The sequence below is a fragment of the Streptomyces sp. NPDC087310 genome (genome assembly GCF_044744405.1).
In the GTDB taxonomy this organism is placed as follows: Bacteria; Actinomycetota; Actinomycetes; order Streptomycetales; family Streptomycetaceae; genus Streptomyces.
In genome coordinates, this window is sequence record NZ_JBIUYF010000013.1 from 110,296 (window position 1) to 153,318 (window position 43,023).

Here is a 43,023-nt window from a genome sequence, read left to right on the forward strand (position 1 = left end):
CCACGCATGTGAATTCTGTCTACGAATCTGAGTGTTCTCCGAACAGTCGAGGAGATTCCGCCCATGCCCGCACCCCGTACCGTCCTGCTCACCGGCGCCGCCGGCGGCCTCGGCACCCTGATGCGGGGCCTGCTGCCCGCGTACGGCTACGAGCTGCGGCTCTTCGACGCCACGCCCATCGAGGGCGAGCCGGACGCCATCACGGCGGACCTGGCGGACAAGGCGGCGCTGCGCGAGGCGGTCTCGGGCGTCGACGCGATCATCCACCTCGCGGGCATCTCGCTGGAAGCCTCCTTCGACAAGATCCTGCGCGCCAACATCGAGGGGACGTACAACCTGTACGAGGCGGCGCGCGCGGCCGGGGTACGGCGCACGGTGTTCGCCTCCAGCAACCACGCGGTCGGCTTCACCCCGCGCCCCGAGTCCGGCGAGCCGCTGATCCCGATCGACACGCCGCGCCGTCCCGACACCTTCTACGGGCTCTCCAAGTGCTTCGGCGAGGACCTGGCGCAGCTCTACTGGGACCAGCACGGCCAGGAGACCGTCTCCGTACGGATCGGCTCCTGCTTCCTGGAGCCCACCTCCGTACGGATGCTCTCCATCTGGCTGAGCCCCGGCGACTGCGCCCGGCTCTTCGACGCGGCGCTCACCGCCGAGAACGTCGGCCACACCACCGTCTACGGCTCGTCCGCCAACACCCGGCTGTGGTGGGACCTGACGACGGCGCGGGCGCTCGGGTACGAGCCGCAGGACGACTCGGAGCAGTACGCCGAGAAGCTGATCGCGGAGCAGGGCGAGGCGGATCCGGCGAACCCGGCACACACGCGGCTGGGCGGCGCCTTCACCACCGACCCGCCGCGGTGGCCGTACTGAGAGCCGCGCGGGGGAACCGCGGGGAGGGCCGCGGACAGGGCGGCGGACACGGGGTCGGCCAGGGCGGCGGGGAAGGCTGGGAAAGGCCGTGGAAGGCGGGCGAAGGTAAGGGAACGGCAAAGCGGGGTCGTTCGTTACGTCTGGCATGACAGCTATGACCCCCGGCTCGAACATCCCTCTCCCCACCGCTCACATCGCGGTGGACGTCGCCGCTCCCGTGCGGCTCGACGTATCGGGCCTGCTGCTCACCGCCGACGGCAAGGTGCGCTCAGACGACGACTTCATCTTCTACAACCAGCCGGCGGGCCCCGGCGTGAGCTACCGCTCCGGCGGGGGTTCGGCGCCCGACGCGATCGTCGTCGACACCGCCGCCGTGCCCGCCGGCATCGAGAAGATCGTTGTCACGGCGAGCCCGGACGCGGCGGGGCAGAGCTTCCAGGGCATCGAGCCCACGGCCACGATCCGCGACGCCGGCACCGGCGCGGCGCTGGCCACGTTCACCCCGCCGCGGCTGGGCGCGGAGACGGCCCTCGTGATCGTGGAGGTCTATCTGCGCAACGGCGCCTGGAAGGCCCGCGCGGTCGGCCAGGGGTACGCGAACGGGCTGGCCGGCATCGCCACCGACTTCGGCGTCTCCGTCGAGGAGCCCGCCCCGGCCGCCGCCCCGGCGCCCACCCCGGCCCCCGCGCCCGCGATCGCCGATCCCCGGGTCGCCGCTCCCCCGGTCCCGGCCACACCGCCGCCGGCGCCTGCGGCGCCCGCGCCCGGCAGCGGGAAGATCAACCTGGACAAGGGCCGGGTCAGCCTCCAGAAGAACCAGACGGTGTCCCTGGTCAAGGGCGGCGCCCCGCTGCTCAGCCGGGTGAAGATGGGCCTCGGCTGGGAGCCCGCGTACCGGGGCAAGGACATCGACCTCGACGCGTCCGTGATCGCCTACGGTCCGAACCGGAACCATCTGGACAGTTGCTACTTCGGCAAGCTGTCCATCCTGAACGGGGCGATCAAGCACTCCGGCGACAACCTCACGGGTGAGGGCGGGGGTGACGACGAGGTGATCGTCGTCGATCTCGGTGCGATCCCCGCCGAGGTGAGCGGCCTGGTCTTCACGGTCAACTCGTTCTCCGGGCAGAAGTTCACCGAGGTCGCCAAGGCGTACTGCCGGCTGATCGACGCGGCGAGCGGCGAGGAGCTGGTGCGCTTCGACCTGACCACCGCCGAGCCGCAGACGGGCGTGATGATGGCGAAGCTGATCCGCCAGTTCTCCGGCGAGTGGGAGATGACCGGCCTCGGGGAGTTCGTGAAGTCCCGGACGGTCCGCGGGATGGTGAAGCCCGCCGCGAAGATCCTCTGACGCACGCGGGCAGAGCGGAGCCCCCGGGCCGCCGCGGGTCCTGAAGGTCCGCCGCGGGCCCGGGGGCCGGGGCGGACCTCAGAGCTTGGTGAGCTTGGCGAAGGGGCTCAGGATCCGCCCCTGTCGACCCGAGAAATCAATGAGCACTGCGTGTTCGCCCTCGACTCCGATGACTCTTCCCAACCCGAACTGATCGTGGGAGACCCGGTCCCCCACGTCGAACTGCTCGGGCGGGGGTGAGGCCGGGGCCTGGCGGTTGAAGGGACTGGACGGCAGGTGGCGCCGGGATCCGGCTGACTTTGTCATTACTTGGAGTATGCGCCCAAGGGGCCCCACCGCGCCATGCCCGGCCACGGACGAGCGGCCGGATCACCCGTCCCGAAACCAAACGCGCCCCTTTTTCGCGCCCCTTCCACTCCCTTCGCACTCCCCCATCGCCCCGCCTTCACCGACGGGTGGGCGCACCCGACCGGCACACTGGACCGGCCTGGACCGGCGCGCTCCGAAGGGAACCTCCCGGGCCGCTCCGGGCGTCGCAGTGACCGACCCGAGGGCGCACGAGCACCGCGGGTCCGGGGGGGGAGAGCGGACGCATGGAGCAGCTCGCGGGGTACCGGCTCGTCGCCGTGCTCGGGGAGGGCGGGATGGGGCGGGTGCATCTCGCCCGGTCCGCGTCCGGGCGGCTGGTCGCCGTCAAGACCGTGCACGAACACCTCGCCGCCGAGCCGGAGTTCCGCGAACGCTTCCGGCGCGAGACGGTGGCCGCCCGCAAGGTGGCGGGCCCGTTCACCGCGGCGGTGCTGGACGCCGACCCGGACGGCCGCCGGCCCTGGCTCGCGACCGAGTTCTGCGCGGGCCCCACCCTCACGGCGGCGCTGGCCGCGCTCGGACCGCTCGACGCCGACGGCCTCGGCGGACTGGGCGCCGCGCTCGCCGAGGCGCTGGCCGCCGTCCACCGCGCGGGCCTGGTCCACCGCGACCTCAAGCCGTCGAACGTCGTCCTCACCCATGAGGGTCCGATGCTGATCGACTTCGGGATCGCCAAGACGGCCACCGGGACGGGCGAGGAGAGCCTGACCGGCAGCGGCGAGATCATCGGCTCGCCCGGCTTCATCGCGCCCGAGCTGCTGACCGGCGCCGGCGAGCCGGGGCCGCCCGCCGATGTGTTCGCCCTGGGGGCGCTGCTGGCGTACGCGGGGACGGGACGGGCCCCGTACGGCACCGGCGCCGTCCACCGGATCCTCTACCGGACGCTGCACGACTCCCCCGATCTCACCGGGCTGCCCGGCGGCGCCGCGTGGCGGGACTTCCTCGGCCGGGTGCTGAGCCGGGCGCCCGGGGACCGGCCCGACCTCCCCGCGATCGTCGCCTGGTGCGGGGCGCGGAGCGGGGCGGAGCCCTGGTGGGAGCGGGAGCCGGTGTCAGGGCTGATCCGGCGCCGCGAGGACGAGATCGCGGAGCTGGTGACGGCCGCAGCGCCGCCTCCGGCCCCGGCTCCTGTGCCGTCGCCCGGGTCCACCGCGGCGTCGGCGACGGTGGCGCTGCGGCCGTCGGCGACGGACCCGGGCCCGTCGCCGGCGGCCACCAGCGGGGCACCGCCCTGTGGACCAAGGACATCGGCGGGGCGGGGTTGCTGCGTCAGGGCGACGCGCTCTACCTGGTGGCCACCGCGTCACTGTCGCGGCTGAACGCCCGTACCGGATCGACCGGCTGGACCTGCCCCGTACCGGACGGCGTCACCGACGCCGTGGTGGGCGACGGCCTGATCCATGTGGTGCGTCCGGGCGGCCTGCTCACGGCGGGGATCACGGCCGTCGACCCGCGAACCGGCCACGCGGCGTGGGACACCGGCCTCCTGACGGCCAGCCCCCGGCGGCGCAGCGCCACGGCCCTGTCCCCGGACGGGGCGGGAGTCGACGGCACGTCGTCCCTCCTCGCCGCCTCCCGGGACGTCCTGTGCCTGGTCACCTTCGCGCCGTACGAGACGGCGTGGGCCCGGCGGGTCGCCAAAGGCGTCCGCTGGCGCGCGTACGGCTACGACGCCCGTGACGGGGCACCGCTCTGGTTCCACGAGGGCACGGAGGCCGGGGTGGCCGGCGTCCACCAGGCGGGCGGCCGGGTCGCCGTCGCGGCGTCCACGGGGACCCCCGGCTCCTACGATCCGAAGGCGGACCCCGCGACGGAGACGCTGTACGTGCTGCGCGCCCGGGACGGCACCGTCGAACGGGAGATCCCCGGCGGCTCCCGCCACCCCGAGGCGCACCCCGGCTCCACCGGTGTGCGCTACTACGCCTCGGGCGGCGAGGTGAGCCGCGTCGAGCTGGCCCCGCGCCGTACGGACTGGCACCGCGCGGTCGACGGGGAGTCCGAGCTGGACGACACCCCGGCCGTCACCCCCACCGCGACCGCGGGCGCCGTGTACCTCGCGGACCAGGCAGGGATCAGCGCGCTGGACGCGGAGACGGGCGACACCCGCTGGTCCCGCCCTGACCTGACCGGGCTCGGGGACGGCGCCCCGCCGCTGGTGGCCGGTGGTCTCGTGTACGTCCGCGGACCCGAACCCGGATCCCGTACGTCCGGGACGGCGCCCGGCGCCTGGGGCGTGCACGGGCTCGACGCGGCCACCGGCGCCCTGGTCTGGGCGGCGCCGCTCGACGACGCCGACCGGGGCGTGCGCGCGGTGGCCGGCGCCGGTGTGCTCCATCTCGCCGCGAACGGCACGCTGTCCGCCTTCCCGCTGCCCGAGGCCGCCGCGACCGCCGCGACCGCCGCGACCACTGAGGCCCCTGAGACCGCTGACGGCGACGCGCGTGCGGAGGCGTCATGAGACCCGAGCCCCTGCTCCCGGACGACCCCGAGCGGTTCGGCACCGTACGGCTGCTCGGCCGGCTCGGCGCCGGCGGGATGGGCCGGGTCTATCTGGGCCGTACGGACGGGGGCCGGCTCGTCGCCGTCAAGACCGTGCACGCCCATCTCGCGGCGGACCCGCGCTTCCGGGAGCGCTTCCGGCGCGAGACGGCCGCCGCGCGCGCCGTGACGGGGGCGCACACGGCTGCGGTGCTGGACGCCGACCCCGAGTCCGCCGTGCCCTGGCTGGCCACCGCCTATCTGCCGGGGATCACGCTGCGCCGGGCCGTCGCCGCGTCGGGGCCGCTCGCCGTCCCCGTCGTACGGGCCCTGGGCGCGGCGCTCGCCGAGGCGCTGACGAGCATCCACGGCGCGGGGCTGGTGCACCGTGACCTCAAACCGTCCAATGTCATGGTCACCACGGACGGGCCGCGGGTCATCGACTTCGGGATCGCGCGGGCCGTCAGCGGCGACGGGCTGACGGCGGCGGGCGATCTCGTCGGTACGCCGGGGTTCATCGCCCCGGAGCAGATCACCGGCGACGGTCCTGTCACCGCGGCGGCGGACCTCTTCGCGCTGGGCGCGGTGCTCACGTTCGCGGCCACGGGCCGGGAGCCCTTCGGGGACGGTACGGCGGCGATCCTGCTCTACCGAGCGGTCCACGAGGAGCCGGAGCTGACCCGGGTGCCGGAGGCGCTGCGCGGGCTGGTCGCCGCGTGCCTGCGCAAGGACCCCGCGCGCCGCCCCTCCGTCCCGGCGGTCCTGGAGCGCACGGCGGACCCCGGGGCACCGCTGTGGTGGCGCGAGGAGCCGCTACGGAGCCTGCTCGCCGAGGCGGGCGCGGCCGGGACGGCCGGTACGCCCGGTACATCGATTACATCGGGTACGTCGGTTACATCGGTTACGGAGCCGGCCGCACCGCCGAGGGTGCGTACGGCGGTGCTGACGCCCCCGGGGACGGTGAAGGCGACCGCTCCCCTGCCCTCGCCGTTGGCGCCCCCGCTCCCGCCGTCGCCCGCGTACGCCGAGCGCCTGCGGCAGGTGGGGCGCCTGGCGCGCCGGAGCGCGCTGCTGGTGGCGGGCGGCGGCTTCGCGGCCGTGTGCGTCGCCGCCTTCCTGCGCGACACCGGCCCCGATCCCGGCCCGGCGGACCCGCCGGACAAGAGCGCGCAGCTCAGCCTCAAGAAGGGGTCACCGGCCGCCACGAGCGCGCCCGGCGGGCTGCGCTGGACCCTCACCGTCGACGCGCTGCTGGGCGACGGGGCGGACATCGACGGCCTGCTGGTCGCCGGGTCCACGGTGGTGCTGCATCTGGCGCGCGGGCCCGGCGCCACCTTCGGCAGCGTCCACGCCCGCGCCACGGCCGACGCGAGCCCCCGCTGGGAGCGGTCCACGGGCGGCGCAGCGCCCGCCCTGTGGGGCGTCACCGGGCGGACGCTGCTGGCGGGCGAGGTGGGGATGCCCGCCGTCGATCTCCTCTCGGGCACGGCGCACGGCGCGGTGGACGACACCCTGTCCGCACGCTGGTTCGCCGTGGCGGGGCCGGCGCTGGTCCTCGCCTACGAGCCGCGTACGGGCGAGAAGGCGCTGCGCGCCGTCGACGCGCGCACCGGCGAGGCGCTCTGGTCCCGCGACGAGAGCCCGCGGCCCCCGGCCGTCCTCGGCGACGCCCTGCTGCTCGCCCCCGCCCTCGGCTCGGGCGCGCGGTGCCTGGAGGGCGCCTCGGGCCGGGCGCGCTGGACGTACGCCGGGCTCGGGGACGACGATCCGGCGGCGCTCGCCGCGCTGCCCGGCGCCGGCCGCTTCGCCCTGCTCGCCACCGACAGCGCGGGCCGGGGGCGGCTGCACCTCGTCGACGTACGCACCGGGGAGCGCGCCGCCCTCGGGCCGCGCGCGTACACCGTGACGCCCGGTACGACGGCGCTCGGCCACGCCGGTACCACCGGGCTGCTCTTCACCTCGGGCCGGCTGCACGCCTTCAGCGCCACGACCGGAGAACCCCTGTGGGACCGCGCCTCCCTCGGTCTGGAGGCCGGCTGGCCGGCCCGGGCGGGCGGTGCACGGGCGCCGGTGACGGCGGGCGGGCTCGTCCTGCACTGGGCGGGCCCCGGCACGCTCCAGGCCCTGGACCCCGCCACCGGCGAGGAGCACTGGCGGCGGGCGGTGAGCGGCGTGGCCAGGCTGCCGCCCGCCGTGGCGGGCGGCACGGTGTACGCGGCGACCGGCGAGCGCTGCACGGCGCTGCGGCTCACCACGGGCGAGCCGCTGCGTACCTGGGAGGTGCGGGACATCCGCGGGCTGGCCGCGGACGGCGCCGGCTGGTACGCCCGTACCGGCAAGGCGACGGTACGGGCCTACAACAGCCCCTGATCCGGCGGCGTCAGCGGCGCGGCGAGCGCCGCCACGGGCCGGTGACGGCCAGCATGATGCCCGGTTCCTGGATATTGGCGAAAAGCGTGCGGCCGTCGGGCGAGAACACGACCCCCGTGAACTCGCTGTCGTTGAGGTCGTTGCGCGCGATGGGGTACGTACGTCCGCGCTCCGTCGCGCCGAAGAGGTGCTGGAGCCCCTCGCCGTCCTCCGCGATGACCAGCCCGCCGTACGGCGAGACGGTGATGTTGTCGGGCCCGTCGAAGGAACCGTCCTTCGTGGGATCGGGGTTGACGCCGAGCAGCACCTTGAGGGTGAGCGTGCGCCGCCGGGGGTGGTAGAACCACACCTGGCCGTCGTGCGGGGTGCCGGGGCTCTCGTCGCGGGCGTACGAGGAGACGATGTACGCGCCGCCGTCCCCCCACCACATGCCCTCCAGTTTCCTGGCCCGGGTGACGTCCCCGGCGCCGAACTGCTCCCGTACCTCGACGGTCCGCGCGTCCCGTTCGGGGACGTCCACCCAGTCGACGCCGTAGACCGTGCCGATCCGGGTGGCGCGCGACAGGTCGTCGACGAACGAGCCGCCCGCGTCGAAGCAGCGCGGCGCCTGGAGCGCGCCCGCGTCGTCGGCGAGCCGGGCGAACTGGCCGCGTCCGTGCTTGAAGCCGTGCGGCGGGATCCAGCGGTAGAAGAGGCCGTTGGGGCCCGAGGCGTCCTCGGTCAGATACGCGTACCCGGTGCGGGGGTCGATGACGACGGCCTCGTGGTCGTACCGGCCGAGCGCCTTGACGGGCCGCGGATCACGGTTGGCGCGCCGGTCGTACGGGTCGACCTCGAAGACGTAGCCGTGGTCCTTGGTCATCCCGTTCTCGCCCGCGCGGTCGGTGTTCTCCTCGCAGGTCAGCCAGGTGCCCCAAGGGGTGCGTCCGCCCGCGCAGTTGGTCGACGTACCGGCGATGCCGACCCACTCGGCGGTCCGGCCGTCGGGGCGGGTCTCCACGACCGTGCAGCCGCCGGCCGCGGCGGGGTCGTAGACCAGGCCCTCGGTGAGCGGCACGGGGTGGGGCCAGTCGGACCTGGGGCCCTTCAGCTCGTGGTTGTTGACGAGCAGGGTGACCCCGCGGCTGCCCTCGAACGTCGCGGTGCCGTCGTGGTTCGACGGCGTGTACTCGCCGGTCTCCAGACGGGTCACCCCGCTGTGGGTGATGACCCGGTACGTGAACCCGGCCGGCAGCGCGAGCACGCCGCGCGGATCGGCCACGAGGGGGCCGTACCCCGGCTCGGGGGCGGGCCCCGACGCGATGTCGGGGCCGTCGTCGGCGGCGAGCGCGCCGGGCGCGGTCGCGAGCGCCCCCGTGGCGCCGGTGAGGACGAGTCCGGCGCCGGTGAGCGCCGATCTTCCGGTGAATTCCCTGCGGGTCAGCGGCATGGAGGCTCCTGGGGGCGGAAGGAGGGACCGGGGCGGGTACGGCGGGAGCGGAGGTACCGGGCGGAGACGGGGAGGTGCGGGGGTGCGGAGGTACGCTCCCCAGGCTGCCGCGCGTGCCTGAACGGCGGCTGAACACCGTCCGACGTCGAGAGGCGCCACACCATGAATCTCCCCGCCGGAAAGCACGGGGGAAAGCCCGCAGGAGAGCCCACCGGCCGGCTTCCGGCCACCGGACAGCTCCCGGCCACCGGCCGCGGTGTGCTCGTCAGCGGCGCGTCGCGCGGCCTCGGCCGCGCCGTCTGCCATGCCTTCGCCGCCCAGGGCGACCGGGTCGCCGTCCACTACGGCAGCCGCTCCGACGACGCCCGCCGCACCCTGGAGTCACTCCCCGGCACGGGCCATGTGCTGATCGGCGGCGATCTCTCCGACCCGGCGGAGGTGGCCCGCGTCGCCGACGAGGCGGCGGAGGGGCTCGGTGGGATCGACGTCCTCGTCAACAACGCGGCCGTGAACACGGCCCATCCCCTGCCCACGACGGGCTACGAGGAGTGGACGACCGCCTGGCAGCACCACCTCTCCGTCAACCTCATGGCGACGGCGCTGCTCAGCCACCGCGCCGCGCACGGCATGATCACCCGCGCCGTGCCCGGCCGGATCGTCAACATCGGCTCCCGGGGCGCCTTCCGCGGCGAACCGGACCACCCCGCGTACGGGGCCACGAAGGCCGCGGTGCACGCCCTGGGGCAGTCCCTCGCGGTCTCCCTGGCCCCGTACGGCATCGGCGTCGCGTCGGTGGCGCCGGGCTTCTTCGAAACGGAGCGGGTGGCGTCCCGGCTCTCGGGCGAGGAGGGCGAGAAGATCCGCACCCAGAGCCCGTTCGGCCGGGTGGCCTCCGCGGACGAGGTCGCGGAGGCGGTGCGCTGGCTGGCGTCGCCGGGGGCCCAGTGGTCGTCGGGGGCCGTCCTGGACCTGAACGGAGCGTCGTACCTCCGGTAAGGGCGCGGTGGTCGGGGGTGCGGTGTGGGGGCCCGGTGTGAGGGGTGCCCGGTGCGAGGGGGCGGGTTGTCGCCACCGCCCGTCAGAGCCCACCGCCCGTCAGAGCCCCCCGCGGCCCCTCAGTTGCCGCCGCGCGAACGCGCCTTGAAGGCCGCCTTGCGCGCGTCCTTCGACACGGCCCGGTCCCGGTGCAGCCGGCCCATCGCCTCCAGGACGTCCGCCGTCGCCGGGTGGTCCACCCGCCACGCCGCCTCGAAGAATCCGCTGTGCTGCCCCACCAGCCCCTCCACCAGCTCCTGGAGTTCGTCCGGCTCGCCCTCCGCGTCGAGTTGCGCGGCGATCGTGTCGACGGCCAGCCAGAAGATCATCGACTCGGGCGGCGGCGGTACGTCCTTGGCGCCCAGCTCAGCGAGCCAGACCCGCGCCAGGCCGCCCAGTTCCGCGTCGTCCAGGACCTCGCGTACCGCTGCTTCGGCCTCCGCGCCGACGAGGGAGAGCGCCTGCTGGCACTGGAGGCGGCGCAGCGGTGCGCCGCTGTCCCGGCCCCGTGCGGCGGCGAGGAGTTCGCGTACGGCGTCGAGGGGCACCCGGCCGGCGAGCCACTGCTCCGTCTCGGCACGGGCGGCGGGCTCGGGGAAGTGCGCGATACCGTCGAGGAGCGCGTGGGCGTCCTTGTCGGCGAGTTCGCCGACGACGGGCGCGGTGACGCCCGCCTCCAGCATCCGGGACCTGATCCCGTAGAGCCCGAGCGGCGTCAGCCGGACCATGCCGTACCGCGAGACGTCGTCCTCACCCACCGGCGGCTCCGGGTCGGCGTCCTCCGCCATCAGGGCCTCGTCCACCGGTACGTACGAGACGAGCCCGACCGGCTCCAGCACCCGGAACTGCTCGTCCAGCCGCATCATCGCCTCGGACACCTGCTCCAGGATGTCGTCGGTGGGCTCGCCCATGTCGTCGGGGACGATCATCGACGCGGCGAGGACGGGCAGCGGTACGGAGATGTCCGTGCCGCCGCCTTCGGCGACGGTGAGCAGATAGAGGTTGCCGAGGACGCCTTCGAGGAATTCCGCCTCCTCCTCGGGGTCCCAGTCCAGCGACTCGAAGTCGATCTCGCCGTCGTCGTCGATGGCCGCAGCGAGATCGTCGAGCACGGGCACGGTGGCGTCCGCGAAGGCGACGTCCAGGGCGTCCAGCCAGAGGGAGAGGATGTCCTGGGGGGAGCCGGACGTGACCAGGGCGAGCTGGTCGCCCGCCGTGACGCTTCCGGTGTGCTCCTCCGCGCCGTCGGCGGCCTCGTCGGGTTCCTCGACGTCCACCAGCCCCGTGTCGACCGCGACGCGCCACGCCTCGCTCGCGTACGCCTCGCCGTCACCCTCCGACGTCTCGTCGCCGAGGCCGAGCTGTTCCGCCGCGGCGGGCAGTTGCTCGTCGACCAGCTCGCCCCCGGCGCTCACCCGGGTCTCCGGGCCCGCCCAGCGGGCGAGGCGCACGGCCCGGGCGAGCAGCGGCGCGGCGAGCGCGTCCCGGGCCAGTTCGGCGTCCGAGAGCAGCCGTACCGGCGGCAGGGTGGGGTGGTCTGCGGGCATCTGGTGGGTCTCCTTGTGGGGTGGGGACGGCCGGAGGGTTCCCCAGCGTAGACGCTTTTGGACCCTTCCCACCCGGTTCATGTACCCGACAACCACCCTCCCCAGCGCCTGCCTTGGCCGGACCTCGTCAGCCCGTGGCACCGCCCGCGGGGAAGAGGCTGATCGCGGGCGTGCAGCGGGTGACGGTGCTGCCCTTCACCCCCGGGTGCGCGCGGACCGCCCGCCACTGCTCCGTGTCCGACCCGATGCCCTGGCCGGGTGCCGCGAGGGCGTCGACATGGGCCTGTTCGCTCTCCCACCCGGCGAGGTTGAGGACCCGGGTCCCGTCCGTGGCGGCGTGGAAGTACGCGGAGATCCCGCCCGGCGCCAGGTGCGGGTCGGTCCCGATCGCCTCGAAGACGGTGTCCACCCAACTGCGCAGCCGCGCGGGGTCGGGGCCTTCGAACTCCACGTCCACGGCCACGAAGCAGCCGGGCACCGGCCCGTCGCCCGGCGCCGTCGGCCCTTCGCCGCGGTAGAGGGTGTACGGGCGCAGCCCCACGCGCTCGATCCCGGGCACGGCGGCGTCGATCTCCGCGACGCGCTCGTCCCGGCCGGTGGCGGCGAACGCCTGGTGCGCGGCCCGGTCGCGCCACTGCGAGTAGTGGAGCAGCGTCTCCCCGTCGTTCCCGGTGAGGACGGAGTACGAGAGCAGCCCGCCGGCCGGCCACGGTCTGCTCCGCCAGACGCGGGTGATGGCCTCGACCGTCGCCTGTTGCCGTTCGGGCGTGCCGACGCGCCAGGTGCTGACCATGACGACGCCCACGCCGGGGCGCGTGAAATCAGGAAGGGTGCTCAGCCGTACGGGCATGGTGATTCCTCCTCGCGGCACACCCCCGCGGCGCGCCCACGATCACCATGCTCAAAGATGAAGCGCGGTTGAGGTCAACCCCTGTCCGGGGCGTCGCCCAGCGCTCCCTGTCCCCGTTTCCCCGTGTCCCCGTTCACCCCGTATCCCCGTAGCCCGCCCCTGCCTCTGTCCGGTGTCAGACCACGACGTCGAACCACGGCCGCCGTGTGGTGGCCCAGTGCGCCACCCAGCCGGCGAAGCCCGGCCCGGCCGCGGGGTGACCGAAGGCCGCCCCGAACGGCGCCGCCCCGACGTCGCTGATGTTCCATATCCGGCCACGCTCCGCGCCGGTGACGACGAGATGCCAGTACATGCCGCAGCCGTCCGTGCCCAGCACCACACTGCCGTGGTTGCTGACCTCGTCGATGAGCGGCTCTATCTCCTCGTACGGCCGGGGGTCGTCCTCCCACACCCATGCCTCGGTGAGGGGGAACGGCTTCGCGAGGACTCTCTGCGTCTGGTCGCAGCCCCAGTCCTCGGGCAGCGCGGCCACCGGTATCAGCCCGTCGATGTCGGCGGGCCCCTCCGTGCAGCCGTCGCATATCTCCGCGACCAGCGTGCGGTACGGCTCGGGCAGGACGATGCCCTGTCCCTGTTCGAAGGCCCGCACCGCGTCCCAGCCGAGCGGCGGCAGCCGCCGCTCCGGCGGGAAGGCCGCGCGCAGCGCGTCGAGTTCGCCCCGGTCCGCCCCGCCCCGGTCGGCGTATTCGGTGTTCATGCTCTCCATGCCCTCCATGTCCCTGATTGGATCAGCACCCACTGACACTCCGCCCCCTGCTACCCCGAAGCACCCTCCGGCACGCTGTCCCCGGGGGCGCCTTCGCCATTGAGCCGTACGATATGGCCCCCTTCCGCCCACGCGTACTCATACGGATGCCTGGGGGTGCGAGACCAGGCCACGGCGTCCTGTTCACACCGCGGGCGCCCCGTGGCGCCGTCGGCGGAGGCGTCCTGGCAGGTGGGCGCGGTGAAGGAGACACGGGCGGCTGCCCGGACGGTGACGCCCGGCCCACCGGAGGAACCGATGCCGCGGCGTCCGCGGGCCCCGGGGGCGTCCTCGGCGTGGGTGGTGCACGATCCTTGGCCAGAACCTCGGCGTCCGGCTGACCATTGACGCGATAAGGCCGTTGACCGCGGCGCGTCGGTGTGATCGTCACGACCCCCATGACCGCGCCGACGGCCCGCCCCCGCCGTGCGACGTGTGCGCACCACGCGATCCCCCTTCCCCCGTTCGGCCCCTTGCCCAAGCTGCCGGCAGGAACCAGGGACCTTCGCCGATCATGCCAGACCTGCCGCCACCATCGGATTCTTCAGCATTGCTTCGCGCTCACCCGAAGCAGATCTAAGTAGACCTTCACAGTCCGGCGTCGGAGACTCCCGGCATGACGACTTCACGCCGCCCCTTCGGACGGGCCCTGTGCGCCATGGTCACCCCCTTCACCGCCTCCGGGGAGCTGGACGAGGCCGGCGCGCGCACGCTCGCCCGGCACCTCGTGGACGGGGGATGCGACGGGCTCGTCCTGAACGGAACCTCCGGGGAGTCCCCCACCACGACGGACGCCGAGAAGACCGCTCTGGTCGAGGCGGTGTGCGCGGAGGTCGGCGACCGGGCGCACATCGTCGCGGGCGTCGGCAGCGCGGACACCCGCCACACCCTCGCGCTGGCGCGCGCGGCCGAACACGCGGGAGCGCACGGCCTGCTGGTGGTGACGCCGTACTACAGCCGCCCTCCGCAGGCGGACGTCGAGGCGCACTTCCTGCGGATCGCGGACACGGCGCGCGTCCCGCTGATGCTGTACGACATCCCCGCGCGCACCGGCACCCGGATCGAGCCGGCGACGATGATCCGGCTCGCCGCGCACCCGCGCGTCGTCGCCGTGAAGGACTGCGCGTACGACCTGGCGGGCAGCTCGAAGGTGATCGCCCGCACCTCGCTCGCGTACTACTCCGGCTGCGAGGAGCTGAACCTCCCGCTGTACGCGGTCGGCGGCGCGGGCTTCGTCAGTACCGTGGCCAATGTCGCGCCCGGCCCGCTGCGCGCCGTACTGGACGCGTACGACGCCGGTACGGACGAGCGCGCCGGGTCCGTGCGGGCGCACCAGCGCACGCTGCCGCTGACCGAGGCGATGATGGCGTCCGGGCTGCCGGGCACGGTCACCGCGAAGGCGCTGCTCGGGCGTCTCGGCCTGCCGGGCGGACCGGTCCGTGAACCGCTGCGGCCCGCCGGCCGGGAGACGGCCGACGGGCTGCTGGGGCTGTATCTGGGGCTGTACGGCGAGCTCGCGGCAGCCGCCGCGGCGTGATCAGTGGTTCAGGTACCAGAGATCAGTGGTTCAGGGGTCAGGGACCAGGGATCAGTTGTGGCTGTGGAGCACGTCGTTGAGACCGCCCCAGACCGCGTTGTTCGGGCGGGCCTCGACGGCGCCGCTGACCGAGTTGCGGCGGAAGAGGATGTTGCTCGCGCCGGACAGCTCGCGCGCCTTGACGATCTGGCCGTCCGGCAGCGTGATGCGGGTGCCGGCCGTGACGTACAGCCCGGCCTCCACGACGCACTCGTCGCCGAGCGCGATCCCGACGCCCGCCTCCGCGCCGACCAGGCAGCGCTCGCCGATGACGATGCGCTCCTTGCCGCCTCCGGAGAGCGTGCCCATGGTGGAGGCGCCGCCGCCGATGTCGGAGCCGTTGCCGACGACGACGCCCGCGGAGATCCGGCCCTCGACCATGGAGGTGCCGAGGGTGCCCGCGTTGAAGTTGACGAAGCCCTCGTGCATGACGGTCGTGCCCTCGGCGAGGTGCGCGCCCAGGCGTACCCGGTCGGCGTCGGCGATCCGGACGCCGCCCGGCGCCACGTAGTCCGTCATCCTCGGGAACTTGTCGACCGAGGTCACCTGGAGGTGCAGCCCCTCGGCGCGGGCGTTGAGCCGTACGGTCTCCAGCGCGTCCACGGCGACCGGGCCGAGCGAGGTCCAGGCGACGTTGGCGAGCAGGCCGAAGATGCCGTCCAGGTTCTGGCCGTGCGGCCGGACCAGCCGGTGGCTGAGGAGGTGCAGCCGCAGGTAGACGTCGTGGGTGTCCAGCGGCTTGTCGTCGAGGGAGGCGATGACCGTACGGACCGCGACGGTCTCGACCCCGCGGCGGGTGTCGGCCCCGATCGCTTTCGCCGCGCCGTCGCCGAGCAGTTCCACGGCGCGCTCGGCGGAGAGCCGCTCGGTGCCGGCCGGGCCGGGCTCGGCGGAGAGCGCGGGGGCGGGGAACCAGGTGTCGAGGACGGTGCCGTCCGCCGTGACGGTGGCGAGGCCGGCGGCGACGGCGCCCGTGGCACGCGAGGAACGGGGGGAACCTTGGGAAGACGTGTCGGTCATGGTCAGAACCTAACGTTTTCGACGCCGCCCGGGCCAACCGGTCTCAGGTGCCGGGCGCGCGGCCCCGCCACCCGCGGTCACCGCTCAGCTCAGCGCTCAGCTCAGCCGGTTGTCCTGGGATCCGCCCGCTCTGTGGTCGACGTCGTCCTCCGCGCTCGGCAGCGGACCGTGCCCCTCGGAGTGGTGGTTGACCCAGCCGCAGACCCCGCAGCTGTAGCGGCCGTCGAGTCCCGCGATGAGGGTGCCGCACTGCCGGCACTCGGCGTAGGTGATCTCGGGCCCCGGGGACGGATCGCTCATCCTGTCAACCTACGGCTCCCGGAATCAGCCGCGCCAGCGCCTGACGCGCGTACTCCTCGTCGTACACCCCGTCGGTCAGCAGCACCTGGAGGCAGATCCCGTCGAGCAGCGCGACCAGCGCCCGTGCGGTGACGGGGTCGATGCGCGCCGCGAGCGGCTCGGCGAGCGCGCCGCACCACTCCGCGGCGACCGGGCGCAGCGCGGGCCGGCGCAGGGCCGCGAGGTACAGCTCGTACTCCAGTTCCACGCCGGTACGGTCCCCCGCCAGCCATTCCCCGGTGAGCCGGGCCAGCTCGGCGGCGATGTCGCACGCGGGGTCGGCGAGCGCGCCGCTCTTCCGTACGGCGTCCGCGAACCCCTCGTTGGCCTGCCGGAGCGCGGCGATCAGCAGTTCGTCCAGCGAGGCGAAGTGGTACGTGGTCGAGCCGAGCGGCACATCGGCCTCGGCGGCGACGGTGCGGTGGCTCAGCCCGGCGATCCCGGCGCGTCCGACCACCCGCAGCGCGGCGTCGATGATGCGCTGGCGGCGCTCGGGGTCGTAACGGCGCGACATCAGTGGGCCCCTCCGAGATTGAGCACGACGACGCCCGCGATCACCAGGGCGATCCCCAGCAGCTTGAGCAGGTCCGCGGACTCGTTCAGGAAGATCATCCCGATGGTGGCGACGGCCGCCGTGCCTGCCCCGGCCCAGATCGCGTACGCGGTGCCGACGGAGAGCGTCTTGAGCGTCTGGGAGAGGAAGGCGAAGGCCAGGAGGTACCCCGCCACGGTCAGCACCGAGGGCCACAGCCGGGTGAAGCCCTCGCTGTACTTCATGGCGGTCGTCGCGCCCACCTCTGCCGCGATCGCCACGGCCAGCAGTCCGTATCCCATGCGTACGAGTGTACACATCGTTGCGTACGGCCGTACGCAACGCGGATCGGCGGCTCGGCGGCTGGTCGGATCGGCGGATGGCCGGATGGCCGGATGGCCGGATGGTCGGATCGTCAGCGGATCCGGGCGTACGAGGCCATCAGGCCCGCGGCGAGCACCGCGTCCACCGCGGGCACCGACAGCCGGTCCTCCAGCAGCGGACGGATCCCGATCGTGGTCAGCCCCGTGCAGGCCAGCAGCAGGGTGTCCGCGCCCGCCTCGACCAGCTCGGTGGCCGCAGCCAGAACGGCCGCCGGGCCGTGCGGTGCGAGAAGGTCGGTCGTACGGTGCACATCGCGCGGGCGTACGGCACCGAGGAAGTGCGGGCCGAGGACGGCCCGGACGCCGGGCGGCGCTTCGTCGGTGATGCCCAGCACGCCGACCCGGGTGCCCAGACCGAGCGCCACGGCGGCCGCCGCGGAACCCGCGCCGATCACCGGCACCCCCACGGCCGCGCGCGTCCGGGCGAGCGCCGGGTCCGCGGCGCAACTGATGATCACGGTGCCGGCGCCCTCGTCGGCCAGTTCCCGGGCCAGGGACACGATCTTGGGCTCGGCGAGACGTTCGGTCTCCTCGTCATGGATGCCGTGCGGCTGGTCCGGGATGCAGCGGGAGAGGGTCGGGTAGCCGAAGTGCTGTTCCAGGATCCGCCCGTGGGCGGTGACCAGCGCGGGGTCGCCGCTGGTGAGGACACGGACCAGGCCGACGGGCGACGACGGTTCGGGCGGAGCGACGCGTGTCATGAGAGATCCTTCCTTTCCGCTGGTCAGGTGGTCATGCCTGCTGCCGGCCGAACGCGGTCACCACCTCACCGGCCAGCCGTACCGCGAGGGCCCGGGCCAGCAGAACCGGCCGGTCCGCGGCGCGCGCGGCGGCCCGGCGCATCTCCTCGGTGTAGCCGATGCAGTCCAGGACGAGCCACGCGCTGCCGCCGTCCGCGAGCTCCCGCGCGGCCTCGGCGACCTCGTGCAGGGCACGTTCGCGCGGTGCGTACGGATTGGCGCCGGCCGCCAGGACACGGCCCGGCAGGACCTCGGAGAAGCGCCGGGCCACGTCCTCGGCCTGGTCGGGGTGGGGGCAGACGATCCCCACCGGATCGGTGCCGACGACGGCCGCGACGGCCCGCTGCACCAGCGGCTCGGCGAACAGCAGCGGCCGGGTCGCCCGTACGGAGGGGAAGCGGCCGGTGCACAGCAGCAGGGTCGCCGCGGCGCCGTCGCGCTCCGCGCGGGCGACGGCCTCCTCCATACGGGGGATCAGTGCCGCGTGCCCGAGGACCACGGAGCCGCCGTCCCGCAACCGGGAGACCAGCGGCGCCTCGCCGGGCTCCGGGGCCAGGGCCCGGCGGGTCTCCTGCCCCGCCTCGCCGTCGAACCGGTCGTCGTCGAGCGCGCCGTGTTCGACCAGACGTACGCCCGGCAACAGCGGTTCGGCGTCCGGGCGCAGATCGGTGCGCGGGGCCTGGCCGATGGTGACCAGTCCGAGAGCGGGTGGGCCCAGCGGATTCTCGACGCTGTCCGGGACGTCCATGAGTCGATCCTTCGGGGAGGAGTGGGAGGGATGGGAGGGGCGGGAGGAGGGGGAGGAGTGAAGGGTGCCGCGGAGAGGGGGCCCTCCCAGATCACATGACCTTGGTGAGCTGACCCACGTCGTTCAGCGAGCTGCCCGCCACCAACCCGGCACCGACCAGGGACAGATCGTTCTCGGCCTGCTCGTCGGACTCCTTGCGCGCGGCGCGATCGGTCAGACCACGGCGGCGCCACAGCGTGTAGCCCCGGCGGACGACCAGCGCCCCGAGCACCATCCATCCGGCGTTGGGCGTGGCCACGAGCAACCCGGTGGCCAGCAGGACACCCATCTGCCGGGACGAACCGCCGATGAACTGGATCAGCGCTCCCGGGATGGCCCACAGCAGCATGGTCCGTACGGTGTCGGGGTCGAGGCCCGTCTTGATGGTGGTGACGTAGACCTCGGAGACCGGCGGTATTCGGCCGTCAGCGAAGAACGACTTCCAGGCGACGGCGACCACGACGAGCGCGACGCCGAAGCCGACGAGCTGGGCCAGATACTGCTGGCGCCGTCCGTCCAGCTCGAAGGGGAGCCACGGGGCGGCGTCCTTGCGCAGCAGCCAGCCGGCCTTGAAGTCGTAGCCGAGGTCGGCGAAGGCGGGGCCGGTGGAGGCGGTGTAGCCGACCAGCAGGGCGAGCGGCACGGTGGGAATGTGCAGGACCAGGCCGACGATCAGCACGATCAGGGTGACGGCGAAGGCGGGGAACCAGCCGGAGTGCATCGCCGCCAGACCCACGATGAGCTGGTGTACGAGGGCGGCGGCACCGGCCAGCGCCACCCAGCCGATGAGGGCGGGCAGGGACATCCCGGCCACTATCCCGCCCGTGATCGCGACCACGACCGCACCGCAGAGGAAGAGCACCATGCCTTCCAGCAGTCCACGGCGGAGCCGTGCGGTCCCGACCGTGGTTCCGTGCTCGGCGACCGCGTCGGCGACCACGACCGCGCCGGAGCCGGAGTCGGCGTCGGAGCCGGCGACCACGACCGCGTCGGCGTCCGCGCCGGCCGCCACGCCGCCGCCCTGAACCTGCCGGGCTCCGCGCTTCGAGCTGTCGGTACGGGATCGGCCCTTGCCGCCCCTCATCAGCAGCAGCGCCTGGACCAGGGCCACCAGCCCGGCACCGATCATCAGGCCGTGCGGCACCCGGTCGGCGGTGAGGTCGACATGGAGGATGCCGGGGGCGTACTGGGCGACGGTCAGCCCGAGGCCGAACATCAGCAGCGCCCAGATATTGCCCAGGAAGCCGACACCGGCGGCGCTGGTGGGGAGCTTGAACAGGGCGCCGACCAGGCCGACCACCGCGCTCACCCCGAGCACGGTGGCCTTGCGCCCGCCGCTGTCCCCGGCCTTGATGGTCTCCGCCGCCGCGATGCCCGCGGGCCAGGAGTTGGTGGCCGGCAGGAGCTTGGAGTCGAAGACCCGGTACAGCACCCAACTGTCGACGGCCAGCCCGATGGCGGCGCCGCCCAGCATGGGCCACACCAGGTCGGTACGGCCCAGCGCGAAGGGCACGGCGATGGGGGTCAGCAGTGAGTTCGCGGCGGCGAACGTGGCGCCGGAGATCGCCGACTGCACCAGGTTCTGCCGGTGCTGCGAACGCATCCGGATCAGTGCGCCGAGCGGGATACGGCCGATCATCATCGCGATCAGGGCGCCGATCACCGCCGTGTTGGGCGAGATACCGAGCGAGGTGATCAGCACGATGCCGATCAGGGCGCCGAGGACCGACATCGCGACGGTGATGACGAGGGTGATCGGTTCGAAGGCTCTGGGGTGCTTTTCCGTCGGCGCCACCGTGGCCGGCGCGGCGGTCGAAGCTCTCGGGTTCAAGGGGACTCCAGGGTGGGGACGGCCCGGCGGGCAGGGTGACGGGGAAAAGCGGCGAGGTCGAGCGCTGTCCGGGCGGTGGCCCGCCCGGACAGGCTCCGGGTCACTGCGCCGGGGCGAGCGCCTGCAACCGGGTCATCGGTCCGTACAGCTCCACGAGCCGCGCGAACTCGTCGGCGTCGTGGAACCGGGCGGCTCCGCGGCCGAACTCCTTGGCGGTCTCGATCGCGAACCGGGCGGCGGCCGCGATGTCGGTCTCATGGCTGGCTCCGGTGCCGCAGCCGGCCACCGCCGTGGCCGCGGTGATCGCGAGGCCGACGACCGGGGCGTCGGTGGCGACGGCGGGCTGGAGGATGGAATTGATGTGGTGCACCCCGTTGCCGTACGGGGTGATGTCCTGCGTGGTGACGGGCAGGACCCGCGCCTGCTCGCCCGTCACGGTCTCCAGGACCGACAGCAGGTCCTCACTGACCCGCAGGATCCAGCCCTGGAGAATGGTCGGCGACAGTGCGATCCCGCGGTGGCTGAGCAGGCGGTTGCCCTTGGTGGTGTCGATGGACACCACCGCGTCCATCTCGGGTGAGATCTCTTCGCGGTTGCACACCAGCGTGTCGACCGGGGAGTCCATGAACGGTACCGGGTCGTGCGGACGAGTCGGGGCCCATCCGCACACATGAGTGGAAATCATCACATCGCCGTCGAGGACATCGCCGCGGGCATGCATGTCCAGCAGCTTCGCCGCGGCCGACAGGGCCGCGACGGCGCCGTCGGCGTCGGAGACCAGCCCGACGCGCTCCGGCCTGGCGCCCACTCCGCCGAGCCGGCCGAGCACACCGAGGGTCGGCGCGTCACCGCCGGCGAGCCGTCCGTTACGGCCCGGGACGGTCACGGAGACGAAGTCCGTGCTGCCCTGGTCGCCCTCGACCGTGCGTACCTCGATCCGCGGCGCCGTCGTCGCGTCGGCGCCCGCCGCGACCTGGACGGCCCGCAGATGCTCGGCGAGCAGTTCCCCACTGGTCTGGGGGCGGTCGAGGAGTTCGATGATCTCAAGGACGTGCTTCAGCAAGGGGGACCTCTCAACGGTGTTCAGGCAGGTGCGGCGGCCTGATGCAGGGAGTTCCACGCGACAGGCGGCTGCCGGGAGGGAGAACCACCCATCACTTCGAAGTTCGAACTTCGAGCTTCGAGCTTCGAGCTTCGAACCTCGAACTTCGACGACTCGACAGCTTCCGGTCGCGTTGGTTTCACGCCGACGCGGCTCAGAATCTTCCTCATGGCACGCGGAGCGCAATGGTTTCTCGATATCCGGGATTGTTTACGCTTCAGCCATGACGGAAAGAACGCCGGAAACCGAAACCCCGCCCCTCCAGACCGCGGACCGCGTCCTCAGCCTCCTGCTCTCCTTCGACCGCGAGCACTCCGAGTGGGGCGTCACCGAGGTCGCGGCGGAGTTCGGCCTCGACAAATCCGTGGCCCAGCGGCTGCTGGCCGCGCTGGCCTACCGCGGGTTCCTGGTCTCCGACAAGCGCTCACGCCGCTACCGGCTCGGCCCGGCGGTGTGGCACCTCGCCCGGGTGTGGGAGCGGGACGGCGGACTGGCCAGTCTGGTGCGCCCCCCGTTGCGCGCGGTGGCCGAGTCGGTGGGGGTCGGCGCGCTGTTCGCGGTGCCCGACGGGGTGCACATGCGCTGCGTCACCGCGGTGGACGGGGCGACGGGCCCCCTGCGCATCTACGGACTGGCGGGCGAGCTGTACCCGGCGCATGCCGGGGCCACCTCCCGCGCCTACTTCGGTATGCTCCCGCCGGGCGACCGGGCGGCGCTGTTGTACGGTCGCCCCATGGCCCGGTTCAGCGACCGTACGCTGACCGATCCCGTACGGCTGGAGGAGCTCTTCGCCGAGGTGCGGCGCAAGGGTTACGCGTACTCCGAGGGCGAGTACGATCCGGAAACCGCGGCGCTCGCCGCCCCGGTGATGGTGGGCAGACGTGCGGTGGGCACCCTGTCCCTGGCGGCTCCCCTCGACGTGTTCCGCGCCCGTGAGCCGGAACTGGTCGCACCCCTGCTCCAGTGCGCGGCGGACCTGGGCCGGCTGCTGACACCCGTGCGGCCACGGCGCGGCGGCGCGTCCGGCGCCCGCTGAGCCGACGGGCCGGGCGCGGGCCCGGCACCAGGCCCGCCCGACCCCTGACCATCCGACACCTGACCGTCCGACACCCGGCCCGCCATCCCCGACGACTCCCAACGGGGTACGGGGATCCCCGAACCCCGATCCACCAGGAAAGGCCACCATGCGGTTGCTGCTGCTCTCGAACTCCACAGCCCCCGGACGCGGTTACCTCGAACACGCGCGGGAGGAGATCCGCACCCTGCTCGACGGCGCGCGCCGGCTGGTCTTCGTGCCGTACGCCCTCGCCGACCACGCCGGTTACACCGCGCGCGTCGCCGAGGCCCTCGCGCCCCTGGGCGTGGAGGTGACCGGCGCCCACACGGCGTCCGACCCGGCGGAAGCGGTACGTGGCGCTGAGGCGGTGTTCGTCGGCGGCGGCAACAGCTTCCGGCTGCTCAAGGCGCTGCACGAACGTGATCTGATCCGGGCGATCCGCGAACGGATCGGCGCCGGCGGGATCTACATGGGGTCGAGCGCGGGCACCAACATGGCCTGCCCGACCGTGCGTACCACCAACGACATGCCCATCGTCCAGCCGCCGTCCTTCGAGGCGCTGGGCCTGCTGCCGTTCCAGATCAACCCCCATTACCTGGACGCCGGTCCCGACACCGCCCACATGGGTGAGACCCGGGCCGAGCGGCTGGAGCAGTTCCTGGAGGAGAACGACGTACCCGTGGTCGGGCTGCGCGAGGGCACCTGGCTGCGCCGGGAGGGCGACCGGCTCACCCTCGGCGGTATCGAGGCCGGAGCCGTGCTCTTCCAACGGGGCGAGCGGCCGTCGGAGATCCGTCCGGGTCACGATCTGAGCGCACTGCTCCAGGAACGGCCGCGGTTCGACACTCCGGCGGCCTGACCCCGTCCGTACCGCCGCCCACGCCCCGCCCTACGGGCAGGCGTCCAGGCGCCCTGGCAGCGGACGCGAAAGGCCCCTCGACCGGTCGCCGGTCGTGGGGCCTTTCGGAAGCGCCGATGGGACGGCGCCGGTGGTGCGGAACGCTCAGACGTTGAAGCCCAGCGCGCGCAACTGCTCGCGGCCGTCGTCCGTGATCTTGTCCGGGCCCCACGGGGGCATCCAGACCCAGTTGATCTTCAGCTCGTTGACGATGCCGTCCGTCGCCGCCTTCGCCTGGTCCTCGATCACATCGGTCAGCGGGCAGGCCGCCGACGTCAGTGTCATGTCCAGGGTGGCGATGTTCGCGTCGTCGATGTGGATGCCGTAGATCAGCCCGAGGTTGACGACATCGATGCCCAGTTCGGGGTCGACCACGTCGTAGAGGGCCTCGCGGACCTCCTCCTCGGAGGCGGGCTTCGTCGTCAGGGTCTCGTTCTCGCTCATGCCGTCTCCTTCGTCGCGCTGTCGCCCAGGGCCTGGGTCGTCGCGTCCTTCCACGCCATCCAGCTCAGCAGGGCGCACTTCACGCGGGCGGGGTACTTCGAGACGCCCGAGAACGCGACCGCGTCCTCCAGCAGCTCCTCCATCGCGTCGTCCGGCTCCAACTGGCCCTTGGACTGCATCAGCTCCAGGAAGGCTCCCTGGATCTTCCGCGCCTCGGCCAGCTCCTTGCCCACCAGGAGATCGTTGAGCACGGACGCGCTGGCCTGGCTGATCGAGCAGCCCTGCCCCTCGTACGAGACGTCCGCGATCAGCGAGCCCTCGTACCGCACCCGCAGCGTGATCTCGTCGCCGCACGTCGGATTGGTGTGGTGCACCTCGGCGTCGCCGTCCCGCAGACCGCGCCCGTGGGGGTGCTTGTAGTGGTCCAGGATGACGTCCTGGTACATCGAATCCAGCTTCACGGACAGCCAGCCCTTCTAGTCCTCATCCGAAGAAGTTACGGACGTGCTCCAGCCCCTCGACCAGAGCGTCGACCTCGGCCGGAGTGGAGTACAGATAGAAAGACGCTCGCGTCGTCGCGGGAATTCCGTACCGCAGGCAGACCGGCCGCGCGCAGTGGTGGCCGACCCGGACGGCGATGCCCTCCTCGTCCAGGACCTGACCCACGTCGTGCGGGTGGATGTCACCGAGCGTGAAGGAGATCGTGGCCCCGCGGTCCTCGGCCGTGGTCGGGCCGATGATCCGCAGGTCAGGGACTTCCAGCAGCCGCTTGACCGCGTACTCCGTGATCGCGTGCTCATGCGCGGCGATCTTGTCCATGCCGATCGCGGCGAGGTAGTCCACGGCCGCGCCGAGGCCGACGGCCTGGGCGATCGGGGGCGTACCCGCCTCGAACTTGTGCGGCGCGGGAGCGTACGTGGACGAGTGCATCGACACGGTCTCGATCATCTCGCCGCCGCCGAGGAACGGAGGCAGGTCCTCCAGCAGCTCCTGCCGGCCCCAGAGCACACCGATGCCGGTCGGTCCGACCATCTTGTGGCCCGTGAAGGCCACGAAGTCGGCCTGGAGCGCCTGGACGTCCAGCACCTGGTGCGGCGCCGCCTGCGAGGCGTCGACGCAGACCAGCGCGCCGACCTCCTGGGCGCGGCGGACGATCGCCTCGACCGGGTTCTGGGTGCCCAGGATGTTGGAGACCAGCACGAAGGAGACGATCTTCGTCTTCTCCGTGATGACCTCGTTGAGGTTCGACAGGTCGAGACGGCCCTCGTCGGTGATCCCGAACCACTTCAGCTTCGCGCCGGTGCGCTGCGCGAGGAGCTGCCACGGCACGATGTTGGAGTGGTGCTCCATCTCCGTGATGACGATCTCGGTCTCGTGGTCGACCCGGTAGGGCTCGTCGGCCCAGCCGAGCATGTTGGCCACGAGGTTCAGCGACTCGGAGGCGTTCTTGGTGAAGATCACCTCGTCGCGGCTGGGTGCGTTGATGAAGGCGGCGACCTTGTCGCGAGCGCCTTCGTACAGCGCCGTGGCCTCCTCGGCGATGGTGTACACGCCGCGGTGGACATTCGCGTTGTGCTGCTCGTAGTACTGGCTCAGCGCGTCGAGCACCTGCCGCGGCTTCTGCGAGGTGGCAGCGGAGTCCAGGTACACGAGCTTCTTGCCGTCATGGATCACCCGGTCCAGGATCGGGAAGTCCTTACGGATCGCCTCGGTGTCGAGAAGGCCCGGCAACTGTGTCACGCGACAGTCTCCTTCGGGTTCACTCCGCTCACGGGGCCGCCCTTCGCGTATGCCTCGTAACCCTCGTTCTCCAGCTTGTCGGCCAGCTCCGCACCGCCGGACTCGGCGATCCGGCCCTGCGCGAAGACATGCACGAAGTCGGGCTTGATGTAGCGGAGAATCCGCGTGTAGTGCGTGATCAGCAGGGTGCCGACCTCGCCGGTCTCCCGGACGCGGTTGACGCCCTCGGAGACGACCCGCAGCGCGTCCACGTCGAGGCCGGAGTCGGTCTCGTCCAGGATCGCGATCTTGGGCTTGAGCAGTTCGAGCTGGAGGATCTCGTGGCGCTTCTTCTCACCGCCGGAGAAGCCCTCGTTCACGTTGCGCTCGGCGAAGGCGGGGTCCATCTGGAGACGCTCCATGGTCTCCCGGACCTCCTTCACCCAGGTACGCAGCTTGGGGGCCTCGCCGCGGGTGGCGGTCGCCGAGGTGCGCAGGAAGTTGGAGACCGAGACGCCGGGGACCTCGACGGGGTACTGCATCGCGAGGAAGAGACCGGCGCGGGCGCGCTCGTCGGCGGTCATCTCCAGCAGGTCCTCGCCGTCCAGCGTGGCCGTGCCCCCGGTGATCGTGTACTTGGGGTGGCCGGCGAGGGAGTACGCGAGAGTCGACTTGCCGGAGCCGTTGGGGCCCATGATGGCGTGCGTCTCGCCCTGCCTGACGGTCAGGTCGACGCCCTTGAGGATCTCGCGGGGGCCGTTCTCCGCTTCGACGGAGACGTGCAGGTCGTGGATTTCAAGCGTTGCCATGGGTGACTCAGGACTCCTGGGTGACGGAGACGAGCACATCGTCCCCTTGGATCTGAACGGGGTATACGGGGACGGGGCGCGTCGCGGGAAGACCGGACGGCTTGCCGGTACGGAGGTCGAAGCGGGACCCGTGCAGCCAGCACTCGATCGCGCAGTCCTCCACCTCGCCCTCCGAGAGGGAGACGTTCGCGTGCGAGCAGATGTCGTTGATCGCGAACACCTCGCCCTCGGTACGGACGAGGGCGACCGGCGTGCCGTCGAGTTCCACCCGCTTCGGGGCGTCCTCCTCCAGCTCGCCGAGCGCACAGACACGGACGAAGGTCATCAGACCGATGCCTCCAGCTCCGCCTCGATCTTGGCCAGCAGGCGCTCCTCGACGTCCGGCAGCCCGATCTGCTGGACCAGCTCGGCGAAGAACCCCCGGACGACGAGGCGGCGGGCCTCGGTCTCCGGGATGCCGCGGGCCATCAGGTAGAAGAGCTGCTCGTCGTCGAAGCGGCCGGTGGCCGAGGCGTGACCGGCGCCGGCGATCTCGCCGGTCTCGATCTCCAGGTTCGGTACGGAGTCGACCCGCGCGCCGTCCGTGAGGACCAGGTTGCGGTTCATCTCGTACGTGTCGGTGCCCTCGGCCTGGACGCGGATGACGACGTCACCGATCCAGACGGCGTGGGCGTCGGTGCCCTGGAGGGCGCCCTTGTAGACGGCGTTCGACTTGCAGTGCGGGGCGTTGTGGTCGACCAGGAGGCGGTGCTCCTGGTGCTGGCCCTGGTCGGTGAAGTAGAGGCCGAACAGCTCGGCCTCGCCGCCGGGGCCCGCGTACTGCACGCGCGGGTGGAGCCGTACGACATCGCCGCCGAAGGTGACGACGATCGACTTGAACGAGGCGTCGCGGCCGACCAGCGCGTTGTGCTGGCCGACGTGGACGGCCTTGTCGTCCCAGTCCTGGACGGAGACGACGGTCAGCTTGGCGCCGTCCCCGATCAGGTAGTCGACGTTGGCCGCGAGCACCGCGTCGCCGGTGTGGTCGATGACCACGACGGCCTCGGCGAAGGCCCCCAGCTCGATGACCTGGTGGCCGTAGGCCGTGCCGCCCTCGCCGTGGACGGCGATCCGGATCGGCTCGGCGACCACGGTCTCCTTGGGCACCGAGACGACGGACGCCTTCTCGAACGAGGAGTACGCCTGGGCGGCGACCCGGTCGACCGGGGTGCCGGCCCTGCCGAGCCGCGCGTCCTCGCGGCCCACGGTCTCGACGGTGACGCCCTCGGGAGCGGTCACCTCGACCGTGACGCCGCCGTCCACCGCGACGGCGGTGCCGTCGTGCAGGCCGCGCAGCCGCTCCAGCGGCGTGAACCGCCACTCCTCCTCGCGGCCGTGCGGGACGGGGAAGTCCGCCACGTCGAAGGACGGGGGCGCGCTCATGCGCGTGGCGACGGTCGACTCGGCGGCCACCGCGATCGAACCGGCAGTCGTGGAGCCCGCCGGAATGTTCTGAGCCTCAGCCATGGCTGTCGTCGTGCTCTCTCTCTGCCTCTGCGTAAGAAAAACGGTCGCCGCTCAGGTCGTGACGAGCCGCGCGGACGCCGGCCGGGTCGGGGGGCCGGCCCGGCCGGTCCTGACTAGCCGACGGAGCCTTCCATCTGGAGCTCGATCAGCCGGTTCAGTTCCAGCGCGTACTCCATGGGCAGCTCCTTGGCGATCGGCTCGACGAAGCCGCGCACGATCATCGCCATCGCCTCGAACTCGGTGAGACCGCGGCTCATCAGGTAGAAGAGCTGGTCCTCGGAGACCTTGGAGACGGTCGCCTCGTGGCCCATCGACACGTCGTCCTCGCGGACGTCGACGTACGGGTACGTGTCGGAGCGCGAGATGGTGTCGACCAGCAGCGCGTCGCAGAGCACGTTGGACTTGGAGCCCTCGGCGCCCTCGCCGATCTCGATCAGACCGCGGTAGGAGGTACGGCCACCGCCGCGCGCCACCGACTTGGAGACGATGTTGGACGAGGTGTTGGGGGCCATGTGGACCATCTTGGCGCCCGCGTCCTGGTGCTGGCCCTCGCCGGCGAAGGCGATGGACAGCGTCTCGCCCTTGGCATGCTCGCCCATCAGGTAGACGGCCGGGTACTTCATGGTGACCTTGGAGCCGATGTTGCCGTCGACCCACTCCATGGTCGCGCCCTCGTACGCCACGGCGCGCTTGGTGACCAGGTTGTAGACGTTGTTCGACCAGTTCTGGATGGTCGTGTAGCGGCAGCGGCCGCCCTTCTTGACGATGATCTCGACGACGGCGCTGTGCAGCGAGTCCGACGAGTAGATCGGGGCGGTGCAGCCCTCGACGTAGTGGACGTAGGCGTCCTCGTCGACGATGATCAGCGTCCGCTCGAACTGGCCCATGTTCTCCGTGTTGATACGGAAGTACGCCTGGAGCGGGATGTCGACGTGCACGCCCTTCGGCACGTAGATGAACGATCCGCCGGACCACACGGCCGAGTTCAGCGACGCGAACTTGTTGTCGCCGACCGGGATGACCGTGCCGAAGTACTCCTGGAAGAGCTCCGGGTGCTCCTTCAGCGCGGTGTCGGTGTCCAGGAAGATGACGCCCTGCTCCTCCAGGTCCTCACGGATCTGGTGGTAGACGACCTCCGACTCGTACTGGGCGGCGACACCGGCCACGAGGCGCTGCTTCTCCGCCTCCGGGATACCGAGCTTGTCGTACGTGTTCTTGATGTCCTCCGGCAGTTCCTCCCACGAAGCGGCCTGCTTCTCGGTGGAACGGACGAAGTACTTGATGTTGTCGAAGTCGATGCCCGACAGGTCGGAGCCCCAGTTCGGCATGGGCTTCTTGTCGAACAGCCGCAGCCCCTTGAGCCGCAGCTTCAGCATCCACTCCGGCTCGTTCTTCTTGCCCGAGATGTCGCGCACGACGGCCTCGGAGAGGCCGCGCTTGGCCACGGCACCGGCGGCGTCGGAGTCGGCCCAGCCGAATTCGTACGTACCCAGACCTTCGAGCTCAGGATGGGCAGTCTCTGTGGGGAGCGTCATGCGGGGTTCCTCCCGGCTGTGCTTTCGGATGCGTGATGGGTGGTCTGTGGGGTGGCGCGGGGAATGAAGGTCGTGCACACGCCGTCGCCGTGGGCGATGGTGGCGAGCCGCTGCACATGCGTCCCGAGAAGCTGGGAGAAGAACTCCGTCTCCGCCTCGCAGAGCTGGGGGAACTTCTCGGCGACATGGGCGACCGGGCAGTGGTGCTGGCAGAGCTGCTCGCCCTGCTGGCCCGGCGCGCCGCGCGCCGTAGCAGCGTACCCGTCGGCGCTCAGCGCCTTCGCGAGCGCCTCCGTCCGTCCGCCGGGTCCCGCGGCGTCGACCGCCTCGCGGTAGCTCCCGGCCTGGGCGGCGATCCGCGCGCGGGCGAAGGCGGCGACGGCCGCCTCGCCCTTCTCGCCGCCTCCGGCGGCGGTGGCGATCCACTTCAGGGCGTCGGCGGCGAGCTGGTCGTAGGACTGGTCGAAGGCGTCCCGGCCGCAGTCGGTCAGGGCGAACACCTTGGCGGGCCTGCCGCGTCCGCGCGAGCCGTAGACCCGCTGGTCACGCGGCTCCACCACGGAATCGGCTGCCAGCGTGTCGAGATGGCGGCGGACGGCCGCCTGGGTGAGCCCGAGGCGCTTCGCCAGGTCGGAGACGGTGGACGGGCCGTGGTCCAGGATGGAGCGCGCGACCCGGTTGCGAGTGGAGTGCTCACCGGTCGCGAGTTCCTCCTGCGGAGCCTCGCCAACGTATTTCACAACGCCATTGTTGCGTAATTCCTTCGGCGCTGACAACCGAGGTGGTGGGGGGCGTGCGGTGCGCTTCGTCACTAAGGGTTACCTAAGCAGAGCCTTTTCCGGCCCTCTTGGCGCCCCTTTCGTCCACCTCGCGCCCCCGCCGGACCCCGGCGCCCCCGCCCTGCCTAGACTTCCCGGCATGCGCAGCGTCTTCCCGGGTGGCCCCCTGCCCGACAGCGGCACGACCGCGGACCCGCCCCCCGGAACGCCCCTCGTCGAGGTCCGTGGCCTGGTCAAACGGTACGGCAGCACCACGGCGGTGGACGGCCTCGACCTGGTGGTCCGCGCCGGTACGGTCACGGCGGTCCTCGGACCCAACGGCGCCGGCAAGACCACCACCATCGAGACGTGCGAGGGGTACCGCAGGCCCGACGCGGGTTCGGTACGGGTCCTCGGCCTGGACCCCGTCGCGGACGCCGCCAGGCTGCGCCCGCGCATCGGCGTGATGCTCCAGTCGGGTGGCGTGTACTCCGGCGCGCGCGCCGGGGAGATGCTCCGCCACATGGCCCGGCTGCACGCCCGCCCGCTGGACGTGGACGCCCTGATCGAACGGCTCGGCCTCGGCGGCTGCGGCCGTACGACGTACCGGCGTCTCTCCGGCGGCCAGCAGCAGCGGCTCGCGCTGGCCCTGGCCGTCGTCGGCCGGCCCGAGCTGGTCTTCCTGGACGAGCCGACCGCCGGACTCGACCCGCAGGCCCGCCGCTCCACCTGGGAGCTGATCCGCGAGCTGCGCGCCGACGGTGTCGGCACGGTGCTGACCACGCACTTCATGGACGAGGCCGAGGAGCTCGCCGACGATGTCGTGATCATCGACGCGGGCCGGGTCATCGCCCAGGGCAGCCCCGAGGAGCTGTGCCGCGGCGGCGCGGAGAACACCCTGCGCTTCACCGGACGTCCCGGGCTCGACCTCGGCTCGCTGCTGAAGGCCCTGCCCGACGGGAGCGCCGCCGCCGAGCTGGCGCCGGGCGCGTACCGCATCAGCGGCTCGGTGGACCCGCAGCTCCTCGCCACGGTGGCCTCCTGGTGCGCGCAGCACGGCGTCATGGCGGACGGGATCTCCGTCGAGCGGCACACCCTGGAGGACGTCTTCCTCGAACTGACCGGCAAGGAGCTGCGTCCATGAGCACGAGCACCGGCGGCGCCGTCGGCGGTACGGACGCCGGCAGCGGCGGTACGTACACCCCGGCGCCCGGCGCGGCCCCGCTGGCGCGCATGATCGCGGCCCAGACGGCGTTCGAGACCAAGCTGCTGCTGCGCAACGGCGAGCAGCTCCTGCTGACCGTGATCATCCCGTCGCTGCTGCTGGTCCTCTTCTCCACGGTCGACGTGGTCGACACGGGCGAGGGGAAGGCGGTCGACTTCCTTGCGCCGGGCGTGCTGGCGCTGGCGGTGATGTCCACGGCGTTCACCGGGCAGGCCATCGCCACCGGCTTCGAGCGGCGGTACGGGGTGCTCAAGCGGCTCGCGGTGTCGCCGCTGCCCCGCTGGGCCCTGATGACGGCCAAGACGCTCTCCGTACTGGTCACGGAGGCCCTTCAGGTCGTCCTGCTGACGGTGATCGCGTTCGGGCTGGGCTGGTCGCCGCGGGGCAACCCGCTCGCCGTCCTGCTGCTGCTCGTGCTCGGCACCGCCGCGTTCTCCGGGCTCGGGCTGCTGATGGCGGGCACGCTCAAGGCGGAGGCGACGCTGGCCGCCGCGAACCTGGTCTTCCTGCTGCTGCTGGTCGGCGGCGGGGTGATCGTGCCGCTGGACCGGTTCCCCGACGCGGCGCGCGCGGTGCTGGAGCTGCTGCCGATCTCGGCGCTCTCCGGCGGGCTGCGCGACGTCCTCCAGCACGGCGCCGGGATGGACTGGGGCGGCGTCGGGGTGCTGGCCGTCTGGGCCGTGCTCGGCCTCGGCGCGGCGGGCCGCCTCTTCCGCTGGGAGTAGGCGCCGGGAGGAGGTGTCCGGGCCCGGGCGTTCACCGGCCGGGCCCTGCCGTCGTCCGGCCCACCCCACCCCACCAGCGCGTATGCGGCATACGTACCCCTCGTGAAATCCTGCACAAGCTCCGCCTTAGCATGGTGGCCGTGTTGAACCCCCTCGCGTACATCGCCCAGCGCTGGACACCCTCCCCCCGTATGCTCCGCCGCGCCGCGTTCTCCGCCGTCGCGATGAGCGTGCTGATCATCGTGACCGGCGGAGCGGTCCGGCTGACCGGTTCCGGGCTCGGCTGCGACACCTGGCCGAAGTGCACGGACGGCAGCCTCATCGCCACACCCGAGCAGGGTCTGCACGGGGCGATCGAGTTCGGCAACCGGATGCTGACGTACGTGCTGAGCGCGGCGGTCGGCTGGGCGATCATCGCGGCGCGCTCCGTCAAGCCCCGGCGGCCCGGTCTGACCAGGCTCGCCTGGTCGCAGTTCTGGCTCGTCATGGCCAACGGGATCGTCGGCGGCGTCACGGTGCTCACCGAGCTGAACCCGTGGACGGTGGCGGGGCACTTCCTGGCCGCCAGTGGCCTGCTCACGGTCACCACGCTCACCTGGCTGCGCACCCACGAGGGCGACGGCACGCCCCGCCCGCGCGTCCCGCGCCCGGTGCGCAAGCTGTCCTGGGCCCTGGTCCTCTCGTCGGTGGTCCTGATCGTGGCGGGCACGACGGTGACGGGCTCGGGGCGGCACGCGGGCGACAGCAGCGATGTGCCGCGGATGCCGTTCGACTACGTCACCGTCGCGCATGTGCACGCGGCGTTCGCCTGGCTCGTCTGCGCGCTGGCGGTGGCGATGTGGCTGGTGCTGCGGGTGGTCGACGCCCCCGCCGACACCCGGGCGCGCGCCCGCGATCTGCTGCTGATCCTGCTCGCGCAGGGCGCCATCGGTTATGTGCAGTACTTCACCGACTCCCCGGAGGTCCTGGTCGGCCTCCACATGTTCGGCTCGGCCGTGGTGTGGATCGCCGTGCTGCGGGTCGCGATGAGCATGCGGGAGCGGCCCAGTACCACGGCGGAGATCCCCGCGCAGACGGACCCGGCGCCCGCGACCGTCTGACGCCGACCGGCCTCGGACGCGCGAGCTTCCGACGCCCGCGAGTCCGGGGTCAGTCGTCCGTGAGGCCGTGGACGCGGCGGGCGTTGCCCGCCGCGATCAGCCCCGCCACCCGCCGGGCGTCGCCCACCGACCACGCCCCGTCGCGCACCCAGCCGCCGAGGACCCGCTCCAGCGCCACCCGGAAGACCCGGGCGCCCACGAGATGCAGTTCGGGCAGCCCGCGCGCGCCGGTCGAGAAGAGCAGCTTCCCGAACGGCGCGCTGTCCAGCATCTCGGCGAGCACGCCCGCGGCCCCGGCCCCCGTACGGGTGAGGACGGAGCCGAGGTCGGCGTAGACCTGCGGGAACAGGCCCGTGAGGCAGGCGGCGTCGCGGTGGTACGGATACGTGTCCCGCAGGACGAGCGCGCCGCCGGTCCCCGCCGTGGCCGCCGCGAAGGGGTACGCGTCGGTACCGCCGCGGGCGCTCAGGTGCAGCGGCAGTCCGGTGCCGACGGCGGTCCAGTGGAGATGGCGCAGGAGTACGGGGTCGGTGAGCGGGCCCCCACCGGGATCCCCGCCAAGACCGGCGCCGGGACCCGCGCCTCGGCCAGGTCCGCGCCCGGAGAGCCAGCGGCCGGCGGCGCCGCGTACCTCGCCGGGGCCGGGCGGCTCGGGGTCGAGCGCGTGGCCGGGGCGGGTCGTGGCGGCGGCGCTGAGCGCGACGGCCGAGGCGGCGGCGGTGTGGACGGCCTCGGCGAGCCCGGCGAGGAAGGCGCCGACGCCGCCCGCGGTGGCGGCGACCCGGGCGGCGAGGGGTTCGAGCCGGACGATCTCCCGGCCGTGGGCCGCCCCTGTCGCGGCGGTCTCCGCGGCCCCGGTCAGCGCGCCGGGCGAACCCGGGCCGGCGGGCCCCCCGGTCCCGTGGATGTCGTGGGTGTCTTCGGCGCCTTCGGCGCCTTCGGTGTCGACCAGATAGGTGGAGATCCCCGTGGCCCGCAGCAGCCGCCGGGAGACTTCGAGCGTGCCGAGTTCCCGGCGGCGGGCCAGATAGCGGGCCGGTGTGCAGTGCGGTTCGAGACCGAGCAGCGGCGGGCACCAGCGCCGTATCGCCACCCCTGTCTGGGTGTCGAAGAAGGTGGTGCCGGGGGCGGGCAGGGCTCCCCCGCCGAGCTGGGTCTCGAAGGTGCCGAGACCCAGCTCTGTGGTGAGCACGCCGTGGCAGTACTGGTCCACGAGGGACGCTGTCTCGATCATCGGGGTTCCCGTCGTGGACCGTGGATCATGGACCGCATGGCCGACCGAACCGGTGACCGACGGTCTGACGACCTGGTCGTCACTCCTCCAGTCCTAACGGGTGAACACGGGTTCCGGTGGCGTCTCGGAGATCTCTCCGGGAGCGCTCGGGGAGCATTTCAGGGGCGCACACCGGGCGGTCAGGTCCGGTCGGGCCGCCCGCCGAGCTGGAGTCCGGCCATCCGGTCCCACTCGTACGGTCCGGTGCGCACCTTGGCCGCGAACTCGCCGTCGAAGGAGTCGTGGAGGGTGAGCCCCGCCCGCTGGGCCGCGGCGCTCGCGACCGCGTGGGTGGGGGCGACGAGATCGCCCCACGCGCCGTCCTCGCCGACGAGCACGATCCGGGTGCCGGCCTGCCCCAGGTACGCGAGCTGTCCCTCGGCTCCGCCGTGCTTTCCGGCGAAGGCGCCGATCTGCTTCGCGAGCCGGGCGGCCGTTCGCTCGGCGCGCGCCTCGCGCCGGGTCCGCGCCCCGTTCTCACCGCCCTGCTCCGCCTGCCCGGTCTCTGCCTGCTCGGTCTTCGCCTGCTCGGTCTCTGCCATGAACGGGATGCTACCGACGGGTAGATCAACGGGCGACGGGCGGGTACGTGGCCTTGACCACGTACCCGCCCGTAACCGGGGCCCTGTCTAGCGGAGGAAGGGGTCCACCGCGACGGCCACGAAGAGCAGTGACACATAGGTGATGGACCAGTGGAACAGCCGCATCTCCTTGAGCTTCGCGCCCGACTCCCCGGCCCTGGCGCGCGACTGGAGCCCGTGCGCCTCCCAGAGCCAGAAACCGCCGGCCAGCAGCGCGACCACCGTGTAGAACCACCCGGTGTACCCGAGCGGTGTCAGCAGCAGGGAGACACCGACCATCACCCAGCTGTAGAGGACGATCTGGCGGGCCACCACGCGGTTGCTCGCGACGACCGGCAGCATCGGGACGCCGACGCGCTCGTAGTCCGCCTTCACCCGCATCGACAGCGGCCAGTAGTGCGGCGGCGTCCAGAAGAACATGACGAGGAAGAGGATGACGGCGGCCCAGGACATCGAGTTCGTCACGGCCGACCAGCCGATCAGCACCGGCATGCAGCCCGCGATGCCGCCCCAGACGATGTTCTGGGAGGTACGGCGCTTGAGGATCATCGTGTAGACGACGACGTAGAGAAGGAGCGCGCCCAGCGAGAGCGCCGCGGACAGCCAGTTGACGAGAAAGCCGAACCAGAGGGTCGAGACGACCGTCAACGTGAGGCCGAAGACAAGTCCTTCACGCGGCGAGACCATTCCCGTGACAAGTGGACGCTGCGACGTACGGTCCATCAGTGCGTCGATGTCGCGGTCGATATACATGTTCAGCGCATTCGCGCCACCGGCGGAGAGATAGCCGCCAATACATGTAGTGAGCACCAGCAGCAGATTCGGTACGCCCTGCTGAGCCAGGAACATCACCGGAACGGTGGTGATCAGCAGCAGTTCGATGATCCGCGGCTTGGTCAGCATCACGAACGCCTTGACGCGGGCACCGAACGGCCGGTGGCCCCCCGAGCTCGGAGTCAAGGCGACCCCTGCGGGTCGGGACTCGACGGCCGTCACGCACACCCCTGACAGAGAAAGTCCAGCAAGCATCCGGGCGTGAAGGCCCCGTAAAGGCTTGCGCTTACCGCGCCACTCTAGACGTTGCCCATATCCCGTTTGTCGCCGGGGTAGGGGGCGTGCGGGGTCGTGTTGAACGCCGTGTTGAACGCGGTCCCGACCTGCCCCGTACACCCTGCCGACAGCCCGCCGAGAGGCGGAGTCCCTGTGCGCACCGCACCCTGGAAAGACGCTCGGAAAGATGTCGGATGCTGCGGGTAGGCTCGACAGCGACCCGGTGCGCCCTCAGACACCGGGATGAGAACATGTGGAGAGGAGCCCTGACTCAGGGTGAGCACCAAGCCGACCACCACAGACCTTGAATGGACCGAATTGGACCGTCGGGCTGTAGACACCGCCCGCGTCCTGGCCATGGATTCCGTACAGAAGGTCGGCAACGGCCATCCGGGTACGGCCATGAGCCTGGCCCCCGCCGCGTACGTGCTCTTCCAGAAGCTGATGCGGCACGACCCCTCCGACGCGCAGTGGACCGGCCGTGACCGGTTCGTCCTCTCGGTGGGCCACTCGTCCCTGACGCTCTACATCCAGCTCTACCTGGCCGGGTACGGCCTGGAGCTGAACGACCTGGAGTCCTTCCGTACCTGGGGTTCGAAGACCCCGGGCCACCCGGAGCACGGACACACGGTCGGCGTGGAGACCACGACGGGCCCCCTCGGACAGGGTGTCGCGAACGCGGTGGGCATGGCGATGGCCGCGCGGTACGAGCGTGGACTGTACGACCCGGAGGCCGCGGCGGGCACGTCGCCGTTCGACCACACCATCTTCGCGATCGCCGGCGACGGCTGCCTCCAGGAGGGCATCTCCGCGGAGGCGTCCTCGCTGGCCGGGCACCAGAAGCTGGGCAACCTGGTCCTGCTGTGGGACGACAACCACATCTCGATCGAGGGGGACACGGAGACCGCGGTCTCCGAGAACACGCTGAAGCGGTACGAGGCGTACGGCTGGCACGTCCAGCGCGTCGAGCAGACGGCCGACGGCGACCTCGACCCCCAGGCGCTGTACGAGGCGCTGAAGGCGGCCAAGGCCGAGACGGAGCGCCCGTCGTTCATCGCGGCCCGCTCGATCATCGCCTGGCCGGCGCCGAACGCGCAGAACACCGAGGCGGCGCACGGCTCGGCGCTCGGCGCCGAGGAGGTCGCGGCGACGAAGGAAGTGCTCGGCTTCGACCCCGAGAAGTCCTTCGCCGTCGAGGACGAGGTCATCGCGCACACGCGTGAGGCGCTCGACCGGGGCCGCGAGATCCGCGCGGCGTGGGAGAAGACGTTCGCCGCCTGGCGCACCGCCAACCCGGAGCGCGCCGCCACGTTCGACCGGGTGCGGGCGGGCGAGCTGCCCGAGGGCTGGCAGGACAAGCTGCCCGCGTTCGAGACCGGCAAGGCCGTCGCCACGCGCGCCGCGTCCGGCAAGGTCCTCCAGGCCCTGGGCGAGGTCATCCCCGAGCTGTGGGGCGGCTCCGCCGACCTCGCGGGCTCGAACAACACCACCATCGACAAGACGTCGTCGTTCCTCCCCGTGGGCAACCCGCTGCCGGAGGCGTCGCCTTACGGCCGCACGGTGCACTACGGCATCCGCGAGCACGCGATGGGCTCGACGATGAACGGCATCGCGCTGCACGGCAACACCCGTATCTACGGCGGCACCTTCCTGGTGTTCTCCGACTACATGCGGCCCGCCGTCCGGCTCGCCGCGCTGATGCAGGTCCCCGTCACGTACGTGTGGACGCACGACTCCATCGGCCTCGGCGAGGACGGCCCGACGCACCAGCCGGTCGAGCACCTGTCGGCGCTGCGCGCGATCCCCGGACTGAACATCGTCCGCCCGGCCGACGCCAACGAGACGGTCATCGCCTGGGCCGAGATCCTCAAGCGGCACGACAAGGGCGCCCCGCACGGTCTGGCGCTGACCCGCCAGGGCGTGCCGACGTACGAGGCCAACGAGGAGGCGGCGAAGGGCGGTTACGTCCTGTTCGACGCCGAGGGCCCGGACGGACAGGCCACCGCCCCGCAGGTCGTGCTCATCGGTACGGGCTCCGAGGTGCAGCTCGCCGTGGAGGCGCGTGAGCAGCTCCAGGCGGCCGGAGTTCCGGCCCGCGTGGTCTCGATGCCGTCGGTCGAGTGGTTCGAGGAGCAGGACCAGGCGTACAAGGACAGCGTTCTGCCGCCGTCCGTGAAGGCGCGTGTGGCGGTCGAGGCCGGTATCGGGCTCACCTGGTACCGGTTCGTGGGCGACGCGGGCCGGATCGTGTCGCTGGAGCACTTCGGGGCTTCGGCGGACGCCAAGGTCCTCTTCCGCGAGTTCGGTTTCACCGCCGACGCGGTGGTCACCGCCGCGCGGGAATCTCTTGAGGCCGCGGCGCGCTGACGCCCATATACGAACTGTAGGAGATGCAAACCTCATGACAGACGCACTCAAGCGCCTCTCCGACGAAGGCGTCGCGATCTGGCTCGACGACCTGTCGCGCAAGCGGATCACGTCCGGGAACCTGGCGGAGCTTCTCGACCAGTCCCACGTGGTGGGTGTCACGACGAACCCGTCGATCTTCCAGAAGGCGATCTCGGGCGGCGACGGGTACGAGGCCCAGCTCACCGACCTCGCGGCCCGGAAGGTCACCGTCGAGGAAGCCATCCGCATGATCACCACGGCGGACGTCCGGGACGCGGCCGACATCCTGCGCCCCGTCTTCGACGCGACGCAGGGCCAGGACGGCCGGGTCTCCATCGAGGTCGACCCTCGTCTGGCGCACAACACGACGGCGACCATCGCCGAGGCGAAGCAGCTCGCCTGGCTGGTGGACCGCCCGAACACCCTCATCAAGATCCCGGCGACGAAGGCGGGGCTGCCCGCGATCACCGAGACCATCGGCCGGGGCATCAGCGTGAACGTCACGCTGATCTTCTCGCTGGAGCGGTACCGCGAGGTCATGGACGCCTACGTCGCGGGTCTGGAGAAGGCGCAGGCCGCCGGCCTCGACCTCTCCAAGATCCACTCGGTGGCGTCCTTCTTCGTGTCCCGTGTGGACACCGAGATCGACAAGCGGCTCGACGCGCTGGGCACGCCGGAGGCCAAGGAGGCCCGCGGCAAGGCGGCCCTGGCCAACGCGCGTCTCGCGTACGAGGCGTACGAGGAGGTCTTCTCCTCGGACCGCTGGGCCGCCCTGGACCGCGCGCAGGCCAACAAGCAGCGTCCGCTGTGGGCCTCGACGGGCGTCAAGGACCCCGCGTACAAGGACACGCTGTACGTGGACGAGCTGGTCGCGCCCAACACGGTGAACACCATGCCGGAGGCCACCCTGGACGCCACGGCGGACCACGGGCGGATCACCGGTGACACGGTGCGCGGCACGTACGACACGGCGCGCGCCGAGCTGGAGGCCGTGGAGAAGCTGGGCATCTCGTACGACGAGGTCGTCCAGCTTCTGGAGGACGAGGGCGTCGAGAAGTTCGAGGCGTCCTGGAACGATCTGCTCAAGTCGACCGAGGCGGAGCTCAAGCGCCTCGCCCCTTCGGAGGGCTGAACCCTTGACCGCAACCCACGGAGCGAACCCGCTCCGTGACGCCGCGGACCGACGGCTCCCGCGTATCGCGGGGCCGTCGGGCCTGGTCATCTTTGGCGTCACGGGCGATTTGTCCCGCAAAAAGCTGATGCCTGCGGTCTACGACCTCGCCAACCGTGGTCTGCTGCCGCCGGGCTTCTCCCTCGTCGGCTTCGCCCGCCGTGAATGGCAGGACGAGGACTTCGCGCAGGAGGTGCACGACGCGGTCAAGGAGCACGCGCGTACGCCGTTCCGCGAGGAGGTCTGGCAGCAGCTCGTCCAGGGGATGCGCTTCGTCCAGGGCGACTTCGACGACGACGACGCGTTCGAGAACCTGAAGGCGACGATCGCGGAGCTGGACAAGGCGCAGGGCACGGGCGGGAACTTCGCGTTCTACCTGTCCGTACCGCCGAAGTTCTTCCCGCAGGTCGTCCAGCAGCTCAAGAAGCACGGGCTGGCCGACCAGACGGAGGGCTCCTGGCGCCGCGCCGTCATCGAGAAGCCGTTCGGGCACGACCTGGCCTCCGCCAAGGAGCTCAACAAGGTCGTCCACGAGGTCTTCCCGTCCAACGAGGTCTTCAGGATCGACCACTACCTGGGCAAGGAGACCGTCCAGAACATCCTGGCGCTGCGGTTCGCCAACACCCTCTTCGAGCCGATCTGGAACCGGTCGTACGTCGACCACGTCCAGATCACCATGGCCGAGGACATCGGCATCGGCGGCCGGGCCGGCTACTACGACGGCATCGGCGCCGCCCGTGACGTCATCCAGAACCACCTGCTCCAGTTGCTCGCGCTGACCGCGATGGAGGAGCCCGCCTCCTTCGACGCGGACGCGCTGGTCGCGGAGAAGACCAAGGTGCTGGGCGCGGTGAAGCTGCCCAAGGACCTGGGAGAGGGCACGGTGCGCGGGCAGTACGCCGCGGGCTGGCAGGGCGGCGAGCAGGCCGTCGGCTATCTCCAGGAGGACGGGATCGACGCCCGGTCGAAGACCGACACCTACGCCGCGGTGAAGCTGGAGATCGACAACCGCCGCTGGGCGGGCGTCCCCTTCTACCTCCGTACCGGCAAGCGGCTCGGCCGCCGGGTCACGGAGATCGCGGTCGTCTTCCAGCGCGCGCCGCACTCGCCCTTCGACCACACGGCCACGGAGGAGCTGGGGCAGAACGCCCTGGTCATCCGCGTCCAGCCGGACGAGGGCGTGACGATGAGGTTCGGCTCGAAGGTCCCCGGCACCTCGATGGAGGTCCGGGACGTCTCGATGGACTTCGCGTACGGCGAGTCCTTCACGGAGTCCAGCCCCGAGGCGTACGAACGGCTCATCCTCGATGTGCTGCTCGGCGACTCGAACCTCTTCCCCCGGTTGGAGGAGGTCGAGCTGTCCTGGAAGATCCTCGACCCGATCGAGCACTACTGGGACAAGCACGGCAAGCCCGCGCAGTACGAGTCCGGGACCTGGGGTCCGGTCGAGGCGGACGAAATGCTCGCACGAGACGGACGGAGCTGGCGTCGGCCATGAAGATCGACCTTACGGACACCACGTCCAGCAAGATCAACAAGGCGCTCGTGCAGGGGCGCCGCGCGATCGGCACACCCGCGGTCGGCATGGTCCTCACGCTGGTCATCGTCACCGACGAGGAGAACGCGTACGACGCGCTCAAGGCCGCCAACGAGGCGTCCCGCGAGCACCCGTCGCGCAAGCTCGTCGTCGTGAAGCGGATCTCGCGCTCGGCGCGCGACCGGGCGCACGCCCGGCTCGACGCCGAGGTCCGGGTCGGCACGGACGCGGGCACCGGCGAGACGGTCGTCCTGCGGCTGTACGGCGAGGTGACGGACCACGCCCAGTCGGTGGTCCTGCCGCTGCTGCTGCCCGACGCCCCCGTCGTGGTCTGGTGGCCGGTCAACGCGCCGGTCAACCCGGCCAAGGACGCGCTGGGCAAGCTGGCGCAGCGCCGGGTGACGGACACGTACGCCGCCGAGCACCCGGTGGAGGAGCTGACGGCCCGCGCCGACGCCTACACCCCGGGCGACACGGACCTGTCCTGGACGAGGATCACGCCGTGGCGCTCGATGGTCGCGGCGGCCCTGGACCAGGTGGACTGCTCGGTCACCTCGGTGGAGGTCGAGGGCGAGGAGCACAACCCGAGCGGTGAGCTGCTCGCGATGTGGCTCGCGAACCGGCTGCGGGTACCGGTACGGCGCTCCGTCTCGGCGGGCCCCGGGCTCACGGCCGTACGGATGGAGACGACCTGCGGGCCGATCAAGCTGGACCGGGCCGACGGCTCGCTGGCCACGCTCTCCATCGACGGGCAGCCGGACCGCGCGGTCGCCCTGAAGCGCCGGGACACCGCGGAGCTGATCACGGAGGAGCTGCGCCGGCTGGACCCGGACGACACCTACGCCTCGGCGCTGAAGTTCGGTGTGCACCGGCTGGGTGACCCGAAGTCGTCCCTGCCGCCCCTGCCGACGAGGGAGGCGGGTTCGTCGGAGCACGCGCCCGCGCACCCGGTCACTCCGGCGAGCATGCCGGTGAAGAAGGCGGCGTCGAAGTGAACACTCCGCAGCTCGTCGTCCACCGCGACAAGGAGCTGATGGCGCAGGCCGCGGCGGCCCGGCTGATCACGAAGATCGTGGACGCCCAGGCCGCGCGCGGCTCCGCGTCGGTGGTACTCACGGGCGGGCGCAACGGCAACGGCCTGCTGGCCGCGCTGTCCGCGGCGCCCGCCAGGGACGCGATCGACTGGTCGCGGCTCGACCTGTGGTGGGGCGACGAACGCTTCCTGCCGGAGGGCGACCCGGAGCGCAACATCACCCAGGCGCGGGCGGCGCTGCTCGACTCGGTGCCGCTGGACCCGAAGCGGGTGCACGCGATGGCCGCCTCGGACGGCCCGTACGGCAGCGATGTGGAGGCGGCGGCAGCCGCGTACGCCACGGAGCTGGCCGCGGCGGCCAGGCCCGAGGACCACGGCCCGGTGCCGACCTTCGACGTGCTGATGCTGGGTGTCGGTCCCGACACCCATGTCGCTTCGCTCTTCCCCGAGCTGCCGGGCGTCCGGGAGACCGAGCGCACGGTGGTCGCGGTGCACGGCGCGCCCAAGCCGCCGCCGCTGCGGATCTCCCTCACCCTGCCCGCGATCCGCGCGGCGCACGAGGTGTGGCTGCTGGCGGCGGGCGAGGACAAGGCGAAGGCGGCGGAGATCGCGCTGTCCGGCGCGGGCGAGATCCAGGCCCCGGCGGCGGGCGCGTACGGCCGCAGCCGCACCCTGTGGCTGCTGGACGCGGCGGCGGCCTCGGCCCTCCCCCGCGGCCGTCGTCGCCGTCAGGGTGACCAGGCCGGCCCGGCGCTGGAACAGGGACTGCCGGACCGTCCAGCCGATCACCCCGGTCC

General features: G+C 72.2%; 41 protein-coding genes and 1 pseudogene. 18 read left to right on the forward strand and 24 right to left on the reverse strand.

The window, feature by feature from the left end; all coding sequences use genetic code 11:
- Nucleotides 1-63 precede the first annotated feature (63 nt).
- Both ACIO3P_RS37085 and ACIO3P_RS37090 read left to right on the forward strand, forming a co-directional pair.
- Nucleotides 64-873, forward strand: a complete 810-nt coding sequence (locus ACIO3P_RS37085) for an NAD(P)-dependent oxidoreductase (RefSeq protein WP_329826193.1) — start codon at nt 64-66, stop codon at nt 871-873.
- Nucleotides 874-1,027: 154 nt separating this feature from the next.
- Entirely contained in the window at nt 1,028-2,224 is a 1,197-nt protein-coding gene (locus tag ACIO3P_RS37090) for a TerD family protein (protein WP_401789633.1), read from the forward strand.
- 78 nt (nt 2,225-2,302) lie between these two features.
- Here the strand turns inward: ACIO3P_RS37090 and ACIO3P_RS37095 are convergent, their stop codons facing one another.
- Nucleotides 2,303-2,530 (reverse strand): hypothetical protein, encoded by a 228-nt coding sequence (locus ACIO3P_RS37095; protein WP_078490871.1) that lies wholly within the window; start codon nt 2,528-2,530, stop codon nt 2,303-2,305.
- Nucleotides 2,531-2,868: 338 nt separating this feature from the next.
- Here ACIO3P_RS37095 and ACIO3P_RS37100 point away from each other — a divergent pair, with 338 nt between their 5' ends.
- The 4 genes and pseudogenes from ACIO3P_RS37100 (at nt 2,869) to ACIO3P_RS37115 (ending at nt 7,441) form a co-directional block, all read left to right on the forward strand.
- Nucleotides 2,869-3,912 (forward strand): serine/threonine-protein kinase, encoded by a 1,044-nt coding sequence (locus tag ACIO3P_RS37100; RefSeq protein WP_401850828.1) that lies wholly within the window; start codon nt 2,869-2,871, stop codon nt 3,910-3,912.
- Nucleotides 3,807-4,133 (forward strand): annotated as a pseudogene (locus ACIO3P_RS37105) (PQQ-binding-like beta-propeller repeat protein); the annotation flags it as partial. The gene ACIO3P_RS37100 and the pseudogene ACIO3P_RS37105, both read left to right, overlap by 106 nt.
- 51 nt (nt 4,134-4,184) lie before the next feature.
- Entirely contained in the window at nt 4,185-5,051 is an 867-nt protein-coding gene (locus ACIO3P_RS37110; protein WP_401850830.1) for a PQQ-binding-like beta-propeller repeat protein, read from the forward strand.
- Nucleotides 5,048-7,441 carry a protein kinase gene (locus ACIO3P_RS37115; protein WP_401850278.1) on the forward strand — a complete coding sequence of 798 codons (2,394 nt, stop codon included), beginning with the start codon at nt 5,048-5,050 and terminating at the stop codon, nt 7,439-7,441. Before ACIO3P_RS37110 ends, ACIO3P_RS37115 begins: the two co-directional genes overlap by 4 nt.
- 10 nt (nt 7,442-7,451) lie before the next feature.
- Here ACIO3P_RS37115 and ACIO3P_RS37120 read toward each other — a convergent pair whose 3' ends face one another.
- Nucleotides 7,452-8,870 (reverse strand): alkaline phosphatase PhoX, encoded by a 1,419-nt coding sequence (locus ACIO3P_RS37120; protein WP_401850279.1) that lies wholly within the window; start codon nt 8,868-8,870, stop codon nt 7,452-7,454.
- A gap of 162 nt (nt 8,871-9,032) precedes the next feature.
- Between ACIO3P_RS37120 and ACIO3P_RS37125 the strand changes: the two genes are divergently transcribed.
- A complete protein-coding gene (locus ACIO3P_RS37125) occupies nt 9,033-9,866 on the forward strand; it encodes an SDR family oxidoreductase (RefSeq protein WP_329826188.1) in 834 nt (277 codons plus the stop codon).
- A gap of 119 nt (nt 9,867-9,985) precedes the next feature.
- Here ACIO3P_RS37125 and ACIO3P_RS37130 read toward each other — a convergent pair whose 3' ends face one another.
- The 3 genes from ACIO3P_RS37130 to ACIO3P_RS37140 all read right to left on the reverse strand — a co-directional run bounded on the left by ACIO3P_RS37130 (nt 9,986) and on the right by ACIO3P_RS37140 (nt 13,059).
- On the reverse strand, nt 9,986-11,452 hold the full coding sequence (locus tag ACIO3P_RS37130; RefSeq protein WP_401850280.1) for a hypothetical protein: 1,467 nt from the start codon (nt 11,450-11,452) through the stop codon (nt 9,986-9,988).
- A gap of 127 nt (nt 11,453-11,579) precedes the next feature.
- A complete protein-coding gene (locus ACIO3P_RS37135; RefSeq protein ID WP_329826186.1) occupies nt 11,580-12,302 on the reverse strand; it encodes an antibiotic biosynthesis monooxygenase in 723 nt (240 codons plus the stop codon).
- Between the two features lie 175 nt (nt 12,303-12,477).
- Complete coding sequence (locus ACIO3P_RS37140) at nt 12,478-13,059, reverse strand: SMI1/KNR4 family protein (RefSeq protein WP_329826185.1); 582 nt, start codon at nt 13,057-13,059, stop codon at nt 12,478-12,480.
- A 664-nt stretch (nt 13,060-13,723) separates the two neighbouring features.
- Here ACIO3P_RS37140 and dapA point away from each other — a divergent pair.
- On the forward strand, nt 13,724-14,644 hold the full coding sequence (gene dapA / locus ACIO3P_RS37145) for a 4-hydroxy-tetrahydrodipicolinate synthase (RefSeq protein ID WP_401850281.1): 921 nt from the start codon (nt 13,724-13,726) through the stop codon (nt 14,642-14,644).
- A 51-nt stretch (nt 14,645-14,695) separates the two neighbouring features.
- On the opposite strand, the gene dapD is transcribed toward dapA, so the two are convergent.
- The 8 genes from dapD to ACIO3P_RS37185 form a co-directional block, all read right to left on the reverse strand.
- Complete coding sequence (gene dapD, locus ACIO3P_RS37150) at nt 14,696-15,703, reverse strand: 2,3,4,5-tetrahydropyridine-2,6-dicarboxylate N-succinyltransferase (RefSeq protein WP_329826183.1); 1,008 nt, start codon at nt 15,701-15,703, stop codon at nt 14,696-14,698.
- 96 nt (nt 15,704-15,799) lie between these two features.
- Nucleotides 15,800-16,003 (reverse strand): hypothetical protein, encoded by a 204-nt coding sequence (locus ACIO3P_RS37155; protein ID WP_329826182.1) that lies wholly within the window; start codon nt 16,001-16,003, stop codon nt 15,800-15,802.
- Between the two features lie 4 nt (nt 16,004-16,007).
- The gene (locus tag ACIO3P_RS37160) at nt 16,008-16,556 is read right to left on the reverse strand and encodes a TetR family transcriptional regulator (RefSeq protein ID WP_329826181.1); all 549 of its coding nucleotides are present in this window, start codon (nt 16,554-16,556) and stop codon (nt 16,008-16,010) included.
- Nucleotides 16,556-16,876, reverse strand: a complete 321-nt coding sequence (locus ACIO3P_RS37165) for a DMT family transporter (protein WP_401850282.1) — start codon at nt 16,874-16,876, stop codon at nt 16,556-16,558. Before ACIO3P_RS37165 ends, ACIO3P_RS37160 begins: the two co-directional genes overlap by 1 nt.
- A 113-nt stretch (nt 16,877-16,989) precedes the next feature.
- The gene (locus ACIO3P_RS37170; RefSeq protein WP_401850284.1) at nt 16,990-17,658 is read right to left on the reverse strand and encodes an aspartate/glutamate racemase family protein; all 669 of its coding nucleotides are present in this window, start codon (nt 17,656-17,658) and stop codon (nt 16,990-16,992) included.
- 31 nt (nt 17,659-17,689) lie between these two features.
- Entirely contained in the window at nt 17,690-18,445 is a 756-nt protein-coding gene (locus ACIO3P_RS37175) for an AroM family protein (RefSeq protein WP_401787839.1), read from the reverse strand.
- A gap of 91 nt (nt 18,446-18,536) precedes the next feature.
- The gene (locus tag ACIO3P_RS37180) at nt 18,537-20,315 is read right to left on the reverse strand and encodes an OPT family oligopeptide transporter (RefSeq protein WP_401850286.1); all 1,779 of its coding nucleotides are present in this window, start codon (nt 20,313-20,315) and stop codon (nt 18,537-18,539) included.
- A gap of 100 nt (nt 20,316-20,415) precedes the next feature.
- Complete coding sequence (locus ACIO3P_RS37185) at nt 20,416-21,378, reverse strand: DUF1177 domain-containing protein (RefSeq protein WP_329826177.1); 963 nt, start codon at nt 21,376-21,378, stop codon at nt 20,416-20,418.
- A gap of 262 nt (nt 21,379-21,640) precedes the next feature.
- Here ACIO3P_RS37185 and ACIO3P_RS37190 point away from each other — a divergent pair, with 262 nt between their 5' ends.
- Nucleotides 21,641-22,453: an IclR family transcriptional regulator gene (locus tag ACIO3P_RS37190; RefSeq protein WP_329826176.1), complete on the forward strand. Its 813-nt coding sequence runs from the start codon at nt 21,641-21,643 to the stop codon at nt 22,451-22,453.
- 148 nt (nt 22,454-22,601) lie between these two features.
- Complete coding sequence (gene pepE, locus ACIO3P_RS37195) at nt 22,602-23,333, forward strand: dipeptidase PepE (RefSeq protein WP_329826175.1); 732 nt, start codon at nt 22,602-22,604, stop codon at nt 23,331-23,333.
- A 144-nt stretch (nt 23,334-23,477) separates the two neighbouring features.
- Here the strand turns inward: pepE and ACIO3P_RS37200 are convergent, their stop codons facing one another.
- From ACIO3P_RS37200 to ACIO3P_RS37235, 8 genes are all read right to left on the reverse strand, one after another.
- Nucleotides 23,478-23,816, reverse strand: coding sequence for a metal-sulfur cluster assembly factor (locus ACIO3P_RS37200; RefSeq protein ID WP_329826174.1), 339 nt, complete (start codon nt 23,814-23,816; stop codon nt 23,478-23,480).
- Nucleotides 23,813-24,277 carry a Fe-S cluster assembly sulfur transfer protein SufU gene (sufU, locus tag ACIO3P_RS37205; RefSeq protein ID WP_329826173.1) on the reverse strand — a complete coding sequence of 155 codons (465 nt, stop codon included), beginning with the start codon at nt 24,275-24,277 and terminating at the stop codon, nt 23,813-23,815. Before sufU ends, ACIO3P_RS37200 begins: the two co-directional genes overlap by 4 nt.
- Nucleotides 24,278-24,299: 22 nt before the next feature.
- A complete protein-coding gene (locus ACIO3P_RS37210) occupies nt 24,300-25,556 on the reverse strand; it encodes a cysteine desulfurase (RefSeq protein WP_329826172.1) in 1,257 nt (418 codons plus the stop codon).
- Entirely contained in the window at nt 25,553-26,344 is a 792-nt protein-coding gene (gene sufC / locus ACIO3P_RS37215) for a Fe-S cluster assembly ATPase SufC (protein WP_329826171.1), read from the reverse strand. The genes ACIO3P_RS37210 and sufC overlap by 4 nt, the downstream gene beginning before the upstream one ends.
- Nucleotides 26,345-26,351: 7 nt before the next feature.
- Nucleotides 26,352-26,669, reverse strand: a complete 318-nt coding sequence (locus tag ACIO3P_RS37220; RefSeq protein WP_329826170.1) for a non-heme iron oxygenase ferredoxin subunit — start codon at nt 26,667-26,669, stop codon at nt 26,352-26,354.
- Nucleotides 26,669-27,850, reverse strand: a complete 1,182-nt coding sequence (gene sufD, locus ACIO3P_RS37225) for a Fe-S cluster assembly protein SufD (protein WP_329826169.1) — start codon at nt 27,848-27,850, stop codon at nt 26,669-26,671. The genes ACIO3P_RS37220 and sufD overlap by 1 nt, the downstream gene beginning before the upstream one ends.
- A 113-nt stretch (nt 27,851-27,963) precedes the next feature.
- Nucleotides 27,964-29,385 carry a Fe-S cluster assembly protein SufB gene (gene sufB / locus ACIO3P_RS37230; protein ID WP_329826168.1) on the reverse strand — a complete coding sequence of 474 codons (1,422 nt, stop codon included), beginning with the start codon at nt 29,383-29,385 and terminating at the stop codon, nt 27,964-27,966.
- Nucleotides 29,382-30,125: an ArsR family transcriptional regulator gene (locus tag ACIO3P_RS37235; RefSeq protein ID WP_329826167.1), complete on the reverse strand. Its 744-nt coding sequence runs from the start codon at nt 30,123-30,125 to the stop codon at nt 29,382-29,384. Before ACIO3P_RS37235 ends, sufB begins: the two co-directional genes overlap by 4 nt.
- 178 nt (nt 30,126-30,303) lie before the next feature.
- On the opposite strand from ACIO3P_RS37235, the gene ACIO3P_RS37240 reads away from it, so the two are divergent.
- The 3 genes from ACIO3P_RS37240 (at nt 30,304) to ACIO3P_RS37250 (ending at nt 33,193) form a co-directional block, all read left to right on the forward strand.
- Nucleotides 30,304-31,287 carry an ABC transporter ATP-binding protein gene (locus tag ACIO3P_RS37240; protein WP_329826166.1) on the forward strand — a complete coding sequence of 328 codons (984 nt, stop codon included), beginning with the start codon at nt 30,304-30,306 and terminating at the stop codon, nt 31,285-31,287.
- Nucleotides 31,284-32,093: an ABC transporter permease gene (locus tag ACIO3P_RS37245; RefSeq protein WP_401850289.1), complete on the forward strand. Its 810-nt coding sequence runs from the start codon at nt 31,284-31,286 to the stop codon at nt 32,091-32,093. The genes ACIO3P_RS37240 and ACIO3P_RS37245 overlap by 4 nt, the downstream gene beginning before the upstream one ends.
- Before the next feature lie 131 nt (nt 32,094-32,224).
- Nucleotides 32,225-33,193: a heme A synthase gene (locus tag ACIO3P_RS37250; protein ID WP_401850290.1), complete on the forward strand. Its 969-nt coding sequence runs from the start codon at nt 32,225-32,227 to the stop codon at nt 33,191-33,193.
- A gap of 49 nt (nt 33,194-33,242) precedes the next feature.
- On the opposite strand, the gene ACIO3P_RS37255 is transcribed toward ACIO3P_RS37250, so the two are convergent.
- The 3 genes from ACIO3P_RS37255 to ACIO3P_RS37265 all read right to left on the reverse strand — a co-directional run bounded on the left by ACIO3P_RS37255 (nt 33,243) and on the right by ACIO3P_RS37265 (nt 36,049).
- Nucleotides 33,243-34,427 (reverse strand): amidohydrolase, encoded by a 1,185-nt coding sequence (locus ACIO3P_RS37255; protein ID WP_401850291.1) that lies wholly within the window; start codon nt 34,425-34,427, stop codon nt 33,243-33,245.
- A gap of 179 nt (nt 34,428-34,606) precedes the next feature.
- Nucleotides 34,607-35,008 (reverse strand): hypothetical protein, encoded by a 402-nt coding sequence (locus tag ACIO3P_RS37260; protein WP_401787860.1) that lies wholly within the window; start codon nt 35,006-35,008, stop codon nt 34,607-34,609.
- A gap of 87 nt (nt 35,009-35,095) precedes the next feature.
- Nucleotides 35,096-36,049, reverse strand: coding sequence for a heme o synthase (locus tag ACIO3P_RS37265; RefSeq protein WP_401787862.1), 954 nt, complete (start codon nt 36,047-36,049; stop codon nt 35,096-35,098).
- Between the two features lie 324 nt (nt 36,050-36,373).
- Here ACIO3P_RS37265 and tkt point away from each other — a divergent pair, with 324 nt between their 5' ends.
- From tkt to pgl, 5 genes are all read left to right on the forward strand, one after another.
- On the forward strand, nt 36,374-38,464 hold the full coding sequence (gene tkt / locus ACIO3P_RS37270; protein WP_401850292.1) for a transketolase: 2,091 nt from the start codon (nt 36,374-36,376) through the stop codon (nt 38,462-38,464).
- A 34-nt stretch (nt 38,465-38,498) separates the two neighbouring features.
- A complete protein-coding gene (tal, locus tag ACIO3P_RS37275) occupies nt 38,499-39,617 on the forward strand; it encodes a transaldolase (protein WP_329826159.1) in 1,119 nt (372 codons plus the stop codon).
- Nucleotides 39,618-39,621: 4 nt separating this feature from the next.
- A complete protein-coding gene (gene zwf, locus ACIO3P_RS37280; RefSeq protein ID WP_329826158.1) occupies nt 39,622-41,154 on the forward strand; it encodes a glucose-6-phosphate dehydrogenase in 1,533 nt (510 codons plus the stop codon).
- On the forward strand, nt 41,151-42,188 hold the full coding sequence (gene opcA / locus ACIO3P_RS37285) for a glucose-6-phosphate dehydrogenase assembly protein OpcA (RefSeq protein ID WP_401787866.1): 1,038 nt from the start codon (nt 41,151-41,153) through the stop codon (nt 42,186-42,188). Before zwf ends, opcA begins: the two co-directional genes overlap by 4 nt.
- On the forward strand, nt 42,185-43,023 hold an 839-nt coding region (gene pgl, locus ACIO3P_RS37290), incomplete at its 3' end, for a 6-phosphogluconolactonase (protein ID WP_401978278.1). The genes opcA and pgl, both read left to right, overlap by 4 nt.

Coding starts and splice junctions, on each gene's coding strand:
- dapA (WP_401850281.1), top strand. CDS start 13,724: ATGACGACTTCACGCCGCCCCTTCGGACGGGCCCTGTGCGCCATGGTC.
- ACIO3P_RS37130 (WP_401850280.1), bottom strand. CDS start 11,452: ATGCCCGCAGACCACCCCACCCTGCCGCCGGTACGGCTGCTCTCGGAC.
- ACIO3P_RS37190 (WP_329826176.1), top strand. CDS start 21,641: ATGACGGAAAGAACGCCGGAAACCGAAACCCCGCCCCTCCAGACCGCG.
- ACIO3P_RS37200 (WP_329826174.1), bottom strand. CDS start 23,816: ATGAGCGAGAACGAGACCCTGACGACGAAGCCCGCCTCCGAGGAGGAG.
- ACIO3P_RS37090 (WP_401789633.1), top strand. CDS start 1,028: ATGACCCCCGGCTCGAACATCCCTCTCCCCACCGCTCACATCGCGGTG.
- ACIO3P_RS37140 (WP_329826185.1), bottom strand. CDS start 13,059: ATGAACACCGAATACGCCGACCGGGGCGGGGCGGACCGGGGCGAACTC.
- ACIO3P_RS37170 (WP_401850284.1), bottom strand. CDS start 17,658: ATGACACGCGTCGCTCCGCCCGAACCGTCGTCGCCCGTCGGCCTGGTC.
- ACIO3P_RS37120 (WP_401850279.1), bottom strand. CDS start 8,870: ATGCCGCTGACCCGCAGGGAATTCACCGGAAGATCGGCGCTCACCGGC.
- tal (WP_329826159.1), top strand. CDS start 38,499: ATGACAGACGCACTCAAGCGCCTCTCCGACGAAGGCGTCGCGATCTGG.
- opcA (WP_401787866.1), top strand. CDS start 41,151: ATGAAGATCGACCTTACGGACACCACGTCCAGCAAGATCAACAAGGCG.
- ACIO3P_RS37135 (WP_329826186.1), bottom strand. CDS start 12,302: ATGCCCGTACGGCTGAGCACCCTTCCTGATTTCACGCGCCCCGGCGTG.
- sufC (WP_329826171.1), bottom strand. CDS start 26,344: ATGGCAACGCTTGAAATCCACGACCTGCACGTCTCCGTCGAAGCGGAG.
- ACIO3P_RS37175 (WP_401787839.1), bottom strand. CDS start 18,445: ATGGACGTCCCGGACAGCGTCGAGAATCCGCTGGGCCCACCCGCTCTC.
- sufB (WP_329826168.1), bottom strand. CDS start 29,385: ATGACGCTCCCCACAGAGACTGCCCATCCTGAGCTCGAAGGTCTGGGT.
- ACIO3P_RS37245 (WP_401850289.1), top strand. CDS start 31,284: ATGAGCACGAGCACCGGCGGCGCCGTCGGCGGTACGGACGCCGGCAGC.
- ACIO3P_RS37220 (WP_329826170.1), bottom strand. CDS start 26,669: ATGACCTTCGTCCGTGTCTGTGCGCTCGGCGAGCTGGAGGAGGACGCC.
- ACIO3P_RS37240 (WP_329826166.1), top strand. CDS start 30,304: ATGCGCAGCGTCTTCCCGGGTGGCCCCCTGCCCGACAGCGGCACGACC.
- sufD (WP_329826169.1), bottom strand. CDS start 27,850: ATGGCTGAGGCTCAGAACATTCCGGCGGGCTCCACGACTGCCGGTTCG.
- ACIO3P_RS37165 (WP_401850282.1), bottom strand. CDS start 16,876: ATGGGATACGGACTGCTGGCCGTGGCGATCGCGGCAGAGGTGGGCGCG.
- ACIO3P_RS37255 (WP_401850291.1), bottom strand. CDS start 34,427: ATGATCGAGACAGCGTCCCTCGTGGACCAGTACTGCCACGGCGTGCTC.
- ACIO3P_RS37250 (WP_401850290.1), top strand. CDS start 32,225: ATGGTGGCCGTGTTGAACCCCCTCGCGTACATCGCCCAGCGCTGGACA.
- pepE (WP_329826175.1), top strand. CDS start 22,602: ATGCGGTTGCTGCTGCTCTCGAACTCCACAGCCCCCGGACGCGGTTAC.
- ACIO3P_RS37125 (WP_329826188.1), top strand. CDS start 9,033: ATGAATCTCCCCGCCGGAAAGCACGGGGGAAAGCCCGCAGGAGAGCCC.
- ACIO3P_RS37115 (WP_401850278.1), top strand. CDS start 5,048: ATGAGACCCGAGCCCCTGCTCCCGGACGACCCCGAGCGGTTCGGCACC.
- ACIO3P_RS37260 (WP_401787860.1), bottom strand. CDS start 35,008: ATGGCAGAGACCGAGCAGGCGAAGACCGAGCAGGCAGAGACCGGGCAG.
- ACIO3P_RS37085 (WP_329826193.1), top strand. CDS start 64: ATGCCCGCACCCCGTACCGTCCTGCTCACCGGCGCCGCCGGCGGCCTC.
- dapD (WP_329826183.1), bottom strand. CDS start 15,703: ATGACCGACACGTCTTCCCAAGGTTCCCCCCGTTCCTCGCGTGCCACG.
- ACIO3P_RS37100 (WP_401850828.1), top strand. CDS start 2,869: ATGGGGCGGGTGCATCTCGCCCGGTCCGCGTCCGGGCGGCTGGTCGCC.
- ACIO3P_RS37160 (WP_329826181.1), bottom strand. CDS start 16,556: ATGTCGCGCCGTTACGACCCCGAGCGCCGCCAGCGCATCATCGACGCC.
- ACIO3P_RS37095 (WP_078490871.1), bottom strand. CDS start 2,530: ATGACAAAGTCAGCCGGATCCCGGCGCCACCTGCCGTCCAGTCCCTTC.
- ACIO3P_RS37155 (WP_329826182.1), bottom strand. CDS start 16,003: ATGAGCGATCCGTCCCCGGGGCCCGAGATCACCTACGCCGAGTGCCGG.